The organism is Modestobacter sp. VKM Ac-2986 (genome assembly GCF_026967795.1).
Lineage (GTDB): Bacteria > Actinomycetota > Actinomycetes > Mycobacteriales > Geodermatophilaceae > Modestobacter.
This window is the reverse complement of record NZ_JAPVBH010000001.1, coordinates 763,076-818,726: the sequence shown is the minus strand read 5'-3', so window position 1 is coordinate 818,726 and position 55,651 is coordinate 763,076. Positions and strand designations below refer to the sequence as shown.

58 protein-coding genes and 4 tRNA genes (2 of these 62 cut by a window edge) are annotated in these 55,651 nt (G+C 71.8%); 8 read left to right on the top strand and 54 right to left on the bottom strand.

Annotation, left to right across the window (positions count from 1 at the left end; all coding sequences use genetic code 11):
• From rpsE to rpsL, 23 genes are all read right to left on the bottom strand, one after another.
• Positions 1–197, bottom strand: the 5' end (the start) of a protein-coding gene (gene rpsE / locus O2W14_RS04030; RefSeq protein ID WP_237496110.1) for a 30S ribosomal protein S5. 457 nt of this gene lie to the left of the window's left edge; 197 of the gene's 654 nt are visible here — the first part of the coding sequence; the start codon lies at positions 195–197; its stop codon lies beyond the left edge, outside the window.
• 46 nt (positions 198–243) lie between these two features.
• Positions 244–660, bottom strand: a complete 417-nt coding sequence (rplR, locus tag O2W14_RS04025; protein WP_269174786.1) for a 50S ribosomal protein L18 — start codon at positions 658–660, stop codon at positions 244–246.
• Positions 660–1,199: a 50S ribosomal protein L6 gene (gene rplF / locus O2W14_RS04020; protein ID WP_163612622.1), complete on the bottom strand. Its 540-nt coding sequence runs from the start codon at positions 1,197–1,199 to the stop codon at positions 660–662. The genes rplR and rplF overlap by 1 nt, the downstream gene beginning before the upstream one ends.
• 14 nt (positions 1,200–1,213) lie before the next feature.
• Positions 1,214–1,624, bottom strand: a complete 411-nt coding sequence (gene rpsH / locus O2W14_RS04015) for a 30S ribosomal protein S8 (RefSeq protein WP_269174785.1) — start codon at positions 1,622–1,624, stop codon at positions 1,214–1,216.
• 162 nt (positions 1,625–1,786) lie between these two features.
• Entirely contained in the window at positions 1,787–1,972 is a 186-nt protein-coding gene (locus tag O2W14_RS04010) for a type Z 30S ribosomal protein S14 (protein WP_014742845.1), read from the bottom strand.
• 34 nt (positions 1,973–2,006) lie between these two features.
• Positions 2,007–2,591: a 50S ribosomal protein L5 gene (gene rplE / locus O2W14_RS04005; RefSeq protein ID WP_331253569.1), complete on the bottom strand. Its 585-nt coding sequence runs from the start codon at positions 2,589–2,591 to the stop codon at positions 2,007–2,009.
• A 2-nt stretch (positions 2,592–2,593) separates the two neighbouring features.
• A complete protein-coding gene (gene rplX / locus O2W14_RS04000) occupies positions 2,594–2,941 on the bottom strand; it encodes a 50S ribosomal protein L24 (protein WP_442928821.1) in 348 nt (115 codons plus the stop codon).
• 2 nt (positions 2,942–2,943) lie between these two features.
• Positions 2,944–3,312 carry a 50S ribosomal protein L14 gene (gene rplN / locus O2W14_RS03995; RefSeq protein ID WP_029433456.1) on the bottom strand — a complete coding sequence of 123 codons (369 nt, stop codon included), beginning with the start codon at positions 3,310–3,312 and terminating at the stop codon, positions 2,944–2,946.
• A gap of 201 nt (positions 3,313–3,513) precedes the next feature.
• On the bottom strand, positions 3,514–3,792 hold the full coding sequence (gene rpsQ, locus O2W14_RS03990) for a 30S ribosomal protein S17 (protein ID WP_269174784.1): 279 nt from the start codon (positions 3,790–3,792) through the stop codon (positions 3,514–3,516).
• Positions 3,789–4,022 carry a 50S ribosomal protein L29 gene (gene rpmC, locus O2W14_RS03985; RefSeq protein WP_091061857.1) on the bottom strand — a complete coding sequence of 78 codons (234 nt, stop codon included), beginning with the start codon at positions 4,020–4,022 and terminating at the stop codon, positions 3,789–3,791. The genes rpsQ and rpmC overlap by 4 nt, the downstream gene beginning before the upstream one ends.
• Positions 4,022–4,438 (bottom strand): 50S ribosomal protein L16, encoded by a 417-nt coding sequence (rplP, locus tag O2W14_RS03980; RefSeq protein ID WP_163612618.1) that lies wholly within the window; start codon positions 4,436–4,438, stop codon positions 4,022–4,024. Before rplP ends, rpmC begins: the two co-directional genes overlap by 1 nt.
• 2 nt (positions 4,439–4,440) lie before the next feature.
• Positions 4,441–5,352: a 30S ribosomal protein S3 gene (gene rpsC / locus O2W14_RS03975; protein ID WP_163612617.1), complete on the bottom strand. Its 912-nt coding sequence runs from the start codon at positions 5,350–5,352 to the stop codon at positions 4,441–4,443.
• A complete protein-coding gene (rplV, locus tag O2W14_RS03970; RefSeq protein ID WP_442928820.1) occupies positions 5,352–5,819 on the bottom strand; it encodes a 50S ribosomal protein L22 in 468 nt (155 codons plus the stop codon). The genes rpsC and rplV overlap by 1 nt, the downstream gene beginning before the upstream one ends.
• A gap of 22 nt (positions 5,820–5,841) precedes the next feature.
• Positions 5,842–6,123 (bottom strand): 30S ribosomal protein S19, encoded by a 282-nt coding sequence (rpsS, locus tag O2W14_RS03965; protein WP_269174783.1) that lies wholly within the window; start codon positions 6,121–6,123, stop codon positions 5,842–5,844.
• A gap of 22 nt (positions 6,124–6,145) precedes the next feature.
• A complete protein-coding gene (gene rplB, locus O2W14_RS03960; RefSeq protein WP_222194241.1) occupies positions 6,146–6,979 on the bottom strand; it encodes a 50S ribosomal protein L2 in 834 nt (277 codons plus the stop codon).
• Between the two features lie 42 nt (positions 6,980–7,021).
• The gene (gene rplW, locus O2W14_RS03955) at positions 7,022–7,324 is read right to left on the bottom strand and encodes a 50S ribosomal protein L23 (protein ID WP_163612613.1); all 303 of its coding nucleotides are present in this window, start codon (positions 7,322–7,324) and stop codon (positions 7,022–7,024) included.
• Positions 7,321–8,223 (bottom strand): 50S ribosomal protein L4, encoded by a 903-nt coding sequence (gene rplD / locus O2W14_RS03950; protein ID WP_269174782.1) that lies wholly within the window; start codon positions 8,221–8,223, stop codon positions 7,321–7,323. Before rplD ends, rplW begins: the two co-directional genes overlap by 4 nt.
• The gene (gene rplC, locus O2W14_RS03945) at positions 8,220–8,885 is read right to left on the bottom strand and encodes a 50S ribosomal protein L3 (protein ID WP_269174781.1); all 666 of its coding nucleotides are present in this window, start codon (positions 8,883–8,885) and stop codon (positions 8,220–8,222) included. Before rplC ends, rplD begins: the two co-directional genes overlap by 4 nt.
• Before the next feature lie 15 nt (positions 8,886–8,900).
• Positions 8,901–9,206, bottom strand: a complete 306-nt coding sequence (gene rpsJ, locus O2W14_RS03940) for a 30S ribosomal protein S10 (RefSeq protein WP_012950483.1) — start codon at positions 9,204–9,206, stop codon at positions 8,901–8,903.
• A gap of 118 nt (positions 9,207–9,324) precedes the next feature.
• Positions 9,325–10,518 (bottom strand): elongation factor Tu, encoded by a 1,194-nt coding sequence (gene tuf / locus O2W14_RS03935; protein WP_269174780.1) that lies wholly within the window; start codon positions 10,516–10,518, stop codon positions 9,325–9,327.
• A 97-nt stretch (positions 10,519–10,615) separates the two neighbouring features.
• Positions 10,616–12,715 (bottom strand): elongation factor G, encoded by a 2,100-nt coding sequence (gene fusA, locus O2W14_RS03930; protein WP_269174779.1) that lies wholly within the window; start codon positions 12,713–12,715, stop codon positions 10,616–10,618.
• Positions 12,716–12,797: 82 nt separating this feature from the next.
• Positions 12,798–13,268, bottom strand: a complete 471-nt coding sequence (gene rpsG, locus O2W14_RS03925) for a 30S ribosomal protein S7 (RefSeq protein WP_269174778.1) — start codon at positions 13,266–13,268, stop codon at positions 12,798–12,800.
• Positions 13,268–13,642, bottom strand: coding sequence for a 30S ribosomal protein S12 (gene rpsL, locus O2W14_RS03920; protein ID WP_163612608.1), 375 nt, complete (start codon positions 13,640–13,642; stop codon positions 13,268–13,270). Before rpsL ends, rpsG begins: the two co-directional genes overlap by 1 nt.
• Positions 13,643–14,231: 589 nt before the next feature.
• On the opposite strand from rpsL, the gene O2W14_RS03915 reads away from it, so the two are divergent.
• From O2W14_RS03915 to O2W14_RS03905, 3 genes are all read left to right on the top strand, one after another.
• Positions 14,232–15,239, top strand: a complete 1,008-nt coding sequence (locus O2W14_RS03915; RefSeq protein ID WP_269174777.1) for a hypothetical protein — start codon at positions 14,232–14,234, stop codon at positions 15,237–15,239.
• A gap of 71 nt (positions 15,240–15,310) precedes the next feature.
• Positions 15,311–15,526, top strand: coding sequence for a hypothetical protein (locus tag O2W14_RS03910; RefSeq protein WP_269174776.1), 216 nt, complete (start codon positions 15,311–15,313; stop codon positions 15,524–15,526).
• Between the two features lie 61 nt (positions 15,527–15,587).
• The gene (locus O2W14_RS03905; protein ID WP_269174775.1) at positions 15,588–16,628 is read left to right on the top strand and encodes an LLM class F420-dependent oxidoreductase; all 1,041 of its coding nucleotides are present in this window, start codon (positions 15,588–15,590) and stop codon (positions 16,626–16,628) included.
• A gap of 111 nt (positions 16,629–16,739) precedes the next feature.
• Here O2W14_RS03905 and O2W14_RS03900 read toward each other — a convergent pair whose 3' ends face one another.
• The 18 genes from O2W14_RS03900 to O2W14_RS03815 form a co-directional block, all read right to left on the bottom strand.
• Complete coding sequence (locus tag O2W14_RS03900) at positions 16,740–20,630, bottom strand: DNA-directed RNA polymerase subunit beta' (protein WP_269174774.1); 3,891 nt, start codon at positions 20,628–20,630, stop codon at positions 16,740–16,742.
• Positions 20,631–20,732: 102 nt separating this feature from the next.
• The gene (gene rpoB, locus O2W14_RS03895) at positions 20,733–24,227 is read right to left on the bottom strand and encodes a DNA-directed RNA polymerase subunit beta (protein WP_269174773.1); all 3,495 of its coding nucleotides are present in this window, start codon (positions 24,225–24,227) and stop codon (positions 20,733–20,735) included.
• 560 nt (positions 24,228–24,787) lie between these two features.
• Positions 24,788–25,177: a 50S ribosomal protein L7/L12 gene (rplL, locus tag O2W14_RS03890; protein ID WP_269174772.1), complete on the bottom strand. Its 390-nt coding sequence runs from the start codon at positions 25,175–25,177 to the stop codon at positions 24,788–24,790.
• 17 nt (positions 25,178–25,194) lie between these two features.
• Complete coding sequence (rplJ, locus tag O2W14_RS03885) at positions 25,195–25,821, bottom strand: 50S ribosomal protein L10 (RefSeq protein WP_269174771.1); 627 nt, start codon at positions 25,819–25,821, stop codon at positions 25,195–25,197.
• 381 nt (positions 25,822–26,202) lie between these two features.
• Complete coding sequence (rplA, locus tag O2W14_RS03880) at positions 26,203–26,922, bottom strand: 50S ribosomal protein L1 (RefSeq protein WP_269174770.1); 720 nt, start codon at positions 26,920–26,922, stop codon at positions 26,203–26,205.
• Between the two features lie 124 nt (positions 26,923–27,046).
• Positions 27,047–27,475, bottom strand: coding sequence for a 50S ribosomal protein L11 (gene rplK, locus O2W14_RS03875; RefSeq protein ID WP_269174769.1), 429 nt, complete (start codon positions 27,473–27,475; stop codon positions 27,047–27,049).
• 95 nt (positions 27,476–27,570) lie between these two features.
• A complete protein-coding gene (nusG, locus tag O2W14_RS19985) occupies positions 27,571–28,578 on the bottom strand; it encodes a transcription termination/antitermination protein NusG (protein ID WP_269174768.1) in 1,008 nt (335 codons plus the stop codon).
• A gap of 43 nt (positions 28,579–28,621) precedes the next feature.
• Entirely contained in the window at positions 28,622–29,092 is a 471-nt protein-coding gene (gene secE, locus O2W14_RS03865) for a preprotein translocase subunit SecE (protein WP_269174767.1), read from the bottom strand.
• Between the two features lie 45 nt (positions 29,093–29,137).
• Positions 29,138–29,213 (bottom strand) — tRNA-Trp (locus tag O2W14_RS03860).
• Between the two features lie 165 nt (positions 29,214–29,378).
• Positions 29,379–30,632 (bottom strand): M1 family aminopeptidase, encoded by a 1,254-nt coding sequence (locus O2W14_RS03855; protein WP_269174766.1) that lies wholly within the window; start codon positions 30,630–30,632, stop codon positions 29,379–29,381.
• A 154-nt stretch (positions 30,633–30,786) separates the two neighbouring features.
• On the bottom strand, positions 30,787–31,209 hold the full coding sequence (locus O2W14_RS03850; RefSeq protein WP_269174765.1) for a MaoC family dehydratase: 423 nt from the start codon (positions 31,207–31,209) through the stop codon (positions 30,787–30,789).
• A complete protein-coding gene (locus O2W14_RS03845; RefSeq protein WP_269174764.1) occupies positions 31,206–31,652 on the bottom strand; it encodes a MaoC family dehydratase N-terminal domain-containing protein in 447 nt (148 codons plus the stop codon). Before O2W14_RS03845 ends, O2W14_RS03850 begins: the two co-directional genes overlap by 4 nt.
• 30 nt (positions 31,653–31,682) lie before the next feature.
• A complete protein-coding gene (rpmG, locus tag O2W14_RS03840; RefSeq protein WP_014742879.1) occupies positions 31,683–31,847 on the bottom strand; it encodes a 50S ribosomal protein L33 in 165 nt (54 codons plus the stop codon).
• A gap of 111 nt (positions 31,848–31,958) precedes the next feature.
• Positions 31,959–32,032: transfer RNA gene (locus O2W14_RS03835), tRNA-Met, on the bottom strand.
• Positions 32,033–32,090: 58 nt separating this feature from the next.
• Positions 32,091–32,163, bottom strand: a tRNA-Thr gene (locus O2W14_RS03830).
• Between the two features lie 133 nt (positions 32,164–32,296).
• Positions 32,297–34,693, bottom strand: a complete 2,397-nt coding sequence (locus O2W14_RS03825) for a putative bifunctional diguanylate cyclase/phosphodiesterase (RefSeq protein ID WP_269174763.1) — start codon at positions 34,691–34,693, stop codon at positions 32,297–32,299.
• 579 nt (positions 34,694–35,272) lie between these two features.
• Entirely contained in the window at positions 35,273–37,324 is a 2,052-nt protein-coding gene (locus tag O2W14_RS03820) for a hypothetical protein (protein ID WP_269174762.1), read from the bottom strand.
• Positions 37,321–37,602 carry a hypothetical protein gene (locus tag O2W14_RS03815; RefSeq protein ID WP_269174761.1) on the bottom strand — a complete coding sequence of 94 codons (282 nt, stop codon included), beginning with the start codon at positions 37,600–37,602 and terminating at the stop codon, positions 37,321–37,323. Before O2W14_RS03815 ends, O2W14_RS03820 begins: the two co-directional genes overlap by 4 nt.
• A 166-nt stretch (positions 37,603–37,768) precedes the next feature.
• On the opposite strand from O2W14_RS03815, the gene O2W14_RS03810 reads away from it, so the two are divergent.
• Positions 37,769–38,200, top strand: coding sequence for a pilus assembly protein TadG-related protein (locus O2W14_RS03810; protein WP_269174760.1), 432 nt, complete (start codon positions 37,769–37,771; stop codon positions 38,198–38,200).
• A 47-nt stretch (positions 38,201–38,247) separates the two neighbouring features.
• On the opposite strand, the gene O2W14_RS03805 is transcribed toward O2W14_RS03810, so the two are convergent.
• Positions 38,248–38,329: transfer RNA gene (locus tag O2W14_RS03805), tRNA-Tyr, on the bottom strand.
• A gap of 86 nt (positions 38,330–38,415) precedes the next feature.
• Here O2W14_RS03805 and O2W14_RS03800 point away from each other — a divergent pair.
• Positions 38,416–38,907, top strand: coding sequence for a YajQ family cyclic di-GMP-binding protein (locus O2W14_RS03800; protein WP_269174759.1), 492 nt, complete (start codon positions 38,416–38,418; stop codon positions 38,905–38,907).
• Positions 38,908–38,943: 36 nt separating this feature from the next.
• Here O2W14_RS03800 and O2W14_RS03795 read toward each other — a convergent pair whose 3' ends face one another.
• The 3 genes from O2W14_RS03795 to htpX all read right to left on the bottom strand — a co-directional run bounded on the left by O2W14_RS03795 (position 38,944) and on the right by htpX (position 41,141).
• Positions 38,944–39,333: a hypothetical protein gene (locus O2W14_RS03795; RefSeq protein WP_269174758.1), complete on the bottom strand. Its 390-nt coding sequence runs from the start codon at positions 39,331–39,333 to the stop codon at positions 38,944–38,946.
• Entirely contained in the window at positions 39,320–40,189 is an 870-nt protein-coding gene (locus O2W14_RS03790) for a hypothetical protein (RefSeq protein ID WP_269174757.1), read from the bottom strand. Before O2W14_RS03790 ends, O2W14_RS03795 begins: the two co-directional genes overlap by 14 nt.
• A gap of 76 nt (positions 40,190–40,265) precedes the next feature.
• Positions 40,266–41,141 (bottom strand): zinc metalloprotease HtpX, encoded by an 876-nt coding sequence (gene htpX, locus O2W14_RS03785; RefSeq protein WP_269174756.1) that lies wholly within the window; start codon positions 41,139–41,141, stop codon positions 40,266–40,268.
• Positions 41,142–41,301: 160 nt separating this feature from the next.
• On the opposite strand from htpX, the gene O2W14_RS03780 reads away from it, so the two are divergent.
• Positions 41,302–43,347, top strand: coding sequence for a 2-oxoacid:acceptor oxidoreductase subunit alpha (locus tag O2W14_RS03780; protein WP_269174755.1), 2,046 nt, complete (start codon positions 41,302–41,304; stop codon positions 43,345–43,347).
• Positions 43,344–44,453, top strand: coding sequence for a 2-oxoacid:ferredoxin oxidoreductase subunit beta (locus O2W14_RS03775; protein WP_269174754.1), 1,110 nt, complete (start codon positions 43,344–43,346; stop codon positions 44,451–44,453). Before O2W14_RS03780 ends, O2W14_RS03775 begins: the two co-directional genes overlap by 4 nt.
• A gap of 57 nt (positions 44,454–44,510) precedes the next feature.
• Here the strand turns inward: O2W14_RS03775 and pdxR are convergent, their stop codons facing one another.
• Entirely contained in the window at positions 44,511–45,935 is a 1,425-nt protein-coding gene (pdxR, locus tag O2W14_RS03770; RefSeq protein WP_269174753.1) for a MocR-like pyridoxine biosynthesis transcription factor PdxR, read from the bottom strand.
• 21 nt (positions 45,936–45,956) lie between these two features.
• Between pdxR and O2W14_RS03765 the strand changes: the two genes are divergently transcribed.
• A complete protein-coding gene (locus O2W14_RS03765; protein ID WP_269174752.1) occupies positions 45,957–46,619 on the top strand; it encodes a pyridoxamine 5'-phosphate oxidase family protein in 663 nt (220 codons plus the stop codon).
• Here O2W14_RS03765 and O2W14_RS03760 read toward each other — a convergent pair.
• The 8 genes from O2W14_RS03760 to nuoI form a co-directional block, all read right to left on the bottom strand.
• Entirely contained in the window at positions 46,603–47,799 is a 1,197-nt protein-coding gene (locus O2W14_RS03760; protein WP_269174751.1) for a PQQ-dependent sugar dehydrogenase, read from the bottom strand. The genes O2W14_RS03765 and O2W14_RS03760 overlap by 17 nt on opposite strands.
• A gap of 36 nt (positions 47,800–47,835) precedes the next feature.
• Positions 47,836–48,912, bottom strand: coding sequence for a polyprenyl synthetase family protein (locus O2W14_RS03755; protein ID WP_269174750.1), 1,077 nt, complete (start codon positions 48,910–48,912; stop codon positions 47,836–47,838).
• 63 nt (positions 48,913–48,975) lie between these two features.
• Entirely contained in the window at positions 48,976–50,508 is a 1,533-nt protein-coding gene (nuoN, locus tag O2W14_RS03750; RefSeq protein ID WP_269174749.1) for an NADH-quinone oxidoreductase subunit NuoN, read from the bottom strand.
• A complete protein-coding gene (locus O2W14_RS03745; RefSeq protein WP_269174748.1) occupies positions 50,508–52,046 on the bottom strand; it encodes an NADH-quinone oxidoreductase subunit M in 1,539 nt (512 codons plus the stop codon). The genes nuoN and O2W14_RS03745 overlap by 1 nt, the downstream gene beginning before the upstream one ends.
• A gap of 22 nt (positions 52,047–52,068) precedes the next feature.
• On the bottom strand, positions 52,069–53,976 hold the full coding sequence (gene nuoL / locus O2W14_RS03740) for an NADH-quinone oxidoreductase subunit L (protein ID WP_269174747.1): 1,908 nt from the start codon (positions 53,974–53,976) through the stop codon (positions 52,069–52,071).
• A gap of 9 nt (positions 53,977–53,985) precedes the next feature.
• A complete protein-coding gene (nuoK, locus tag O2W14_RS03735) occupies positions 53,986–54,285 on the bottom strand; it encodes an NADH-quinone oxidoreductase subunit NuoK (protein ID WP_269174746.1) in 300 nt (99 codons plus the stop codon).
• On the bottom strand, positions 54,282–55,157 hold the full coding sequence (locus tag O2W14_RS03730) for an NADH-quinone oxidoreductase subunit J (RefSeq protein WP_269174745.1): 876 nt from the start codon (positions 55,155–55,157) through the stop codon (positions 54,282–54,284). The genes nuoK and O2W14_RS03730 overlap by 4 nt, the downstream gene beginning before the upstream one ends.
• Positions 55,154–55,651 carry the 3' portion of an NADH-quinone oxidoreductase subunit NuoI gene (gene nuoI / locus O2W14_RS03725; RefSeq protein ID WP_269174744.1) on the bottom strand. The gene runs 93 nt beyond the window's last position, so the window shows 498 of its 591 coding nt (coding positions 94–591); the start codon falls outside the window, past its right edge; the stop codon is at positions 55,154–55,156. Before nuoI ends, O2W14_RS03730 begins: the two co-directional genes overlap by 4 nt.

Genomic DNA, 55,651 nt, shown 5'->3' with positions numbered 1-55,651 from the left:
CCCTTGACGACCTTCGAGACGCGGTTGATGGCGACGACCCGCTCGATGAACTGGCTCTTCTCGACGGGGCCGCCGGGGCCGCGCCCGCCGTCCCGACGGTCACGACGGTCGTTGCCGCCGCCCTGGCCGCCCTGGCCGCCGGCGCCGGGGCCACCCGTACCGCCGGCGCCACCGCCGCGTCGCTGTGGTCCTGGCATCAGACGTCCCTCTCGATCGTGTTGTGCGTCGTGGAAGTGGTGAGCATCAGAAGTCCAGCCCACCCTCGCGCGCGCCGTCGGCCAGCGCGGCGATGCGACCGGCGTACCGGTTGCCACCGCGGTCGAAGACGACGGCTGCGATGCCGGCGGCCTTGGCGCGCTCGGCCACCAGGGCACCCACCTGACGGGCGAGAGCGCTCTTGTCGCCCTCGACGCCCTTCAGGCTGGCGTCCATGGTCGAGGCACTGACCAGGGTGCGACCGACGGTGTCGTCGATGACCTGGACGTGGATGTGCCGGCTGCTGCGCTTGACGACCAGACGGGGACGCTCCGGCGTGCCGCCGACGCGCTTGCGCAGACGGTTGTGCCGGCGCAGCCGCGAGACGCGGCGCGCGGTGCTGACATCGGTCCCGACGGGCTTGTGCACCCGGGGACCCTTCGCGGTGTTCGCTGCAGTGGTCATCACTTGCCCGTCTTCCCGACCTTGCGCTTGACGACCTCGCCCTGGTACCGCACGCCCTTGCCCTTGTACGGGTCGGGCTTGCGGATCTTGCGGATCTTGGCGGAGACCTCGCCGACCTGCTGCTTGTCGATGCCGCTGACGCGCAGGCGGGTCGGGGCCTCGACGGTGAAGGAGATCCCCTCGGGGGCCTTCACCACGACCGGGTGGCTGAAGCCGAGCGCGAACTCGAGGTCCGCCCCACGGGCCGCCACGCGGTAACCCACGCCGACGATCTCCAGGGTCTTGTCGTACCCCTGGGTGACGCCGGTGATCATGTTGGCGATGAGGGTGCGGGAGAGACCGTGCAGGGCACGGCTCTCGCGCTGGTCGTCGGGACGCTGCACCTGCAGCGTGCCGTCCTCACCGCGCTCGACGGTGATGGGAGCGGCCACCGTGTGGCTCAGCTTCCCCTTCGGGCCCGAGACGTTGACCGTGCGCCCGTCGATGGCGACGTCAACCCCACTGGGCACCGGAATCGGGAGTCGTCCGATCCGTGACATGTCTGAGTCTCCTCTTACCAGACGTAGGCGAGGACTTCCCCACCCACGCCCTTCTTGTTCGCCTGCTTGTCGGTCAGCAGTCCGGTGGAGGTGGAGATGATCGCCACCCCGAGGCCGCCGAGGACCTTCGGCAGGGAGGTCGACTTCGCGTAGACCCGCAGGCCGGGCTTGGACACCCGGCGGATGCCGGCGATGCTGCGCTCACGGTTGGGGCCGTACTTGAGGGAGACCACGAGCTCCTTGCGGACGTGGCCGTCCACCTCCACGTCGTTGACGGTCCAGCCGCCGATGTAACCCTCCTTCTGGAGGATCTCGGCGACGTGCGTCTTCAGCTTCGACGACGGCATGGCAGCGACGTCGTGGTACGCCTGGTTGGCGTTCCGCAGCCGCGTGAGCATGTCCGCGATCGGGTCGGTCATCGTCATGTGTTGGTCGTGCCTCTCTCACCGCGGTTCCGCACGCGCTGGGTCACGGGGACTTGGCGCAGGGCCTTCGGCGATCGGTGGTGCGTCTTCAGGTGACCGGTTGGTCGGTGGTGCAGAGCCGTGCCGACCCCGTCCCAGGGCGTGGCCCTGGGACGGGGGAGGTCACCAGCTGGACTTGGTCACGCCGGGCAGCTCGCCGGCGTGGGCCATCTCCCGGACGCAGATCCGGCAGAGGCCGAACTTGCGGAACACCGCGTGCGGACGACCGCAACGCTGGCACCGGGTGTAGCCGCGCACCTTGAACTTCGGGGTGCGGGCTGCCTTGTTGACAAGAGCCTTCTTGGCCATATCTGTGTCTCCTGGGACTTCTACGCAGACCGCGTCAGCGGGTCGCGTTGACGACGGTCTGGCCGGCGAAGGGGAAGCCGAGCAGGCTGAGCAGCTCGCGACCCTCCTCGTCGGTGGTGGCGGTGGTCACCAGGGTGATGTCCATGCCGCGGGGACGGTCGATGCGGTCGACGTCGATCTCGCGGAACATCGACTGCTCGGTCAGACCGAAGGTGTAGTTGCCGTGGCCGTCGAACTGCTTGGGGCTCAGGCCACGGAAGTCACGGATGCGGGGCAGGGCCAGCGAGAGCAGCCGGTCCAGGAACTCCCACATGCGGTCGCCCCGGAGGGTGACCTTGGCGCCGATCGGCATGCCCTCGCGCAGCTTGAACTGGGCGATGGACTTGCGGGCCCGGACGACGGCCGGCTTCTGGCCGGTGATGGCGGTGAGGTCGCGGACCGCGCCGTCCATCAGCTTGGCGTCACGGGTGGCCTCGCCGACGCCCATGTTGACCACGATCTTGACCAGACCGGGGATCTGCATGACGTTGCTGTAGCCGAACTCCGACATCAGGGCCGGTGCGATCTCCTCGCGGTACCGGGCCAGCATGCGGGGCAGTTCACGCGTGGGTGCGCTCATGATCAGAGGTCCTTACCGGTGCGCCGGGAGACCCGGATGTTGCGGCCGTCTTCGTCCTTGCGGTACCCGACGCGGGTGGGGTTGCCCTCGGAGTCGACGACCATCACGTTGCTCACGTGGATGGCGGCCTCCTGGGTCACGATGCCGCCGGACTGGGCGCCGCGCTGGTTGCTGCTGACCCGGGTGTGCTTCTTCACCCGGCCGATGCCCTCGACCAGGACCTTGGAGGTCTTGGGGAAGGCGGCGATGACGCGGCCCTTGGCACCCTTGTCCTTGCCGGACAGGACGACGACCGAGTCGCCCTTCTTGACCTTCATCGACGGGGTCTTCCCGCTGCTCTGCTGAGCCATGATCACAACACCTCCGGAGCGAGCGAGATGATCCGCATGAAGCGCTTGTCACGCAGCTCGCGGCCCACAGGGCCGAAGATGCGGGTACCGCGCGGGTCGCCGCTGTCGCGGATGATGACCGCGGCGTTCTCGTCGAAGCGGATGTACGAGCCGTCGGGACGGCGCCGCTCCTTGACGGTGCGGACGACGACGGCCTTGACCACGTCGCCCTTCTTCACGCCTGCGCCGGGCAGCGCGTCCTTCACGGTGGCGACGATGACGTCACCGATGCCCGCGTAGCGTCGACCGGACCCGCCGAGAACCCGGATGCACAAGATCTCCTTGGCCCCGGTGTTGTCGGCGACTCGCAGTCGCGACTCCTGCTGGATCACTACCTGCTCCTGTGTCTCAGTGTCGACAGCCGGACCGGATCGGTGAACCGGCTGTCCGGGCCCCACGTGCGGACGCACCGGCAGCGATCGCCGCCGGTGCGTCCGTTCACGGGTCCCGGGATGTGGCGCACACCCGGAGGGCGCGCCAGTCGTCCAGGGTACTCCCTGCTCACCGGCCTGGGGAGGCCGGTGGACAGTTGGTTACTTGGCCTTCTCCACGACCGACACCAGCCGCCACCGCTTGGTGGCAGAGGTGGGGCGCGTCTCCATGATCTGCACCCGGTCGCCGATGCCGGCGGTGTTCTGCTCGTCGTGCGCCTTCAGCTTGCTGGTACGGCGGAGGACCTTGCCGTACAGCCCGTGCTTCACGCGGTCCTCGACCTCGACGACGATGGTCTTCTCCATCTTGTCGCTGACGACGAGCCCCTCGCGGACCTTGCGGTCAGCGCGCTCGACCGGTGCGTTGCTGGCCTCGCTCATGCCACACCCTCGTTCGGGGCGACCGAGAGACCCAGCTCGCGCTCGCGCATGATCGTGTAGATCCGGGCGATGTCGCGGCGGACGGTCTGCAGTCGCCGGTTGTTGTCCAGCTGGCCGGTGGCCACCTGAAACCGCAGGTTGAACAGCTCTTCACGCGACTCGCGCAGCCGGGTGGCCAGCTCGTCGACGGAGAGCTCGCGCAGCTCGGGCGCAGTGAGACCGGCGGCCATCACGCCTCTCCTTCTCGGGAGATGAAGCGGCACTTCATCGGGAGCTTGTGGATCGCACGCCGCATGGCCTCACGGGCCACCGGCTCGTCGACACCGGACAGCTCGAACATGATCCGGCCGGGCTTGACGTTGGCCACCCACCACTCGGGCGAGCCCTTGCCGGAACCCATGCGGGTCTCGGCCGGCTTCTTGGTCAGCGGGCGGTCGGGGTAGATCGAGATCCACACCTTGCCGCCACGCTTGATGTGGCGCGTCATCGCGATACGAGCGGACTCGATCTGACGGTTGGTCACGTACGCCGGCTCGAGGGCCTGGATGGCGAAGTCACCGAAGTTGATCTCGGTGCCGCCCTTGGCCTTGCCCGAACGGTCCGGGTGGTGCTGCTTGCGGTGCTTGACCCGACGAGGGATCAGCATGATCAGGCCTCCGTGTTCTCGGCACCGGCGGCCTGAGCCACCGCGGTGCCCTCGGCGCCGGCAGCCTCGCCGACGCTCTGCTCGGCAGCGACCTCACCGGAGGTGGCAGCCACGGCGACAGCCGTGGTGTCCTCCACCGGGCCCGTGCCCTCGGCGGCGGCGCGACCGGCCTCGGTGCCGCCGGCGGTGGTGCCCGACGAACCCGACCGGCGCTGCGGGCGCTGAGCCCGCTCGCGGCGCTGCTGACGCTGGGCGAGGGCCTCGAGGGCCTCACGCTCGGCGCGCGAACCGCTGGCGTCGCCCTTGTAGATCCAGACCTTCACACCGATGCGGCCGAAGGTCGTGCGGGCCTCGTAGATGCCGTAGTCGATGTTCGCCCGGAGGGTGTGCAGCGGCACGCGACCCTCGCGGTAGAACTCCGAACGGCTCATCTCGGTGCCACCCAGGCGACCGGAGCACTGCACCCGGATGCCCTTGACCTGCGGGCTGCGCTGCGCGGACTGCATCGCCTTGCGCATGGCACGGCGGAAGCTGACCCGGCTGGACAGCTGCTCGGCGACACCCTGGGCGACCAGCTGCGCGTCGGACTCGGGGTTCTTGACCTCGAGGATGTTCAGCTGGACCTGCTTGCCGGTGAGCTTCTCGAGCTCACCGCGGATGCGGTCGGCCTCCGCACCACGACGGCCGATGACGATGCCCGGCCGGGCGGTGTGGATGTCCACGCGGACGCGGTCACGGGTGCGCTCGATCTCCACCTTCGAGATGCCGGCGCGCTCCATGCCCTTGCCCATGAGCTTGCGGATGGCCACGTCTTCCTTGACGTAGTCGGCGTACAGCTTGTCCGCGTACCACCGGGACTTGTAGTCGGTGGTGATGCCGAGCCGGAACCCGTGCGGGTTGACCTTCTGACCCACTAGCGGGTCCCTCCCCTCGTGTTGCTGGTCTGCTGCTGCGTGGCCGGGCCGGACTGCCCGGTCTCACGCCGTGCCTTGCGAGACCGCAGGGCGAGCTCGGCGCTCGAGCTCACCTCGGAGACCTCGACGGTGATGTGGCTGGTCCGCTTGTTGATGCGGAACGCCCGGCCCTGGGCGCGCGGACGGATCCGCTTGAGCGTGGGGCCCTCGTCGACGAACGCAGCGCTCACGACGAGCGCGGCGGGGTCGAGGCGCAGGTTGTGCTCGGCGTTCGCGACGGCAGAGGCGACGACCTTGGCCACCGGCTCGCTCGCGGTCTGCGGGGCGAAGCGCAGCAGCGCCAGCGCCTCGTCGGTCGGCAGGTAGCGGATCATGTCCACCACCCGCCGCGCCTTCATCGGGGTGACGCGGACGAACCGGGCGGTGGCCCGGGCGACCGGCGTCTCCTGTCCCAACTGGGAAGTCATCTGATGTCTTCTCTCTACCTGGTCAGCCGCGCCGCGAGCGACGGTCGTCCTTGATGTGCCCACGGAAGGTGCGCGTGGGCGCGAACTCGCCGAGCTTGTGCCCGACCATCGCCTCGGTGATGAACACCGGGACGTGCTTGCGGCCGTCGTGCACGGCGATCGTGTGCCCGAGCATGTCGGGGATGATCGTCGACCGCCGCGACCAGGTGCGGATGACGTTCTTGGTGCCCTTGTCGTTCTGGACGTCCACCTTGGCGAGCAGGTGGTCGTCGACGAACGGGCCCTTCTTCAGGCTGCGTGGCATGTCTGTCGGCTCCTCTACCCGCTCAGCGCTTCTTGTTGGTGCGCCGGCGGCGCACGATCAGGGCATCACTGGCCTTGCGCTTGCGCGTGCGGCCCTCCGGCTTGCCCTTCGGGTTGACCGGGTGCCGGCCACCGGAGGTCTTGCCCTCACCACCACCGTGCGGGTGGTCGACCGGGTTCATGGCGACACCACGGACGGTGGGGCGCTTGCCCTTCCACCGCATGCGGCCGGCCTTGCCCCAGTTGATGTTCGACTGCTCGGCGTTGCCGACCTCACCGATCGTGGCGCGGCAGCGGACGTCGACGTTGCGGATCTCACCGGAGGGCATGCGCAGCTGCGCGAAGCGACCCTCACGGGCGACCAGCTGGACGCTCGTGCCGGCCGAACGGGCGATCTTCGCGCCGCCGCCGGGCCGCAGCTCGATGGCGTGGATGACCGTGCCGACCGGGATGTTGCGCAGCGGCAGGTTGTTGCCCGGCTTGATGTCGGCCGCGGGACCGCACTCGACGAGGTCGCCCTGCTTCAGCTTCGCCGGGGCGATGATGTAGCGCTTCTCCCCGTCGGCGAAGTGCAGCAGCGCGATGCGCGAGGTGCGGTTCGGGTCGTACTCGATGTGCGCGACCTTGGCCGGCACGCCGTCCTTGTCCGCGCGGCGGAAGTCGATCAGCCGGTAGGCGCGCTTGTGCCCGCCGCCCTGGTGCCGAGCCGTCACACGTCCGTGGACGTTGCGACCGCCCCGACCGTGCAGCGGCCGGACCAGCGACTTCTCGGGGTGGTCGCGGGTGACCTCGGCGAAGTCGGCGACGGACGAGCCGCGGCGGCCCGGCGTCGTCGGCTTGTACTTACGGATGGCCATGGTTCCTCAGAGTCCTCTGGTCCGATCGGTGGTCCGGGGCCGTCAGGCGCCCGGGCCCCCGAAGAGCTCGATGCGGTCGCCGGGGGCCACGGAGACGATGGCGCGCTTGGTGTCCTTGCGCTTGCCCATCAGAGCGCCCTTGGAGCGCTTCCTCTTCCCCTGACGGTTGATCGTGTTGACGGCGAGGACCTTCACGTTGAAGACCTGCTGCACAGCGATCTTGATCTGGGTCTTGTTGGCGTCGGGACGCACGATGAACGTGTACTTGTTCTCGTCGAGGAGCCCGTAGCTCTTCTCGGAGATCACCGGGGACAGCAGGACGTCCCGGGGGTCGCGGACGCTCATGCCTTCTCCTCAGTGTCATCGGTGCTGACGTCAGCCCGAGCGGCCTCGGCCGGCGTGGTCACGTCGGCGACCGGCACGGTCGTGGTCGCCTGGGCGACCGGCGTCGGGTCGACCGGGGAATCGCCCAGGTCGAGGTCCGTGGTGCCCTCGCCCTCGATGGAGGGGATGGCGCCCGGGATGCTCGGCGTGGTCAGGTCGGGCAGCGCCACGGAGGCACCGTCCTTGCCACCCCGGGCCGGACCGGAGACGAACTCGGCCAGCGCGGTCTCGGTGAAGACGACCTCGTCGGCCACCAGCACGTCGTAGGTGTTGAGCTGGCCGGCCTCGATCAGGTGCACCTGCGGCACGTTGCGCAGGCTCACCCAGTTGAGGACGTCCTCGCGGTCGAGCACGACCAGCACGCGCTTGGCGGTGCTGATCGAGGTCAGGACCTTGAGCGCGGCCTTGGTCGACGGGGCGTCGCCCTCGACGAAGGCGCTGACCACGTGGACGCGGTCCTCGCGGGCCCGGTCGGAGAGGGCACCGCGCAGGGCGGCGGCCTTCATCTTCTTGGGGGTCTTCTGCTCGTAGTCGCGCGGCTTGGGGCCGTGCGAGATGCCACCGCCGGAGAACTGCGGTGCACGCAGCGAGCCCTGACGGGCGCGGCCGGTGCCCTTCTGCCGGTACGGCTTGGCACCGGTGCCGCTGACCTCAGCGCGCGTCTTGGTCGAGTGCGTGCCCTGGCGGGCCGCGGCCAGCTGGGCCACGACGACCTGGTGCATGAGGGAGACGTTGGCGTTGGCGTCGAAGAGCTCACCGGGGAGCGTGACGCTCCCGGAGGTCTCCCCGGCCGGCGTGCGGACCGGGACCTGACGGTCGGTACGCGCCTGCGCCTTGGACTCGGCGATCGACTGGCTCACTTGGTGTCACTCCCCACGGGCCCGCCCTTGACCGCAGAACGGACGAGGAGGAGCCCACCACGCGGACCGGGGACGGCGCCCTTGATGAGCACCAGCCCGTTCTCCGCATCGACCTTGTGGACCTTCAGCGACTGGGTCGTCGTGGTGACGTGGCCCATCCGCCCGGCCATGCGCACGCCCTTGAAGACGCGACCTGGGGTCGAGGCCCCGCCGATCGAGCCCGGCGCGCGGTGCTTGCGGTGCGTGCCGTGTCCGGCGCCCAGGCCCTTGAACCCGTGGCGCTTCATGACACCGGCAGTTCCCTTGCCCTTGCTGGTACCGGTGACGTCGACCTTGGTGACGTCGGAGAGGACCTCGACGGTCAGCTCCTGGCCCACCGTGAAGTCGGAGGCGTCCTCGGTGCGCAGCTCGACCAGGTGCCGTCGCGGCGTGACGCCCGCCTTGGCGAAGTGCCCACCTTCGGGCTTGTTCACCTTGCGGGGGTCGATCGCGCCGAAGCCGAGCTGGACGGCGGAGTAGCCGTCCTTCTCAGGCGTACGGACCTGGGTGACCACGCACGGGCCCGCCTTGACGACGGTCACCGGCACGATGCGGTTGTTCTCGTCGAAGACCTGGGTCATCCCCAGCTTCTCGCCGAGGAGACCACGGAATGTGCTCGCCATGTCTGGAAACAGCCCTTACTGGATGTTGACGTCGACGGAGGCCGGCAGGTCGATGCGCATGAGCGCGTCGACCGTCTTCGGCGTCGGGTCGAGGATGTCGATGAGCCGCTTGTGGGTGCGCATCTCGAAGTGCTCGCGCGAGTCCTTGTACTTGTGCGGCGAGCGGATGACGCAGTACACGTTCTTCTCCGTCGGCAGCGGCACGGGGCCGACGACGCGGGCACCGGTCTTCGTGACCGTCTCGACGATGCGACGAGCAGAGGCATCGATCGCCTCGTGGTCGTAGGCCTTCAGCCGGATGCGGATCTTCTGTCCCGCCATCGGTTGTCTTCGCTCCTGCCGATCGGTTGTGAAAGTTCGTGTGGGTCTGCTGACCCTGGGTCGGTGTCCCGACCCGACTGACGGGCGGCGGCCGGTCCGGCCGCCGCCCGTCAGGGTGTCACTTGTTGATCTTGACGACCCGGCCGGCACCGACGGTGCGGCCACCCTCGCGGATGGCGAAGCGCAGGCCCTCCTCCATGGCGATCGGCTGGATCAGCTCGACCGACATCTCGGTGTTGTCACCGGGCATGACCATCTCGGTGCCGGCGGGCAGGGTCACCACGCCGGTCACGTCCGTGGTCCGGAAGTAGAACTGGGGACGGTAGTTGTTGAAGAACGGCGTGTGACGGCCGCCCTCGTCCTTCGAGAGGATGTAGACGGAGCCCTCGAAGTTCGTGTGCGGGGTGATGGAACCCGGCTTCACGACGACCTGGCCGCGCTCGACGTCCTCGCGCTTGATGCCGCGCAGGAGCAGCCCGACGTTGTCGCCGGCCTGGCCCTGGTCGAGCAGCTTGCGGAACATCTCGACACCCGTGACCGTGGTCTGGGTCGAGGTCGGGCGGATGCCGACGATCTCGATGGTCTCCGACACCTTGACGATGCCGCGCTCGACGCGACCGGTCACGACGGTGCCGCGACCGGTGATCGTGAAGACGTCCTCGACGGGCATGAGGAACGGCTTGTCGATCTCACGCTCGGGCTCGGGGATCGCGGTGTCGACCGCGTTCATGAGCTCCATGAGCTTGTCGCCCCACTCGGCGTCGCCCTCGAGGGCCTTCAGCGCCGAGACGCGGATGACGGGGAGGTCGTCGCCCGGGAACTCGTACTCGCTGAGGAGCTCGCGGACCTCGAGCTCGACGAGCTCGAGGATCTCCTCGTCGTCGACCATGTCGGCCTTGTTGAGCGCCACGACGATGTAGGGGACACCGACCTGGCGGGCCAGGAGCACGTGCTCCTTGGTCTGCGGCATCGGGCCGTCGGTGGCGGCGACCACCAGGATGGCACCGTCCATCTGCGCGGCGCCGGTGATCATGTTCTTGATGTAGTCGGCGTGCCCGGGGCAGTCGACGTGCGCGTAGTGGCGGTTCTCGGTCTGGTACTCGACGTGAGCGATCGAGATCGTGATGCCGCGGGCCTTCTCCTCGGGCGCCTTGTCGATCTGGTCGAACGCAGACGCCTCGTTGAGCTCCGGGTACTTGTCGTGCAGGACCTTGGTGATCGCCGCGGTCAGCGTCGTCTTGCCGTGGTCGATGTGCCCGATGGTGCCGATGTTGACGTGCGGCTTGGTCCGCTCGAACTTGGCCTTGGCCACTGGGATCCTCTCTCCGTGTCTTCGCAGTCGTGCGCGTTTGTGGGGGTGCGGGCGGTGCTCGCCGGCCGCGGGCTCTCACCCGCGGCCGACCGACTGGTTATTCGCCAGTCGCCTTGGCGATGATCTCCTTGGCGACGTTGGCAGGAACCTCAGCGTAGGTGTCGAACACCATGGTGTAGCTCGCCCGTCCCTGTGTGCGGCTGCGCAGGTCGCCCACGTAGCCGAACATCTCCGACAGCGGGACCAGTGCCTTGACGACTCGGGCGCCGGAACGCTCCTCCATCGCCTGGATGGTGCCGCGGCGGGAGTTCAGGTCGCCGATGACGTCGCCCATGTTGTCCTCGGGCGTGACGACCTCGACCGCCATGAGCGGCTCCAGCAGGGCCGGGCTGGCCTTGCGTGCCGCCTCCTTGAAGGCGATCGAACCGGCGATCTTGAAGGCCATCTCCGAGGAGTCGACCTCGTGGTACTGGCCGTCCAGCAGGGAGGCCTTGACGCCCACCATCGGGTAGCCGGCGAGCACGCCGTACTGCATGGCGTCCTGCATGCCCTGGTCGACCGACGGGATGTACTCCCGCGGGATGCGACCACCGGTGACCTTGTTCTCGAACTCGTAGGTCGCCGAGTCGGCGCTCATCTCGAGCGGCTCGATGGCGATCTGCACCTTCGCGAACTGGCCGGAGCCACCCGTCTGCTTCTTGTGCGTGTAGTCGTAGCGCTCGACGGCCTTGCGGATCGTCTCGCGGTAGGCCACCTGCGGCTTGCCGACGTTCGCCTCGACGTTGAACTCACGCCGCATGCGGTCGACCAGGATCTCCAGGTGCAGCTCACCCATGCCGGAGATGACCGTCTGGCCGGTCTCCTCGTCGAGGCGGACCTGGAACGTCGGGTCCTCCTCGGCCAGCTTCTGGATGGCCGTGCCCAGCTTCTCCTGGTCGCTCTTCGTCTTCGGCTCGATGGCGACCGAGATGACCGGCGCGGGGAAGGTCATCGACTCGAGGATGACCGGCTTCTGCGGGTCGCAGAGCGTGTCGCCCGTCGTCGTGTTCTTCATGCCGTTGACGGCCACGATCTCGCCGGCGCCGACACCCGACCGCTCCTCACGCTTGTTCGCGTGCATCTGGTAGATCTTGCCGACCCGCTCCTTGCGGTCCTTGGTGCTGTTCAGCACCGGGGAGCCCGCGTCGAGCTTGCCGGAGTAGACCCGGATGTAGGTGAGCTTGCCGAGGTGCTGGTCGGTCTGGATCTTGAAGGCCAGCGCGGAGAACGGCTCGTCCTCGTCGGCGTGCCGCAGGACCTCGGTCTCGCCGTCGAGCGCGGTGCCGACGATGGCCTCGATGTCCAGCGGGCTGGGCAGGTAGTCCACGACGGCGTCGAGCAGGGGCTGGACGCCCTTGTTCTTGAACGCGGTGCCGGTGAGGACCGGGTTCACCTGGCCGGCGATGGTGGCCTTGCGGATGGCGGCCTTGAGCCGGTCGACGGCGATCTCCTCGCCGGCGAGGTAGTCCTCCATCAGCGAGTCGTCGAAGTCCGCGATGTTCTCGAGGAGCTTCTCGCGGTACTCGGCGGCCTGGTCGGCCAGCTCGGCGGGGATGTCCTCGATGGCGTAGTCCTCGCCCATCTTGGTCTCACCGCGCCAGGTGAGGGCCTTCATCTGCACCAGGTCGACGACGCCGATGAAGTCGGCCTCGGCACCGATCGGCAGCTGCAGCACCAGCGCGTTGGCGTTGAGCCGCTCGACCATCATGTCGACGCAGCGGAAGAAGTCCGCACCCGTGCGGTCGAGCTTGTTGACGAAGCACATGCGCGGGACGCTGTACTTCTCCGCCTGCCGCCACACCTGCTCGGTCTGCGGCTCGACACCGGCGACACCGTCGTAGACCGCGACCGCACCGTCGAGCACGCGCAGGGACCGCTCCACCTCGACGGTGAAGTCGACGTGCCCCGGGGTGTCGATGATGTTGATGTCGTGGCCGTTCCAGGTGCACTTCGTCGCGGCCGACGTGATGGTGATGCCGCGCTCCTGCTCCTGCTCCATCCAGTCCATCGTGGCAGCGCCGTCGTGGACTTCACCGATCTTGTAGTTGATACCGGTGTAGAAGAGGATCCGCTCGGTCGTCGTCGTCTTGCCGGCGTCGATGTGCGCCATGATCCCGATGTTGCGGGTCTTGGCGAGTTGGGCCTGGTTCTGGGCCATCACTTACTCCTCTTTCTGTCCGTGCACGGTGTCCGGGGGTCGCCCGGGTTCACCGCGGGCAGCGGCTGCTGATGGACCGTCGTCACCAGCGGTAGTGCGCGAAGGCCTTGTTCGACTCGGCCATCTTGTGGGTGTCCTCGCGACGCTTCACAGCGGCACCGAGGCCGTTGCTGGCGTCCAGGAGCTCGTTCATGAGGCGCTCGGTCATCGTCTTCTCGCGACGGGCGCGGCTGTACTGGATGAGCCAGCGCAGGCCGAGCGTCGTGCTGCGGGAGGGACGGACCTCGATCGGCACCTGGTACGTGGCGCCACCGACACGGCGGCTGCGCACCTCCAGGGCGGGCTTCACGTTGTCCAGCGCGCGCTTGAGCACCACGACCGGGTCGGTGTCGCCCTTGGCGCGGACGCCCTCGAGTGCGCCGTAGACGATCGCCTCGGCGACCGAGCGCTTGCCGTCGATGAGGACCTTGTTCACCAGCTGGGTCACCAGCGGCGACTGGTACACCGGGTCGGCGACGAGCGGGCGCTTCGGGGCGGGGCCCTTGCGAGGCATTAGCTCTTCTCCTTCTTCGCGCCGTACTTGCTGCGCGCCTGCTTGCGGCCGCGGACGCCCTGGGTGTCCAGCGAGCCGCGGATGATCTTGTACCGAACGCCGGGGAGGTCCTTCACGCGACCACCACGCACGAGCACCATCGAGTGCTCCTGCAGGTTGTGCCCGACACCCGGGATGTAGGCGGTCACCTCGACACCACTGGTGAGCCGGACACGGGCGACCTTGCGCAGCGCGGAGTTCGGCTTCTTCGGGGTCGTCGTGTACACGCGGGTGCACACCCCGCGGCGCTGAGGAGAGCTCTTCAACGCCGGGGTCTTGGTCTTCTCGACCTTGTCCTCGCGGCCCTTGCGGACCAGCTGGTTGATCGTGGGCATGGGTGGCCTGGATCTCCTACCTGCGCTGGGTCGTGCTGTGGATGTGATGCGGTGCTCGATGCGTGCCCGGTCACCCGGCCGACGGGCCCGTGGACCGCCTCCGGCCCCCGAGGTCGGGCGTGTCGCCCTCTCCCGGGAACCGGCCGACTGACTCGACCGGACCCCGCACTCCTCGCCCGGTGCCGGTCACCCCGCCTTGCAGCGGCCCCGCCGTCAGGCGGGAGATGACCCCCGGCGCTCTGTCGATCCGGAGACCGACGGACGCTCAGGTGCACCACGAACAGGAGCAGGCCCAGTCATCCTGGGCACAGCTAACCACAGTACCCGGCCCCCTCGACCCGGTCAAAGCCGGGTCGACATGTGGGCCGCGCGCCAGGGTCACCGGTCTGTTGGGTGCCAACCGCCGGTGGCGGTGGCCCATTCCCGGGCGCCGGCGGTCCTGACCGGGCCTCGCGGCAACGTACACCGGCCGGGCCTCCGTACGACCGTCCCGGGTGCCCGTCTCCCTCGGTCGCGTCGCTCCTGTCGGTGTCCGGCCCTACCGTCGGTCGCGAACTGCTCACGTCCCGCTGCTGCCCGGAGGTACCCCGTGCTCCCCGACACCGCCCGCGAACTCAAGGCACGGCTGTCCCAGCGCCTCAGCGAGTCCCCGCCCGGGGGCGTCGTCGCCAGCTCCGTCGGTGGGGCCACCGGCTGGAGCGGCGTCGCCCTCGGACTGCGGCCCGTGGCGCCCGACCAGGTGCACCTGGCCATCCGGCTGATCGATCAGCGGGACGCCGACGTCGTCCTCGCCGGGCTGGACGAGTCCGCACTGGCCGAGGTCGACGTCCGGGTGATCGGGGCGGTACGGCTGCTCACCTCCCCGGACCCGTCCGCCCCGGAGGAGCTGCAGCGCCGGGTGCGGCCGCTGCGGCCGGGGCTGTCGGTCAGCCACTCCGACGTCACCGCCGGCACCCTGGGCGGTTTCGTCCGCCGGCCCGGCACCGACGGGCTGCTGGTGCTGAGCAACAGCCACGTCCTGGCCGACAGCGGGGCCGCCGCCCTCGGGGACCCGGTGCTGCAGCCCGGCGTCGCCGACGGCGGGCGGGCCGCGGACCGCATCGGCCGGCTGGCGGGCTTCGTGCCCTTCGGCGACGGGCCCGGCACCCTGGTCGACGCCGCGATCGCCGCACTGGACCCCGACGTGCAGGCCGACCCGGCCGGCTACCCGGGCGGTACCCTCCGCGCACAGGTGGCCGCCGCCGACGACGTCGACCCCGACGAGCTGGTGGAGAAGGTCGGGCGGACCACGGGGCACACCCGTGGCCGCATCACCGCCGTCGAGGTCGACGGGGTCGGCGTGCAGTACGACGACGGGGTGCACACCTTCGACGACCAGGTGGAGGTCGAGGGGCTCACCGGCGCCTTCAGCGCCGGGGGCGACAGCGGCTCGGTCATCTGGCGCAGCCGCGACCGGGCACCCGTGGGGCTGCTGTTCGCCGGGTCGACCGAGGGCGGCAGCGCCGGCGGTGGGGTCACCTTCGCCAACCCGCTGGCCACCGTGCTGGCCGGTCTCGGCGTGGAGTGGTGGGCCGGCCCCTCCTCCCCCACCGGCTGACCCGCCCCCTCCGGGCGGGGACCGTGCGCGCAGGTGTGGGCAGGAGGCGTGGACGGGGGCACCATGGGTGCATGACCGACCGCGCCTCCGCCCGGGCCGCCAAGAGCACGCTGGCCGCCCGGTTCGCAGCCGACCCCGGCATCGCCGGCGTCGGGCTGGCGCGCCAGGACGCCGACTACGTGGTCCGGGTCGACCTGACCGAGGCCGACGCCGACGGGCGGGTGCCGCGGGACGTCGACGGCGTCCGCGTCGTGACCCACGTCGTGGGCACCGTCCGCGCCCTGTAGGGGCATCCGCTCCCCCGCCGCCGGACCGGTGGCGGGGCCGGCTGCCCGGTAGCGTCCGGCCATGCGGATCGGGATCCAGGCCAGCTATGCCGGGGACTTCAGCCAGACGGCGGAGGAGGTCCGCGACCTCGAGTCCGCCGGGCTCGACGTCGTCAGCGTCGCGGAGGTCTACACCTTCGACGCGGTGAGCCAGCTGGGCTACCTGGCCGCGGTGACCGAGCGGGTCGAGCTGATGAGCGGGATCCTGCCGATCTACAGCCGCACCCCCGCCCTGATGGCCATGACCGCGGCCGGCCTGGACCACGTCTCCGGCGGCCGGTTCACCCTGGGGCTGGGCGCCTCGGGGCCGCAGGTGGTCGAGGGCTGGCACGGCGTCCCCTACGACGCTCCGCTGCAGCGCACCCGGGAGGTCGTCGAGATCTGCCGCCAGGTGTGGCGGCGCGAGCGGCTGGTCCACGAGGGCCCGAAGTACACCGTCCCGCTGCCCGCCGACCAGGGCACCGGGCTGGGGAAGCCGCTGAAGCTGATCAACACCCCGGTGCGCGAGCGGGTCCCGGTGCTGCTCGCCGCCCTGGGCCCGAAGAACGTCGAGTTGGCCGCGGAGATCGCCGAGGGCTGGGAGCCGATCCTCTTCCACCCCGAGCGCGCGGCCGAGGTGTGGGGCGCCCCGCTGGCGGCCGGTCGGGCCCGCCGCGACCCCGCGCTGGGTGACCTCGACGTCGTCGTCGGCGTCCCGGTGGCCGTCGGCGAGGACGTCGACCACCTGGTCGACGCGGTCCGCCCGGGCATCGCGCTCTACGTGGGCGGGATGGGCGCCAAGGGCCGCAACTTCTACAACGACCTGGCCCGCCGCTACGGCTACGAGGCGGAGGCCGAGACCATCCAGGACCTGTACCTGGCCGGCCGGACGGCGGAGGCGGCCGCGGCCGTGCCCGAGGACCTGGTCCGGGCGACGTCGCTCATCGGCCCGGAGTCCCACGTGGCCGAGCGGGTCGCCGCCTTCGCCGAGGCCGGCGTGACCACCCTCGTGCTCCAGCCGCTGGACGACAGCCGCGAGGGGCGCCTGCGCACCGTCGAGACCATGCGCCGCCTGGCGGGCTGAGCCGCCGACCGCCCCGCACACCCGGGCCGTTGCGTCACGTGACGGCCCGGGGACGCGAGAAGGGCCCCGCCGACTCGCGTCGACGGGGCCCTTCGTCACTCACTCAGCGCATCAGCGCCAGTCGTACTCCTCGAGCCGGACTGCCTCGCCCGTGCCCTGACCGAAGACGTCGGGGCTGTAGTACTGCCCGTCGTCGTAGCCGGCCATGGTGTAGACCGCGGCGCGTGCCTCCTCGGTCGGCTCGACCGTGATGTTGCGGTAGCGGCTGATCCCGGTACCGGCCGGGATGAGCTTGCCGATGATCACGTTCTCCTTGAGCCCGAGCAGGCTGTCGCTCTTGCCCTGGATCGCGGCGTCGGTGAGCACCTTGGTCGTCTCCTGGAAGGAGGCGGCCGACAGCCACGACTCCGTCGCCAGCGACGCCTTGGTGATCCCCATCAGGACCGGGCGGGCCGAGGCCGGCTCGCCACCCTCGGAGACGACCCGACGGTTCTCGGTCTCGAAGAGCGTCCGCTCGACCAGCGCCCCGGGCAGGAACTCCGTCGCACCCGAGTCGATGATGGTCACCCGCTTCAGCATCTGGCGGATGATCACCTCGATGTGCTTGTCGTGGATCGACACGCCCTGGCTGCGGTAGACCTCCTGGACCTCGCGGACGAGGTGCAGCTGCACCTCGCGCGGGCCCATGATCCGCAGCACCTCGTGCGGGTCGACGGCACCCTCGGTCAGCTGCTCGCCGACCTCGACGTGACCGCCGTCCTCCACGCGGAGGCGCGACCGGCGCGACATCTTCTCGTAGACGACCTCGTCCGAGCCGTCGTCCGGGGTGATGGTGAGCTTGCGGAACTGCTCGCCGTCCTCGATCCGGACGGTGCCGGCCAGCTCGGCGATCGGGGCCTTGCCCTTGGGGACGCGGGCCTCGAAGAGCTCCACCACACGCGGCAGACCGTGCGTGATGTCGGCACCGGCCACACCACCGGTGTGGAAGGTGCGCATCGTCAGCTGGGTGCCGGGCTCGCCGATGGACTGGGCGGCGATGATGCCGACCGCCTCACCGACGTCGACCAGGTGCCCGGAGGCCAGCGACCGGCCGTAGCAGGTGGCACAGGTCCCCAGCAGCGACTCACAGGTGAGCACGCAGCGGACCTTGACCTCGGCGACGCCGGCGTCGACCAGCTGGGCGATGAGCACGTCACCCAGGTCGGCGTTGGCCGGCGCGATGACCGTGCCGTCCTCGGCGACCACGTCGGCGGCCAGCGCACGTGCGTACACGCTGGTCTCCACGTGGGCGTCACGGGTGACCTTGCCGTCGACCAGGGTGCCGATCGGCATGATCACGCCACGCTCGGTGCCACAGTCCTCCTCGCGGATGATGACGTCCTGCGAGACGTCGACCAGCCGGCGGGTGAGGTAGCCGGAGTCGGCCGTGCGGAGCGCGGTGTCGGCCAGGCCCTTGCGAGCGCCGTGCGTGGAGATGAAGTACTCCAGCACCGACAGCCCCTCCCGGAAGTTGGCCTTGATCGGCCGCGGGATGATCTCGCCCTTCGGGTTGGCCACCAGGCCACGCATGCCGGCGATCTGGCTGATCTGCATCATGTTGCCGCGGGCGCCGGAGTTGACCATGACCCACACCGGGTTGGTGGTCGGGAAGTTGTCGACCATCGCCTGGCTGACCTCGGCCCGCGCGCGGGTCCAGATCTCGATGAGCTCGGAACGACGCTCGGCGTCGGTGATGACGCCGCGCTCGTACTGACGCTCGATCTTGCGGGCCTCGTCCTCGTGACGCTCGAGGATCTGTGCCTTCACCGGCGGGGTGACGACGTCGTCGATCGCGATCGTGACGCCCGAGCGGGTCGCCCAGCGGAAGCCGGCCGACTTGAGGGCGTCCAGGGTCGCGGCCACCTGCACCTTGGGGTAGCGCTCGGCGAGGTCGTTGACGATCGCGCCGAGGGCCTTCTTGGGCACCTGGTAGTTGACGAAGGGGTAGTCCTCCGGCAGGGCCTCGTTGAACAGGACCCGGCCCAGGCTGGTGGAGATGAGCGCCGGCGTGCCGGGCTCCCAGCCCTCGGGGGCCTCCCACGCGTCGTTCGGGCCGTTGTCGACGCCGAAGACCTCGGACAGGCGGATGGTGACCCGCTCCTGCAGACCCAGCGTGCCCTGGTCGTACGCCATGATCGCCTCGGCGGTCGTGGAGTAGGACTTGGCGCGCTCGCCCTCGGGCACCTCGACCGACGCCGACAGCGTGGTCAGGTGGTAGAGGCCCAGCACCATGTCCTGGGTCGGCGCGGTGATCGGACGACCGTCGGCCGGGCTCAGGATGTTGTTGCTGGACAGCATGAGGATGCGGGCCTCGGCCTGCGCCTCGGCCGACAGCGGCAGGTGCACCGCCATCTGGTCACCGTCGAAGTCCGCGTTGAACGCGGTGCAGACCAGCGGGTGGATCTGGATGGCCTTGCCCTCGACCAGCTGGGGCTCGAAGGCCTGGATGCCCAGACGGTGCAGCGTCGGTGCACGGTTCAGCAGCACCGGGTGCTCGGTGATGACCTCCTCGAGCACGTCCCAGACGACCGGCCGCGCGCGCTCCACCATCCGCTTGGCGGACTTGATGTTCTGCGCGTGGTTGAGGTCGACGAGCCGCTTCATCACGAAGGGCTTGAACAGCTCCAGGGCCATCTGCTTGGGCAGACCGCACTGGTGCAGCTTCAGCTGCGGGCCGACGACGATGACCGAACGGCCGGAGTAGTCGACGCGCTTGCCGAGCAGGTTCTGGCGGAACCGGCCCTGCTTGCCCTTGAGCAGGTCGCTCAGGGACTTCAGCGGACGGTTGCCGGGACCGGTGACCGGGCGGCCGCGACGACCGTTGTCGAACAGCGCGTCCACGGACTCCTGGAGCATCCGCTTCTCGTTGTTGACGATGATCTCCGGCGCACCCAGGTCGAGCAGGCGCTTGAGCCGGTTGTTGCGGTTGATCACCCGGCGGTACAGGTCGTTCATGTCGCTGGTGGCGAAGCGGCCACCGTCGAGCTGCACCATCGGGCGCAGGTCCGGCGGGATGACCGGGACGCAGTCGAGCACCATGCCCATGGGCGAGTTGGCGGTCTGCTGGAACGCGGCCACGACCTTGAGCCGCTTGAGCGCGCGCAGCTTGCGCTGGCCCTTGCCGCTGCGGATGGTCTCGCGCAGCGAGATCGCCTCGGCGTCCAGGTCGAAGCCGGCGAGCAGCTTCTGCAGCGCCGCAGCACCCATGCCGCCCTCGAAGTACTCACCGAAGCGGTCACGCAGCTCGCGGTAGAGGCCCTCGTCGGCGATGAGCTGCTTGACCTCCAGCTTGCGGAAGGTGTCCATCACCTCGTCGAGGCGGTCGATCTCCCGCTGCGCGCGGTCGCGCAGCTGGCGCATCTCGCGCTCGCCGCCCTCGCGCACCTTGCGGCGCACGTCGGACTTGGCACCCTCGGCCTCGAGCTCGGCGAGGTCGGCCTCCAGCTTCTGCTGGCGGGCCTCCACGTCGGCGTCGCGGCGACCCTCGAGGTTCGACTTCTCGGCGCTGATCTCGGCCTCGACGGTCGGCAGGTCGCGGTGACGCGCCTCGTCGTCGACGGAGGTGATCATGTAGGCCGCGAAGTAGATGATCTTCTCGAGGTCCTTGGGCGCCAGGTCCAGCAGGTAGCCCAGTCGCGAGGGCACGCCCTTGAAGAACCAGATGTGGGTGACCGGCGCGGCCAGCTCGATGTGGCCCATCCGCTCACGACGCACCTTGGCGCGGGTGACCTCGACGCCGCAGCGCTCGCAGATGATGCCCTTGAAGCGGACGCGCTTGTACTTCCCGCAGTAGCACTCCCAGTCCCGGGTGGGACCGAAGATCTTCTCGCAGAAGAGACCGTCCTTCTCCGGACGGAGGGTGCGGTAGTTGATGGTCTCGGGCTTCTTCACCTCGCCGTGGGACCACTGGCGGATGTCGTCTCCGCTGGCAAGGCCGATGCGCAGTTCGTCGAAGAAGTTCACGTCGAGCACTCTGTGACCCCTTTCAGGGGCTAGTTACTGCAATCAATGCTGTGTGTCGGGGACGCCGGCCGGCCCCGGGGTGCGGGGCCGGCCGGCGACCGATCAGACGTCCTCGACGGACGACGGCTCGCGGCGGGACAGGTCGATGCCCAGCTCCTCCGCGGCCCGGAAGACCTCGTCGTCGGTGTCGCGCAGCTCGATCGCGTTGCCGTCGCTGGAGAGGACCTCCACGTTCAGGCAGAGCGACTGGAGCTCCTTGAGCAACACCTTGAACGACTCGGGGATGCCCGGCTCGGGGATGTTCTCGCCCTTGACGATGGCCTCGTAGACCTTCACGCGGCCGAGGATGTCGTCGGACTTGATGGTGAGCAGCTCCTGCAGCGCGTACGCGGCGCCGTAGGCCTGCATCGCCCAGCACTCCATCTCACCGAAGCGCTGGCCACCGAACTGCGCCTTACCACCCAGCGGCTGCTGCGTGATCATCGAGTACGGGCCGGTCGAACGGGCGTGGATCTTGTCGTCGACCAGGTGCAGCAGCTTCAGGATGTAGACGTAGCCCACGGCGATCGGCTCGGGGTAGGGCTCCCCGGAACGACCGTCGAACAGCCGGGCCTTGCCGGTCTCCTTGACCATCCGCTCGCCGTCCCGGTTCGGGGTCGTCGAGCCGAGCAGGCCGATGAGCTCCTCCTCGCGGGCACCGTCGAACACCGGCGTGGCGGTCCGGGTGCCCGGGGCGGCCTGCCGTGCGGCGCCGGGGATCTTGGCGGCCCACTCCGGGGTGCCCTCGACCTCCCAGCCCTGCTTGGCGATCCACCCGAGGTGCATCTCCAGGACCTGGCCGACGTTCATCCGGCCGGGCACGCCCAGCGGGTTGAGCACGATGTCGACCGGGGTGCCGTCCTCGAGGAACGGCATGTCCTCCTGCGGGAGGATCTTGGAGATGACGCCCTTGTTGCCGTGGCGGCCGGCCAGCTTGTCGCCGTCGCTGATCTTGCGCATCTGGGCCACGTAGACCCGGATGAGCTCGTTCACGCCGGCGGGCAGCTCGTCGCCGTCCTCGCGGGAGAACACGCGGACGCCGATGACCTTGCCGGACTCACCGTGCTTGACCTTGAGGCTCGTGTCGCGGACCTCGCGGGCCTTCTCACCGAAGATCGCCCGCAGCAGCCGCTCCTCGGGGGTCAGCTCGGTCTCGCCCTTGGGCGTGACCTTGCCGACGAGGATGTCGCCGGGGACGACTTCGGCACCGATCCGGATGATCCCGCGCTCGTCGAGGTCGGCGAGGACCTCCTCGGAGACGTTGGGGATGTCCCGGGTGATCTCCTCGGCGCCCAGCTTGGTGTCGCGGGCGTCGACCTCGAACTCCTCGATGTGGATCGAGGACAGGACGTCGTCCTGCACGAGGCGCTGCGACAGGATGATCGCGTCCTCGTAGTTGTGGCCCTCCCAGGGCATGAAGGCGACGAGCAGGTTCTTGCCCAGCGCCATCTCGCCCTCGTCGGTGCAGGGACCGTCGGCGATGACCTGACCGGCCTCGACGCGCTGCCCCTCCTCGACCACCGGGTTCTGGTTGATCGAGGTGCCCTGGTTCGAGCGCTGGAACTTCAGCAGCCGGTAGGTCTGCCGGGTCCCGTCGTCGGCCATGACGGTGACGTAGTCGGCGGTGGAGTCCTCGACCACACCGGCCTTCTCGGCCACCACGACGTCACCGGCGTCGACGGCGGCGTGCAGCTCCATGCCGGTGCCGACCAGCGGCGCCTCGCTGCGCAGCAGCGGGACGGCCTGACGCTGCATGTTCGCGCCCATCAGGGCGCGGTTGGCGTCGTCGTGCTCGAGGAACGGGATCATCGCCGTCGCGACCGACGTCATCTGACGCGGCGAGACGTCCATGTAGTCGACGTTCTCCGGCGCGAGGTCGGTGGTCTCGCCGCCCTTGGTGCGGACCAGGACCAGGTCCTCGGCGAAGCGGTTGCTGGCGTCCAGCGGCGAGTTGGCCTGGGCGACGACGAACCGGTCCTCCTCGTCCGCGGTGAGGTAGTCGATCTGGTCGGTGACGGTGCCGTTCTCGACCTTGCGGTACGGCGTCTCGATGAAGCCGAAGGGGTTCACCCGCGCGAAGGAGGACAGCGAGCCGATCAGGCCGATGTTCGGGCCCTCAGGGGTCTCGATCGGGCACATCCGGCCGTAGTGGCTGGGGTGCACGTCGCGGACCTCCATGCCCGCGCGCTCACGGGACAGACCACCCGGGCCCAGCGCCGACAGGCGGCGCTTGTGGGTCAGGCCCGCGAGCGGGTTGGTCTGGTCCATGAACTGCGAGAGCTGGCTGGTGCCGAAGAACTCCTTGATGGAGGCGACGACCGGCCGGATGTTGATCAGGGTCTGTGGCGTGATCGCCTCGACGTCCTGGGTCGTCATCCGCTCGCGGACCACGCGCTCCATGCGGGAGAGGCCGACCCGGATCTGGTTCTGGATCAGCTCGCCCACGGTGCGCAGCCGGCGGTTGCCGAAGTGGTCGATGTCGTCGACGTCGAAGTCGGGCTCGCCGGCGTGCAGGCGGACCACGTACTCGATGGTGGCGACGATGTCGTCCTCGGTCAGCGTCGAGGTGCCCTGGGCGACCTCCACCTGGAGCTTCTTGTTCACCTTGTAGCGGCCGACCTTCGCGAGGTCGTAGCGCTTGGGGTTGAAGAAGAGGTTCTCCAGCAGCGCCTGCGCGGACTCACGCGTCGGCGGCTCGCCCGGGCGCAGCTTGCGGTAGATGTCCAGCAGCGCCTCGTCCTGGCCGGCGATGTGGTCCTTCTCCAGCGTGGCCAGCATCGTGGGCGACCACTGGAAGTGCTCGCGGATGCGGTCCTCGGTCCAGCCGAGGGCCTTGAGCAGCACGCTGACCGGCTGGCGGCGCTTGCGGTCGATGCGGACGCCGACGGTGTCGCGCTTGTCGACGTCGAACTCCAGCCACGCACCACGGCTGGGGATGACCTTGGCGCTGTAGACGTCCTTGTCCGACGTCTTGTCCAGGGTCTTGTCGAAGTAGACGCCGGGCGAGCGGACGAGCTGGGAGACGACGACGCGCTCGGTGCCGTTGATGACGAACGTGCCCTTGCTCGTCATCACCGGGAAGTCGCCCATGAACACCGTCTGGCTCTTGATCTCGCCGGTGGTGTTGTTCATGAACTCGGCGGTGACGAACAGCGGCGCCGCGTAGGTCATGTCCTTGTCCTTGCACTCCTCGAGGGACGCCTTGACGTCCTCGAAGCGCGGGTTGGAGAAGGACAGCGACATGGAACCGCTGAAGTCCTCGATCGGGGAGATCTCCTCGAGGATCTCCGCGAGACCGCCGACCGCGTCGGCCTGCTCCTCGGGGGCGAGGGTGGCCTTCCACGCGGGGCTGCCGACCAGCCACTCGAAGGAGGCGGTCTGCAGGGCGAGCAGGTCCGGCACCTCGAGGGGCTCGTGGATCTTGGCGAACGAGACGCGCAGCGGGGCGCCGGGGATCTTGAGCTGGTCGGCGCCGCCGGTGCGGGGACCGGACTGGACGTCGACCGGGGTGGTGCTGTGATCGGTGGTGGTGGTGCTGGTGGGGCGAGAGCCTGCCAAGATGCGTCCTTCCAAGGACCTCACGACGTGCGGGCGGGTGCTTTTCGTCCTGGGTCGTCGTCGGTATCGGCGGGGCTGACCGCTTCGGCCGGAACACCGTCGGGCGGGTCGGAGGAGGTGACCGGGGGACGTCGCCCGGAGGGACGACGTCGGGGACCTGGGCACCTCTGGTGACCCGGCTCGGCGGGGCGGGCAGTCAGAGGGCAGCGCAACAGGAGACCCTACCCCTGCTGCGCGCCGCTGTCCACGTCGACCGCCGGTGCGTGCGGGGCGACACCCGTGCGGGGTACCGCGGCCGCGCTGGCGGTGGTCGGGGCGGCGCGTCGGCGACGTCCTGGGAGTGCTCTCGGACACCGATGATGCCAGTGCCGGGGCAGGGGTCCAGCCGCCACGCCGGTCCCCCGGCGGTGGGGCCGGTGGCCACGGCGCGTCCCGCACGACGGGCCGCAGGACGCGGACAGGGGCCGCTCCACCAGAGTGGAGCGGCCCCTGTCGTGAGGTGCTGTGGTGCTATCCGGCCAGGGCCGGGGTCCCGGCGGCCGAGGCCACCGGGAGGGGGGTCACTTGACGGTGACGGTGGCGCCAGCGCCCTCGAGGGAGGCCTTGGCCTTCTCGGCGGCGTCCTTGGCGACCTTCTCCAGGACGGGCTTGGGGGCGTTGTCGACCAGGTCCTTGGCCTCCTTGAGGCCGAGGGACGTGAGGCCGCGCACCTCCTTGATGACCTGGATCTTCTTGTCGCCGGCGGCCTCGAGGATGACGTCGAACTCGTCCTGCTCGGCAGCGGCCTCGGCCGGGGCGGCACCGCCACCGCCACCGGCGGCGGCGATCGCGACGGGGGCAGCGGCGGTGACGTCGAAGGTCTCCTCGAACTGCTTCACGAAGTCAGACAGCTCCAGGAGCGTCATCTCCTTGAAGGCGTCGAGCAGCTCGTCGGAAGAAAGCTTGGCCATGGTGTCTCCTAGGGGGTTCAGTCGGTGCTGACCGCGGTGTCCGCGGCAGCATCGGTCGTGTCGGGGGTGGTGTCAGCAGCAGCGGTGTCGTCGGCGGCCGGAGCGTCGGCGGCGGGCAGGCTCTCGCCGGCCGCCTCCTTCTTCTCCTGCAGCGCGGCGGCGAGGCGGGCGACCTGCGACAGCGGGGCCTGGAACAGGCCGGCGGCCTTGGTCAGGTTGCCCTTCATCGCGCCGGCCAGCTTGGCCAGCAGGACCTCACGGGACTCGACGTCGGCGAGGCGGGTGACCTCGGCTGCGTCGACCGTGCGGCCCTCGACCACGCCGCCCTTGATGACCAGGAGCGGGTTGGCCCGCGCGAAGTCACGGATGGCCTTGGCGGCCTCGACCGGGTCGCCGTCGATGAAGGCGATCGCGGTGGGACCGGTGAGCAGCGGGGCGAGGTCGGGGTGACCGACCGCGTCCGCCGCCCGCTTCGTCAGGGTGTTCTTGACGACGGCGTAGCTGCTGCCCGCACCGAGGGAACGGCGCAGCTGGGTCAGCTGCGCAACGGTGAGCCCGCGGTACTCGGTGAGCACGGCCGCACTGGAGTTCTGGAACCGCTCGGTGATCTCCTCGATCACCGCGGCCTTCGCCTGCGTGGGCATGGGCCTCCTCTCGTCTGTCGGGCGACCGCCGGCCGGGTGCACAGCGGGCGATCGGGGCCCGGAGACGAGGAACGCCCCGGCGCAGGGCGCACGGGGCGAGGGACGTACCGCGGTACCGGGCGCTGGGCCCGTGCCACGACGCGTTCGTCGAGCCGTCCACCTGCGCAGGACGTCCGGGATCCGGACCTTCGATCGCACGCGGACGTGCGACGACCAGCGGTCTTGGGGGGAACAGCGACAAGGGTACACCGACCTCCCGGCCGGCGGCCACCGGCCCGGGAACGCCGAACGGCGCCGCCCCAGCTGGGACGGCGCCGTTCGGTCGGCCCCCTTCCAGGGCCCACCCTGAGCTCGCGAAGGGTGGGGAGGAAGGGGGTCCTCTCAGGCGTTGACCTCGTCGACGGTCAGGTTGCGCGTGCGGTTCGGGTCGACCGGGATGCCCGGGCCCATGGTGGTGGAGACGGTGACCTTCTTCAGGTACCGGCCCTTGGCCGCGGACGGCTTGGCGCGGAGCACCTCGTCGAGGGCGGCGGCGTAGTTCTCCACCAGCTTGGTCTCGTCGAAGGAGGCCTTGCCGATCACCAGGTGCAGGTTGGCCTGCTTGTCGACGCGGAAGTTGATCTTCCCGCCCTTGATGTCGTTGACGGCCTTGGTGACGTCGGGGGTCACCGTGCCGGTCTTCGGGTTCGGCATCAGGCCACGGGGGCCGAGGATGCGGGCGATCCGGCCGACCTTGGCCATCTGGTCCGGGGTCGCGATCGCGGCGTCGAAGTCCAGGAAGCCGCCCTGGATGCGCTCGATCAGGTCCTCGGCACCCACGACGTCGGCGCCGGCGGCGGTGGCCTCGGCGGCCTTGTCGCCGGTGGCGAACACGATGACGCGGGCGGTCTTGCCGGTGCCGTGGGGCAGGTTGACCGTGCCGCGGACCATCTGGTCGGCCTTGCGGGGGTCGACGCCGAGGCGGATCGCGACCTCGACGGTCGCGTCGTACTTGGTGGTCGAGGTCTGCTTGGCCAGACCCGCGGCCTGCAGCGGGCTGTAGAGCGAGTCCTGGTCGACCAGCTCGGCGACCTTGCGGTAGTTCTTGCCGTGCTTCGCCATGGTGGTTCCTCTCCTGCCGCTGGGTGCAGCGGCGGTCTCGTGGTGACCGGGCCGGCGAGGGCCCTCCCACACGTGCCGGGGTGGTACTGGTGGTGCCGACGCCGCTGGGGTCAGCGGCGGTGCCTCACTTGACCGTGATGCCCATCGACCGGGCGGTGCCGGCGATGATCTTCTCGGCCTGCTCGAGGTCGTTGGCGTTCAGGTCCTCCATCTTGACCGTGGCGATCTCGCGGACCTGGTCACGGGTGACGGTGGCGACCTTGGTCTTGTGCGGCTCGCCCGAGCCCTTCTCCACACCGGCGGCCTTCAGCAGCATGCGGGCTGCCGGCGGCGTCTTGGTGATGAAGGTGAAGGACCGGTCCTCGAAGACCGAGATCTCCACGGGGACGATGTCCCCACGCTGCGACTCGGTCGCGGCGTTGTAGGCCTTGCAGAACTCCATGATGTTGACGCCGTGCTGGCCGAGCGCCGGACCCACGGGCGGCGCGGGGGTGGCCGCGCCGGCCTTGATCTGGAGCTTGATGACCGCGGTCAACCGCTTCCTAGGGGGCATGACTTCCTTCTTCGTTGTTGATGTGGAACGGTTCGGCCCCCTCGTAGGGTCCCACCCCGAGCTCGCGAGGGGTGGGGGGCGAGGGGGTCCTTCGTCTAGATCTTGGAGACCTGCGTGAAGGACAGCTCCACGGGGGTCTCGCGGCCGAAGATCGAGACCAGCACCTGCAGCTTCTGCTGCTCGGGGTTGATCTCGTTGATGGTGGCCGGCAGCGTGGCGAACGGGCCGTCCATGACGGTGACGGACTCGCCGACCTCGAACTCGGCGACGGCGGCGGGGCTGGCGGCGGGAGCCGTCTCGGCCGCGGCCGCGGAGGTCTCCGGGATGGCGGTGACGAGGAGGTTGACGACCTCGTCGATGCTCAGCGGGGAGGGCTTGGACGTCGCGCCGACGAAGCCGGTGACACCGGGGGTGTTGCGCACCGCGCCCCACGACTCGTCGTTGAGGTCCATCCGGACGAGCAGGTACCCGGGCAGCTTCTTGCGGTTGACCTGGGTCCGCTTGCCGTTCTTGATCTCGGTGACCTCCTCGGTGGGCACCTCGATCTGGAAGATGTAGTCCTCCATGTCCAGCGACGTGATCCGGGACTCGAGGTTGGTCTTCACCTTGTTCTCGTAGCCCGCGTAGGAGTGGATCACGTACCAGTCGCCGAACTGGCCCTTCAGCGTGGTGCGCAGCGCCTCGGCCGGGTCCTGGTCCTCGGCGACCGCTTCCTCGAGGGTCTCGGTGACCAGCGGGTCGTGGTCCGGCGCCGGCTCGGCGAGCGGGTCGGCGACCAGGACGTCGTCCACGGACCCACGGGAGTTGCCGTTGCCGGACACCGACGCGTTGCCCATCGGGTTGTCGGCGGTCAGGTCCGGGCTGTCGAGCGACCCCTCGACGGAGCCGGTCTGGCGGACGCCGGACTCGTCGTCGGGGACGACGTCGACGTCCTCGGTCTCGGTGTCCTGGTCGGCGGTGTCGACGGACCCCTCGGCGGACCCGGTGCTGTCGTCGGTGCCCGTCTCGAGGTCGGTGGTGCCGCGCTCGTCGAACCGGGCGTCGTCGAGGTCGATGGCCTCGACGGCACTGTCGGTCTCGAAGGGCTCACGGGGGTCGGTCACAGGGTCTCTTCCTTCTGGAGGGTGGTGCAGTCGCTGGGGGCGGTCAGCCGAAGACGGCGAGCACGCCCTGGGCGAAGAGGATGTCGAGGCCGGCCACCAGGGCCACCATGACCGCCACGAAGATGATCACGACGGTCGTGTAGGTGATGAGCTCCTTGCGCCCCGGCCAGATGACCTTGCGCAGCTCGGCGACGACCTCGCGGAGGAACCGGCCGAGGCTGCGCTTGCGGCGCAGCTCCGCGGCCCGGGCCCGCTCGGCGTCGGCCCGCGACCGGGTCCCGTCCCCGGCGGGTGCGTCGGTACGAGCGGCGGTGCGTGCGGCACGGCCGCGGCGGACGACCGGGGCGGCGACGGTCTTGTCCTCGTCGGTGGCCGCCTCGTCGGCGAGCTCGGCCTCGGCGGCCTCGAGCTCCGCGGCGTCGTCGACGCCCGGGGCTTCGGCGTCCAACGGGTCGACGCCGGGCTGATCGGGGTCGGGCCGCTGGCCGTCCGGCTCGCCGTCCTTCTCGCTCACAGCGCCTCGCTCACGTCGGTCGGGCTCTCTTCGGTCGTCGGACGGTGGCAGGGGTGACAGGACTTGAACCTGCAGCCTGCGGTTTTGGAGACCGCTGCTCTGCCAATTGAGCTACACCCCTAGGGGAAGCCGGCCCGCGTGCGGCGCGGCCACGTGACGCCTCCCGGAAGAGGCCTCCGGGGCACGCCGGTGGCGGGGTCCCACTGGCCCCAGCCGACGAGTGTACGGGACCGTGCTGCGAGGCAGCGAACACGCCCGGTCGCACCCTCCGGACGGGGGTCCGCGGTCAGCGCGGGAGGTCCTCGGGGTCCAGCGCCCCGGCCTCCTGCAGGACGGCGAGCGCCGCGGGGAGGTCGGCCAGGGCGGCCGCGACGTCGGCCGGCGTGGCGGTCGTCCAGGCCGCCGCGTCGACGTGACAGCGCAGGGCGGCGTCGAAGGCGTCCGCGCCGGCCCGCTCCCGGGCGGTGAGCAGCATCGCCCCGCCCTTGGCGTAGACGGCCCGGACGTAGGCCCGGTCGTCGGCGAAGTCGGCCATCGACCCACCGACGTCGCCCTCGGCGGCCAGGTCGCGGGCCACCCGGGCCGGCGGCGGCTGCCGGGTGACCGACTCGGCGTAGCTGGCGAAGGCCTCGTCCAGCCACGGGTCGCGGAACTGGCTGTTGCCGACCATCCCGTAGAACCACATGTGGGCGACCTCGTGCACCAGCACCTGCTCGTCGGTGCTGGCCAGCAGCACCGACGACGGGTACTCGATCCCGCCGCCGAGGTCGGGCAGCCACGGCACGGTCAGCGTCGCGTAGGGGAACGGGCCGAACCGCTCCGCGAGCGCCTCGACCGCCGTCGCGGTCTCCCGGGCCAGGCGCGCCGGGTCCCGTCCGGCCCCGGGCAGCACACCGGTGGTGACCCGGACGCCGTCCACGTCGGTCTCGGCGGTCGTGAAGGCCCCGACGGCCACGCTCACGTCGCGGGCGACCGGCTCGCGGGAGGTCCAGGTGCGCCGGCCCGCCCGCTCCCGGGTCGGCTCGGCCTGGTCGCCGGTCATCAGCACGGTGAGGTCGGCCGGGGCGTCCACCGAGACCGTCGTGTCGGCGACCGGGCTGCTGGCGGTCTCCCCGGTGAGCGCGGTGAACGGGTCCCGCGCCCAGCCGACCCCCGGCTCCCAGGCCAGCAGCGGTGCCCCGCTGGCCCACCAGGAGACGTCGGGTGCGGTGCCGAGCCGCTCGAAGCCGCCCCCGCCGAGCCGCAGCGTGAAGTCCAGCGCGACCTCGGTGGACTCCCCCGCCGTGAGCGTGTGGTCCAGGGTGACGACGTACCGGCCACCCGGGGCGGCCGCCCCGGCGTCCTCGTAGCCGCCCCCGGTGACGTCGTCCCCGCGGACCGCGTCGACGGTGAGCTCGTCCCCCCGGGCCGTGCTGTCCGGGCCGTTTGGCACCAGCCGGAACACCAGCTCGTCGGTGGGCAGGTCCGGGGTGAGGACGACGGTCTCGGTGCCGGTCACGGTGCGCCGGTCCTCGGCCAGGGAGAAGGCGAGGTCGACCACCGGCCGGTCCGGGTCCGGCGCCGCCCGTCCGGCCGCGCAACCACCGGACGAGGAGGCCGCGGCGGGCGCGTCGGCAGACCCCGCGTCCGTGCACCCGGTGGCGAGCAGCAGGACGGCGAGGAGCACCCCGCCCCGGCGCACCGTCGTCGCCGGGTCAGCCCAGCGCGACGACGGCGCGGGCCAGGGACAGGACCTTCTCGCCGCCGCTGGTGACCGTCAGGTCGACCCGGACGCGGCCGTCGTCCAGCAGGGCGGCGACCCGGCCGCGGACGGTGAGCTCAGCGCCGTCGTCGTCGTCGGGGACGACCACGGGCCGGCTGAAGCGCACCGAGTACTCGACGACCGCTCCCGGGTCACCCGCCCACGCGGTGACGGCGCGGGCGGCGAGGCCGGCGGTGAGCATGCCGTGGGCGATGACGCCGGGGAGGCCGACCTCGCGGGCGACCCGCTCGTTCCAGTGGATGACGTTGAGGTCACCGGAGGCGCCGGCGTAGCGGACCAGGTCGGCGCGGGTGACGCGGGAGACCTGCTCGGGCAGCTCGGTGCCGACGGTGACGTCGACCGGCCGGGGGCTCATGCCGTGCCCCGGGCGACGAGCATGGAGTGTGTGGTGCAGACCGGCTCGCCGTCGGTGGTGGCCAGGTCGACCCGGGTGGTGAGCATGTCGTTGCCGGCCACGGTGCGCACCGCGTCGATGGTGGCGGTGGCGACCAGCCGGTCCCCGGCCCGGATCGGGCGGTGGTGGGTGAACCGCTGCTCACCGTGCACGACCCGGCTGTAGTCGATGCCGACCTCGGGGTCGGAGACGACCACGTTGCCGGCGCCCAGGCTCAGCACGATGGCGAAGGTGGGCGGGGCGATCACGTCGGGGTGGCCGGCGGCGCGGGCGGCGGCGGTGTCCCGGTAGACCGGGTCGGCGTCGCCGAGCGCGGTGGCGAACTCGGCGATCTTCTCCCGACCGACCTCGTACACGGCAGAGGGCGGGTAGCTGCGCCCGACCAGTCCTGCGTCCAGCGCCATGCTCCCGCCCTCTCCCCTACGACCGTGCGGTCAGCGCGTCTCGCGGTGGACCGTGTGCTTCCGGTCGGTCGGGCAGTACTTCTTCAGCTCGATCCGGTCGGGGTCGTTCCGACGGTTCTTGCGGGTGATGTAGTTGCGGTTCTTGCACTCCTGGCAGGCCAGGGTGATCTTCGGACGGACGTCTGTGGCTGCCATGGGTGCATCCTCGCCTTGTCGGTGGTCGAAAGGTATCGACTGTGTGTGGTGCCCGTGTCCGGCAGGAGCCGGACACGACGACGGACCCCGGCTGGCGGGGTCCGTCAGGAGTAGCGGTGACCGGACTTGAACCGGTGACACAACGATTATGAGCCGTTTGCTCTACCAGGCTGAGCTACACCGCCGGGTGACCGCGCGGCCCGGGTCTCGCGACTGGACCGGTGGTCAGTACTCGATCCTACGAGCCCCTTTACGGAATCGAACCGTAGACCTTCTCCTTACCATGGAGACGCTCTGCCGACTGAGCTAAAGGGGCCTTGCTCGGAAGCGATGGAGACTCTACCAAGTCGCCGTGGGCGACTCGGCGGGCCCCCTCGACCGCGCTCGAAGACTGTAACAGGCGCCCTGCTCGACCCCCTCCGCGGGCTCGCCGACGACGACGTCCCCGCTCAGGTGCGGACGAACAACCGCCGGTGGGTGGCACCCGGCGGTGCCGACCGGACACCGGTGCGGGCCAGCAGCCAGCCCTCCAGGCGGTCCTCGGGCAGCGGGCGGCTGACCAGGAAGCCCTGCAGCTTGTCGCAGCCCATCTGGGCGAGCAGGTCGCGGGTGACCTCGTCCTCGACGCCCTCGGCGACCACGCGCAGGCCCAGGTTGTGGGCCAGCTCGACGATCGACCGGGCGATGAAGGACTCGTTCTGGCTGGTGGACATGCCCAGCACGAAGGACTTGTCGATCTTCAGCTCGTCGATCGGGAGCAGCCGCAGCTGCGACAGCGACGAGTAGCCGGTGCCGAAGTCGTCCATCGACAGCCGCAGCCCCAGGGAGTGCAGGTCGGCCAGGACGGTGCTGTTGCGCACCGTGTCGTCCACGACGCTGCCCTCGGTGAGCTCCAGGGTCAGCAGCTCCCCCGGGACGCCGTGCTCGCGCAGTGCGTTGCGGACGCGGTCGACCAGGTCGGGCTCGACCAGGCAGCGGGCGGAGAGGTTCACCGCCACAGACAGCGCGATGTCCTGGTCCAGCCAGCGGCGGCAGCGGTCCAGCGCCAGCCCGAGCACGTGGTCGGTCAGCGAGCCGATCCGGCCGATCTGCTCGGCCAGGCTGATGAAGTCCTCGGGCGGGATGTCGCCGTAACGCGGGTGGTGCCAGCGCACCAGGGTCTCCACCGAGACGATGTCGGCGGTGCGGCTGTCGATGATCGGCTGGAACACCACGCTGATCTGCCCCTCGGCCATCGCGGTCTCCAGCTCGGTGCCCAGCTGCAGCCGGCGCAGGCTCTGCTGGTCCAGCACCGGGTGGTACGTGGCGACCCCGGCGGAGGTGTGCGCGGCGAGCAGGGCGACGTCGGCACGCTGGATGAGCGTGCCGGAGTCCGAGCCGTGCACCGGTGCGGCGGCGACCCCGATGGTGAGCGAGACCTCCAGGTCCAGCCCGGCGACGCGCGCCCGGGTGGAGGCCGCCTCGCGCAGCCGGACGGCCGCCCGTTCGGTGGCCGCCAGGGACAGGCCGGGCAGCAGGACGGCGAACTGGCCGCCCTCCATCCGGGCGACGACGGCCTGCGGGGGCGCGTGCTCGCGCAGCAGGCCGGCGGTCACCAGCAGCAGCTCGTCGCTGGCGGCGTGGCCGAGGGTGTCGGTGACGTCGGTGTAGCCGTCCAGCGCGGCCAGCACCAGCCCGGCGCGGGCGTCGGCCGGGTCGGCCGCCAGCAGCGCGTCGATCTCGGCGGCCAGCCGCTGGCGGTTGGGCAGGCCGGTGAGCCGGTCGTGGTCGGCGTCGTGCCGGATCTGGGCCATGAGCTGTTGCTGCCGGATCGCTGCGTTGACGTGGGTGAGCATGGACTCCAACGCCGCCCGGTCACCGGAGGCGAAGGTGACCAGGTCGCTCTGCCGGTCACACACCTCCAGGTACGCGGGTTCACCGGCTGCGGTGCTGACCGCCGCTCCGAGCACCTCGCGCGCACCGCGCCGTGCGAGCGCCGCGTCCTCCTGGGAGCCAGACCGCCCGAGAGACAGCAGGACCGGGCCGGTCCCGTCATCTGCGACGGCGCGCCGGCGGACAGGGTCGTCGGAGTCTCCTGGGCCGTCGTACCAGGCGACTCCTCCGTCCGCAGCGGCCACGACCAGCCGAGGTCCCTCGTCGAGGTAGGGAGGCAGCCACAGGGCGGCTCGGTCGGCGTTGAGCAGCTCACGGACCGCTGTGACGATCTCTTTGGTGCCCGCCTCGTCGGGCGTCACCGACTCGACCCTGCGGGCGAAGTCGTACACGCGCTGCACCGTCCGTCGCTCCCGGGACGCCCGAGCCGACTGGCGGAAGATCGCCACCGCCCCCAGCACCACTGGTGCGATCAGTGCCCAGGCCCAGGGTGTCTCCCGGCTGACCAGCAGAGCGATGACGGCCACTGCGACGCACAGCGGGCTCACGACGGCGTTGGGCAGCGCCACGGCCCAGAAGCGCCACCCTGGGAAGCCCTCGGTCAGGGTGATGGCCGCCCCGACGCCGATGACGCTCACGACCCAGATGACGAGGGTGGCGAGGGTCAGCGACAGCCAACTGACCGGCTGGTCGATCGACAGGGGAGGAAGAAGGGACAGCACCGCAAGAGCGGCGGAGATCTCGATCACCGCGAGGGCGCTGTTGAAGACCAGCTTCGCCGGCGGATTGCCCTGGAGACCCATGACCAGGACGAAGGCGACGACCCGGGCGACCGCTGTCCAGAAACCGCCGACCTCGAGCAGCCCGACCACGACGGCCAGTTCGGTGGGGGAAGCCGAGATCGTCTGGCGACGCAGCTCGATGTCGAGGTGGACGGCCTCGGTGACCAGGAAGGCCACGAAGAGGGCCAACACCGGCCACCATGCCGGAACGGCCCAGGCCTGCCAGAGGGTGGGCACGCCGACCACGACTGCGACTGCCAGCCCCAGGGAGGCGATCGTCCAGGGCCGTTGCAGCACACGCTGCCGTGCCAGGACGAGGTCCCTGGGTTCAGGACCCACGAGTTCGGCCAACGTCACCCTGTCCGTCTGGTCGCAGCGACGCCGCGAACTCGCCATCAGGCGGAAGGTAGCAGCGCCAGAGCGGTCAGCCGAGCCATCTCACACTGACGGGGCAGCCACCGGCCGCCCCGTCAGCTCCACGAGTACGTCAGCGGGTCCACTTCCAGCTGCGCGTCCACTTCCAGCTGCTCCGCACGGACGAGGTCGACTGGTTGGCGCAAAGGGTGGAAGAAGCAGACATGAGGGTTCTCCTGGGCAGCACGGGACGACAGGGGAGTCGCGGTAGCCGCCCACGCAGGGGCAGAGCGTTGTCCGGCACAGACCGCAATTGAGAGATTGCAAGCTGTCACCCACACGGGGCAAGCATTGACACGGCCGGGTGAACAGCGTCCGCCGTGTCGTCACTTTGAGCAACATCAGTTGAGCTGATCGTCAGCGTCGCCCGGTCGGCCGGTGTCCGTCCCCGTCATCCGGCTCCGGCGGGTCCCCCTGCAGCTCGTCCAGCTGGTCGAGGAGGGAGGGGTCCGGCGGCACCGGCCGCCCGAGCAGCTCCGTCGCCCGGGCAAAGCCCGCCTCCGCGGCCGTCCCGACCTCCGGCGAGTCGCCGCCGGCCGACCCGAGTGCGGCCCCGGCCCAGCGGCGGGCGTCCCAGGCGGCGTAGGTGGCCCCCGTGTCCGGGCCGACGTCCACGGTGCCGTCGAAACCGAGCCGCTCCTGGGCCGCCCCGGCGAGCTCCCCCACCACCGCGCCGGTCAGTCCACGGACCAGCTGCGTCGGCCCGGTGACCGCCATGGTCCAGACGATCTCCCGGTCGATCGCCCGCTCGTGCTCGCGGCTCCAGGCCAGCACGTGGGCGATCCGCTGCCCGTACTCCTCCACCGCGACGAACCCGCCCGCGACCTCACCGGCCGCCGGACCACCGGGCCCGGCGGCGAGCGCGGCACCGACGGCGGCGCCGACCGTGCGCACCCGGGCCTCGTCGGCGAGCAGGTGGCCCAGCCCGCGCAGGACCGTGTCGGTCGCGTCGTCCACGCCCTCGGCGACCGCCCCGGCCGCGGCTCGCAGCACCGGCAGCACCACATGGACCTGACCTGCCACGAGCCCGGCGACCGCACCCCCGACGGCCGTCAGGGTCACGTCGTCGACCAGCACCTGGTCGGCCGTCCCGGGACGCAGGCCCTGCCCGAGCGCCTGCAGCGCCGCGCCCGCCGCCTGAGGGGCACCCGGCGCACGGGCGGCCAGGTCGACCACCGCGGCCAGGTCCCCCGCCGCACCGTCCGGCCAGCGCCGGGCCAGCAGCGTCGTCCAGGAGCCGGCGTCGGCGAGCAGGCCCGCTGCCGCCGCCGGGTCGCCGGCGTCGGCGAGCACGGCCAGCGCCGCGGCCACGGGGTCGGGCATCGTCGCGGTCGTGCGCTCGACGGCGGTCGCGTCCTGCGCGGCCTCCCGGGCCAGCACCTGTCGGCCCCAGGCAGCAGCCGACCCTACGGCGCCGGCCGCCCGGCCACCGGCGGCCACCGCGGACAGCACCGTGCCCGCCCCGACCGCGACGACGTCCGGCGTGCCGTCGGGGTCGGCGGGGTCGATCCGGACCCCGGCCAGCACCTCGGCGGCCCGGCTCCCCGGGCCGGCGGCGCCGACCGCCGCTGCCAGCAGCCCGGCCAGCGGCTCCCGCTCGGCCACGACGGTCCGGTTCCCCAAGAGGGTCAGCAGCCAGGTCACGCCGTCCTGGCCGAGTCGCCCCAGCAGCGCGTCGGCGAAGACCGGGGCCGCCGCGTGGGCGGTCCAGCGGCGAGCCGCGTCGTCCAGCTCCTGCGCGGTGCCCGGTCCGTCCAGCTCGTCGGCGGCCTGCACCCCGAGCGCAGTCAGCGCACCGTCGCCCCAGCCGGGCAGCACGGCGGCCAGCCGCAGCGTGACCCGCTCGACGTCCCCCGGCCGCCCTGCGCCACCGAACGGCCCGCCCAGCCAGGCCAGCACCGCCGCGACCGAGACGGCGTCGTCGGCCAGGTCGGCCAGCAGGGCCGTGTGCTGCGCGCTCCGCGCGGCGTCGGCACCGGCGACCTCGCGGACCAGCGCGACGGCCGCGGGTGGGGTGACCGCGCCGAGCCCGACGCCCGGGACGTCGTCGAGCAGCGTGGCCAGCCGGGCCGCCGCCGAGGCGAACTGGTGGTGCTGGTCCTCCCGCAGGGACCGGACCCGGGTCAGGACCGACGACCACAGCCCCGCGTGGTCCTCCAGCCGGACCGCGGCCGCGGTCAGCGCGTCGTGCAGGTCGGCCGCGACGGCGCCGGCGGCAGCGATCGACCCGGCCGCGGCCGCCGCGTCGGCGCCCTGCCACCCGGGGACCGCGGCCGTCGGCTGGAGCAGGTGCACGGTGAGCCCGGCGGAGAACCCGGCCGAGGTCAGCTGGTCGAGCACCGTCGCGAGCGCCTCCGGGGAGCCGGGTGGGTCCGGCAGGTCCACCGGCGCCGGCAGGACGGTGCTCACTCGGGCACCCCGGCGCCCCGGGCCGGCAGCAGTGAGCCGTCCAGGTGCATCCATGAGTCGGCGGTGGCGGCCACGACGTCCCCGAGCCAGGACAGCTCGCCGGCCAGCGCGCCGCCCACGGTGCGGACCGTCTCGGCGAAGCCCAGCACCGCGGGACCCAGCGGGCCGCCGACCGGTGCAGGGTCGACCGCGGTGCCGGCCCGGGCGGCCCGGACGGACGCGCCGTCCAGCACGGTGGCCAGCGCGTACAGCTGGGCGGGGAGGACCTCGATCGCCATGACCGGGGAGTGTGCGGCCCCGCGGCCTGCCGGCGGGGGCGTCGTCCACAGGGTGCGGGCCGTCACCGCACCGGGTGCCGGTCGTCGTCCACACCGTCCACAGGCGGTGTCCACAACCGGTGGACAACGGTGCACCCGACCGCGGGCAGGCCCTACGCTCCCGGGCGTGCGACCGAGCCGGCCCGACCCCGAAGCGGGGTCCTCGCTGCCCTTCGTCCTGGTCTGCTGGCTGGTGGCGGCGCTCATGGTGCTCGGCGGGATCGCCGCCTCCGACGCCTTCCTGGAGCAGCAGGAGGTGCAGTCGATCTGCGACGGCGCCGCGCTGGCCGCGGCCAACCAGGCCGACGAGGCCGCGGTCTACGCCGGCGGTGTGGGCGACCAGCTGCCGCTCACCCGGGCCGCCGCCGAGGCCGCCGTCGCCGACCAGCTCGCCGACCCCGGCAGCACGCTGGACTCCTGGTCGGCGGAGACCGACGGCGCCGAGGTGACGGTCCGCTGCACGCGGTCGGTGCGCATCGCGTTCGGCTCGGTGTTCCTGGGCGGCCGCCCGCTGGAGCGCACCGCGGTGGCCAGCGCCCGCGCACCCACCGTCCCGTGAACGAGGACGGCCCCCGACCGTGAGGTCGGGGGCCGTCGTACCAGGTGTGGCGGGTGAAGGATTCGAACCTTCGTAGGCTAAGCCGACGGATTTACAGTCCGCTCCCATTGGCCACTCGGGCAACCCGCCGTGTGGGTACCGGGAGAGCGTACAAGACGGGGGTCGACGTCCTCGCCGGGTCCCGGCGGGGCGTCCCCCCACAGAGGAGGAACCACATGGCCGATGCGTCCTTCGACGTGGTCAGCAAGGTCGACCGGCAAGAGGTCGACAACGCGCTCAACCAGGCGGCCAAGGAGCTCTCGCAGCGGTTCGACTTCCGCGGCGTGAACGCCACCATCGCCTGGGCCGGCGAGGAGGGGGTGGCCCTGCAGGCCGACACCGAGGACCGCGTGGTCGCCGCCCTCGAGGTGTTCCGCGAGAAGCTGGTCAAGCGCGGCATCTCGATGAAGGCCCTGGACGCCGAGGACCCGCAGTCCTCGGGCCGGGTCTACAAGATCTCCGCGACGATCAAGCAGGGCATCGCCTCGGACAAGGCCAAGGAGATCGCCAAGACCATCCGGGACGAGGGCCCCAAGGGCGTGCAGGCGCAGATCCAGGGCGACCAGCTGCGGGTCACCGGCAAGAAGCGCGACGACCTGCAGGCGGTGCAGCAGCTGCTCAAGGGCAAGGACTTCGAGATCGCCCTGCAGTTCGACAACTACCGCTGACGCAGCGGCGCCGGCGCCGGACCCTCGACCGAGGGGTCAGGCGCCGGCGCAGCCCGGCGCGCTCACCTCGACCAGTTGCGCCACCAGGTCCGGGGAGTGCACCAGCGCGTCGTGCCACTCCTTCCACTGCGCGTGGCTGAGCCCGTCCGCCGCCAGCCGGTCGTCCAGGTCGGTGGTCAGTGCGGTCTCGTCGGGGAAGGTCGTGGTCGTCACCGCACACTGGCGGGCGGCCTCGACCGCGGCCAGGCGCCGGGTCAGGTCGTCGGCGGGGACGGCTCCGGGGACGGCGCTGCCTGCGGTCGACGGCTCGTCGGCGGTGGCAGCGCAGCCGCCGGTCGTCAGGGCCAGCGCGAGGGCGACCAGCGCGGACGCCGCACCGGCACGCCCCCGCCGCCGGGTGGGGCTGGAGGGCTCAGTTGACGACAAGGGTGACCGTCCCGTTCGTGGTGGTGGGATGGGCCGCGGTCCAGCTGATGGACAGCGGCAGTGTGTAGGTGCCCGGAGCCAGCCCGGTGGCGACGAGACGCAGCCCGACCTGGTCGGTGCGCCGGCCGGGCAGGCCGCTGCCACCGGCGGGGCTGCTCGCCGTCCGGCCACCGGGGTAGGCCACCTCGAGGCCGGCCGGCAGGGCGCCGACCTGCACGCGGAAGTCGGCGAGGTCGGCCTGGCCACCGGTGAAGGAGAGCTGCTGGAAACCGTCGCTGCCGGCCGTGATCGAGACCCGGGTCGTGTCCTGGGTGAACGGCGGGCCGGCCGCCGGCCCCACGGGCACGGTCACCGTCACCGTCACCGACCCGGTCCGGCCGTCGTTGCCGATGCCCTGGTCCTTGCACTGCCCGTTGTCGCCGCAGCGCGAGTAGGTGGAGGTCACCGTGACCGGGAAACTGGTGCGCTGCGCGTGGGGGACGGCGAGCCGGAACGCGGTGAAGTCGGTGGTGGCACCGACGAGCGTCGCCGAGCCGTAGAGCGAGGTGTCGCCGCCGCCACGGGTGGTCGGGTAGGCGACGGCCACCCCGGCGGGTGCGGTCACCGTCGTCGACCAGTCGTGGACCGTCTGGTCGGCGGTCCAGGACACGGCCACCCACGCGGACTCCCCCGACGCCAGCGGGGCCGTCGAGGTGGTCGTCGCACGGACGTTGCTCTTGTCCTGGTCGGCCTGTGCGGTCGCCGCGGGGAGCAGGAGCGTCGCGCCGAGCACGGCGCCGAGCAGCACCGCCACGAGGCCGCCGGGACGGCGGGCCGGCGCGGACCGGCGCCACGGCGCCGGGGACAGGATCCTCACCCGCTGGACATCGGCACGGGGACGCCGCCCCTACAGGCCACCGGCGGGGGCTCTCACCCCCGCGGGTGGGGGCCGCTCAGACCTGCCCCTGCTCGCGGGCCAGCTGCTGCAGCCGGGCGATCCGCTCGGCCATCGGCGGGTGGGTGGCGAACATCGACGCCATGCCCTGGCCGCGGAACGGGCTGGCGATCATCAGGTGGCTCTGGGTCACCAGCCGGTCGTCCTGCGGCAACGGACGGGCGGCGACCCCGCGCTCGAGCGTGGCCAGGGCACTGGCCAGCGCCAGCGGGTCGTGCGACAGCTCGGCACCGGAGGCGTCGGCCTGGAACTCGCGGCTGCGGCTGACCGCCATGCGCACGAGACCGGCGGCGACGGGGCCCAGGACGACCAGCAGCAGCCCGCCCAGCCCACCGCCGCCCCCGCGCTCGTCGGACCGGCCACCGAGGACCGAGGCGAACAGCGCCATGTGCGCCAGGTAGGTGATCGCGGTGGCCATCGCGCCGGCGACCGAGCTGATCAGGATGTCGCGGTTGTAGACGTGCGACAGCTCGTGGGCCAGCACGGCGCGCAGCTGCCGGCGGTCGAGCAGCTCGAGGATCCCCTGGGTGCAGCAGACCGCGGCGTTGCGCGGGTTGCGGCCGGTGGCGAAGGCGTTGGGCTGCGCGGTCGGGCTCACGTACAGCCGCGGCATGGGCTGGCGGGCCTCGGTGGCCAGCTCGCGGACGATCGCGTAGACCTGCGGCGCCTGCGTCTCGGTGACCGGGAAGGCCCGCATCGACCGCAGCGCGAGCGACGCGGAGTTGAAGTACGCCCAGCCGTTGACGCCCAGCGCGACGAGCAGGGCGACGAACAGCCCGGTCCGGCCGCCGACCAGGGCCCCGGCGGCGAGGATCAGCCCGCCCATCAGGCCGAGGAGCACCGCCGTCCTCAGGCCGTTGTTCCACCGTTGCACGATCCGTAGAACGCCCCCCGGGCAGGACCCGTTCCCCGCCGTCCCTGTGAGGTCACGGGGTCAGGACAGGCTCTCCTGTGTGGCTTCGCTCACGTTGGGTGCACCAGGGACCGGGCCCGGTCACCCGCACGTAACCTGAACGGTCGGAGGTACCTCACTGATGACTGGCACCAACCCCGGGATGACGCCCGCCGACAGCGGCGTTGCCCCCGGCATGCACACCGCAGCCGATGCCGAGTTCCACGCTGCCGAGACCCACACCGCCACCGGCGGCCTGGTCAAGAGCGTGGTCGCCCTCGACCGTGTCGTCATCCGGCTGGCCGGTGACTCCGGCGACGGCATGCAGCTGACCGGCAACCGCTTCACCAGCGAGACGGCGGCCTTCGGCAACGACCTGAAGACGCTGCCGAACTTCCCCGCCGAGATCCGGGCGCCAACGGGGACCCTGCCGGGCGTCAGCTCCTTCCAGCTGCACTTCGCCGACCACGGCGTGATGACCCCGGGCGACGCCCCGGACGTCCTCGTCGTGATGAACCCGGCGGCGCTGAAGGCCAACCTGATGGACCTGCCCGGCGGCGGCCTGCTGATCGCGGACTCCGACGAGTTCACCCCGCGCAACCTGGCCAAGGTCGGCTACGCGAGCAACCCGCTGGAGGACGGCTCGCTGGAGGGCTGGCAGCTGGTGAGCGTGCCGCTGACCTCCATGACCACCGAGGCGCTCAAGGACTCCGGGCTGGGCAAGAAGGAGGCCGAGCGGAGCAAGAACATGTTCACCCTCGGCCTGCTGTCCTGGATGTACCACCGGCCCACCGAGGGCACCGTCCGCTTCCTGGAGCGCCAGTTCCGCCGCAAGCCGCTGATCGCCGCGGCCAACATCGCCGCGTTCCGGGCCGGCTACAACTACGGCGACACCACCGAGGCGTTCGCGGTCTCCTACGAGATCAAGCCCGCGCCGATGGCCCCCGGGCGCTACCGCAACATCTCCGGCAACCAGGCGCTCTCCCTGGGCCTGGTCGCGGCGGGGCAGCTGTCGGGCCTGCCGGTCTTCCTCGGCGCCTACCCGATCACCCCGGCCAGCGACATCCTGCACGAGCTGAGCAAGCACAAGGCGCTGGGCGTGCGCACCTTCCAGGCCGAGGACGAGATCGCCGGCATCGGCGCCGCGCTGGGCGCCTCGTTCGGTGGCGCGCTGGGCATCACCACGACCTCCGGCCCCGGTGTCGCGCTGAAGTCGGAGACCATCGGCCTGGCGGTCATGACCGAGCTGCCGCTGGTCATCGTCGACGTCCAGCGTGGTGGCCCCTCGACCGGCCTGCCCACCAAGACCGAGCAGTCGGACCTCCTGCAGGCGCTCTACGGGCGCAACGGCGAGGCCCCGGTGCCGGTGATCGCCCCGCGCTCGCCCGGTGACTGCTTCGACGCCGCCGTCGAGGCCGCCCGGATCGCGCTGACCTACCGCACCCCGGTGATCCTGCTGTCCGACGGCTACCTGGCCAACGGCGCCGAGCCGTGGTCGGTGCCCGTGCAGGCCGACCTGCCCGACCTGCGGCCGGTGTTCGCGACCGAGCCCAACGGTGAGGACGGCGAGTTCCTGCCCTACCTGCGCGACCCAGAGACCCTGGCCCGCGCCTGGGCCGTCCCGGGTACCGCCGGCCTGCAGCACCGCATCGGTGGGCTGGAGAAGGCCGACAAGACCGGCAACATCTCCTACGACGCCGAGAACCACGACTTCATGACCCGCATGCGCCAGGCCAAGGTCGACGGCATCGCCGCCTCGATCCCGGCCACCGAGGTCGACGACCCGGACGGCGACGCGCGGGTGGCCGTGATCGGCTGGGGCTCCACCTATGGGCCGATCGGGGCCGCCTGCCGGCGGATCCGCGCCTCGGGCCGCTCCATCGCCCAGGTGCACGTCCGGCACCTGAACCCGCTGCCGGCCGACCTCGGCGAGATCCTGGCCCGCTACGACCGCGTGGTGTGCCCGGAGATGAACCTCGGCCAGTTCGCCATGGTGCTGCGGGCGAAGTACCTGATCGACGTGCACAGCCACACCCAGGTGCGCGGGCTGCCCTTCCGGGCCGCCGAGCTGGCCGCCGTCCTGCAGGACGTCATCGACGGCAACGCCGCCGGGACGACGCACGAGACGGCCGACCGCACCGACACCACCATCCTGGACACCCCTGCCCCGACGGGAGCAGCACTGTGACGGCCATCGAGTCCCACCCCCACGTGCACGACCTCGGCATGCCCGGCAACCCGATCTCCGCGGCCATCGCCGCTTCGGTCGAGGCGTCGGGTGAGAAGAACGCCACCCTCAAGGCCAAGGACCTCAAGACCGACCAGGAGGTGCGCTGGTGCCCCGGCTGCGGTGACTACGTCATCCTCAACGCCGTCCAGAGCTTCCTGCCCAGCCTCGGCATCGCCCGCGAGGACATGGTCATCGTCTCCGGCATCGGGTGCTCGAGCCGCTTCCCGTACTACATGAACACCTACGGGATGCACTCGATCCACGGCCGCGCCCCGGCCATCGCGACCGGCCTGGCCGCCTCCCGGCCGGACCTGTCGGTGTGGGTCGTGACCGGCGACGGCGACGCGCTGTCGATCGGCGGCAACCACCTGATCCACACGCTGCGCCGCAACGTGAACCTGACGATCCTGCTGTTCAACAACCGGATCTACGGGCTCACCAAGGGCCAGTACTCGCCCACCTCCGAGGTCGGCAAGGTCACCAAGTCCACGCCGATGGGCTCCATCGACGCCCCGTTCAACCCGGTGTCGCTGGCGCTGGGCGCGGACGCGACGTTCGTGGGCCGGGCGATGGACTCCGACCGCAAGGGCCTCACCGAGGTGCTGCGGCAGGCCGCCGAGCACCAGGGCACCTCGCTGGTGGAGATCTACCAGAACTGCAACATCTTCAACGACGGCGCGTTCGAGCTGCTCAAGGACCCGGCGACCGGCCCGATGTGGACCATCCCGCTGGTGCACGGCGAGCCGCTGGTCTTCGGCCCCGGTGGTGCCTCCTGCGTCGTCCGCGACGAGTTCGGTGGCCTGCGGATCGCCGAGACCAACCAGGTCGAGGCGTCCCAGATCGTGGTGCACGACGCGCACCGCGAGGACCCGTCCTACGCGTTCGCGCTCTCCCGGCTGTCCAGCCAGGACCTGCGGTACTCCCCGATGGGCGTCTTCCGGTCGGTGGCCAAGCCCACCTACGACCGGATGATGACCGACCAGCTCGAGGACGCCGCCGCGCAGTCCACCTCGACGCTGGACGACCTGCTCGCCGGCAACGACAGCTGGACCGTCAGCGCCTGAGCGCACAGCGCTGAACGCCAGTGGCCCAGGACCCGCGTGGTCCTGGGCCACCGGCGTTCAGTGCCCCCGCAGCACCTCGGTGAGCAACGGCAGCGCGGCGGTCAGCTCGGCGCGTGAGGGGGCGACCCAGCCCAGCACGACCCCGGCCGGGCCCTGGTCGCCGAGCCGGTGGCGGGACAGCGGGTCCAGCAGCAGGCCCCGCGCGGCTGCGGCGGTCAGCACCGTCGCCTCGGTGGCGTCGTCGGGCAGCGGGACGACGACGTGGGCACCGGCGTCGTCGCCCAGCGCGCGCAGCCCGGCCGCGGCCACCGCGGCCAGCACCTCGTCCCGGCGGGCGTGCAGCTCCCGCCGCAGCCGGCGCAGGTGCCGGGCCAGGTCACCGGAGTCGGCCAGCGCCGCCACGACCCGCTGTCCGGCACGGGCGGGCCGGGTGCCGGTCGCGGTCCGGCGGGCCAGCAGGGCGTCGCGCACCTCGGGCGGGGCGACCAGCCAGCCGACGCCCAGGGTCGGGCTGAGCACCTTGCTGGTGGTGCCGAGGTGGACCACCACGTCCGGCGCCAGCGCGGCCAGCAGCGGCAGCGGCGCCACGTCGTAGCGCAGCTCGCCGTCGTAGTCGTCCTCGACCACCAGGGACCCCTCCGCCCGGGCCCGGGCGACGAGCGCCGTGCGGCGGGTCGCGGCCAGCCGGCCGCCGAGCGGGAACTGGTGGGCCGGCGTGCAGTAGACGGCGGCCAGTCCGGCGGGCAGCTCGTCGACCACCAGTCCGTCGTCGTCCACCCGCAACGGGACGACCTCCGCTCCGGCGTCGCGCAGCGCCCCGACGGCGCGGCCGTAGCCGGGGTCCTCCACCCCGACCCGGGCCCCGGGCGGCAGCAGCCGGGCCAGCTCGCCGACCGCGGCCGAGGTGCCGGCCGTGGCCAGCACGTCCGCACCGGTCGCCGGCAGCCCGCGGTGCCGGAGCAGGTGCTCGGCGACGGCGGCGCGGTAGGCCGGGGCGCCGGCGACACTGGTCACCGCGTCGGGCGGCTCGTCGCCGGCGGCCCGCCAGGCGCGGCGCCAGGCCGCCCGGTCGAGCACCTCCAGGCACGGCGCGCCGGGCCGCAGGTCGGTCCCGCCGACCGGCGGCTCGGGCACGGCGGTGCGCAGCACCGGGCGGGACGACGGGCCGGGCGTCCCGACGACGAACGTGCCCGCGCCGTGCCGGCCGGCGACCCAGCCCTCGGCGAGCAGCTGGTCGTAGGCGGCGGCGGTCACCGTGCGGCTGACGCCCAGCTCGGTGGCCAGTTGCCGGGTGGAGGGCAGCCGGTCACCGGCCCGCAGGCTCCCCTGCGCGGTCACCGTCCGCAGCGCGTCGGCCAGCTGGACCGCCAGCGGCACCCGGGAGGTGCGGTCCAGCGGCAGGGGCGGGACGTCGACCACGCGGTCCTCCAGGGTGAAGTGGCCTGCCAGGATGCCAGTCCAGTGGCCCTTGGAGGGGGCCACTGGCCGCGTGAGGATGACCGGGTGACCACCCCGCTGTCCCCCACCGCCCGCAGCACCGTGCGCCGGGGCGCGCGCCGTGCCCGCACCGACCGGGCCGAGCTGTACGCCGTCCTCGACGCCGGGCTGGTCGGGCACCTCGGCGTCATGCTCGACGGTGCGCCCGTCGTCCTGCCCACCGGCTACGGCCGGGTCGAGGACACCCTCTACCTGCACGGCTCGACCGGGGCGGCCACCCTGCGCGCCGCCGCGGCCGGGGCACCGGTGTGCCTCACCGTCACCCACGTCGACGGGGTCGTCTACGCCCGCTCGTCGTTCCACCACTCGATGAACTACCGGTGCGCCGTGGTGCACGGCGTGCCCCGCCCGGTCCACGACCCCGACGAGCGCGAGCGCGGACTGGCGGCCCTGACCGAGCAGCTGGCCCCCGGCTCGTGGGACGCGACCCGCCGGCCCGACCGCCGGGAGCTGGCCGCTACCGCCGTCCTGGCGCTGGACCTCGCCGAGGCCAGCCTCAAGGTGCGCACCGGCCCGCCCGGCGACGACGACCGCGACCTGTCCGCGCCGGTCTGGGGCGGGGTGCTGCCGGTGCGCACGGTGTTCGGCGAGCCGGTGGACGACCCGCTGCTGCCCCCCGGCGTCGGGGTCCCGGCGCGGGTGCGGGACCGGCTCAGCCCCGCGGGGTGACCCGCAGCAGCTGGTCCTCGCCGTCGCCGTTGTCGGTGGTGACGTACAGCGCTCCGTCGTCGCCCTGGACCGGCGAGCGCACCCGGCCGTAGGAGTCCTCCAGCTCCGGCACCCGGAACTGCTCGACCAGCGCGCCGTCGTCCCCGAGGCGGAGGGCGAGCACGCCGGTGTCCTTCTGCACGCCGAGCAGCAGGACGCCGTCGTAGCCGCCCCACTGCGGGCCGGACAGGAAGCCGCCCCCGCTGGCGGCGATGGTCGGGTCGCCGGAGGACCACACCGCGGCGATCGCGCCGGGCAGCGCGAGGTCGGTCATCGGCACGCTCTCGTCGTAGTCGCCGCCCTCGCCCTCGGGGGCCCAGCCGTAGTTGCCGCCGGGGACGGACCGGTTCACCTCGTCGTCGCGGTCGCTGCCCTGCTCGACGCTGAAGACCGCGCCGGTGCCGGGCTGGACGGCGATGCCCTGCACGTTGCGGTGGCCGTAGGTCCAGATCAGCCGGGTCAGCGGGTCCGGGGAGTCCAGGAACGGGTTGCCGACCGAGGGCCCGCCGGTGGCCGGGTCGATCCGCAGCACCTTGCCGGCCAGGGTGCCCAGGTCCTGCGGGTTGCTGCCCACCGCGTTGTCGCCGGTGCCCACCAGCATCTGGCCCTCGGTGTCGAAGCGCGGCCGGCAGCCGCCGTGCCGTCCACTGGACTCGTTGACCGGGATGCCGCCCAGCAGCGGGTCGGCCACCCGGGTGGCCGCCGTCCAGCCCTCGTCGACGGTCCAGGCGATCACCTGGACCTCCGCGCCGTCGTCCTCCTGGACCCCCTGACACGTGTAGAACCGCCGGTTGTCGGCGAACGCGGGGTCCAGGGTCAGCCCCATCAGCCCGGTCTCCCCGTCGGCGAACAGGTCGTCGAAGTCGGCGTCGAGCTCCTGCACGGTGCCGTCGGGGCGCACCGCGGTGAACCCGCCCCCGCGCTCGTCGAGCAGCAGCGTGCCGTCGGGGGTGCGGGCGACGTCCCAGGGGTGGTCGAGGTCCTCGGCGAGTACGTCGACCTGCAGCGCCGGCACGCCCTGGGCGGAGGCGGCCGCGTCCGGGACGTCGGTGGCCGCCTCCTCCCCCTGCTCACCGGGTGCGGTGCTGCAGCCGACGAGGACGAGGACGGCGGCGAGCGGGAGGAGGGCGGCGCGGTTCACCCGCCCCAGGATGCCCTGGATCCGGGAGGTGGGGGTTCAGCTGGTGCGGGTGACCACGTAGGTGCACAGCGCCGACAGCGCCTCGCGGACCGGCCCCTCGGGGACGGCGACCAACCGGGCGCGGGCCCGGTCGGCGTAGTCGTTCAGCACCGCGGTCGCCCGGGCCAGCGAGGCCGAGGAGCGCAGCAGCGCCAGCGCCTCGGCGTGCTCGGCGTCGTCGACGACGGGGCCGGCGACGAGCTCGCGGAGCCGGGCCTCGGCCGGGTCGTCGCCGGCGAGGGCGAACAGCACCGGCAGGGTGGCGATGCCCTCGCGCAGGTCGGTGCCGGGCAGCTTGCCCGACGCACCGCCCTCGCTGACGATGTCGATCAGGTCGTCGGACAGCTGGAAGGCGACGCCGACCTCCTCACCGAACGCGGTCAGCGCGGTGACCAGCTCGTCGGGGGCACCGGCGAAGGCGGCGCCGAAGCGGGCCGAGGTGGCGACCAGCGAGCCGGTCTTGTCGGCCAGGACGCCCAGGTAGTGGTCGACCCGGTCCTCGCCGGGCCGGGCGCCGACGGTCTCCCGGAGCTGGCCGGTGACCAGCCGCTCGAAGGTCTTGGCCTGCACCCGCACGGCCTCGGGGCCGAGGTCGGCGAGCAGGTCCGAGGCCCGGGCGAAGAGGAAGTCGCCGGTGAGGATGGCGACGCTGTTGGTCCACCGGCTGTTGGCGCTCGGCGCCCCGCGGCGGACGGAGGCCTCGTCCATCACGTCGTCGTGGTACAGCGTGGCCAGGTGGGTCAGCTCGCAGACGACGGCCGCGGCGACCACCTCGTCGGCCTCCCCGTCGCTCAGCTGGGCAGCCAGCAGCGCCAGCATCGGCCGGAACCGCTTGCCCCCGGCGGCCATCAGGTGCCCGGCCGCCTCGCTGACGAAGGCGTGGTCGCTGGCCACCGCGGTGGCCAGCGCGGACTCGACCCGCAGCAGCCCCGCGGACAGCGCGAGGCCGAGCTCGCCCTCGGGGAGCCAGGGGCCGATCGTCGAGGGAGGGGTGGAGGGCCGGTGCCACAGCTGGGTGTCCCGCTGGGTCTCGCTCCCGCCGCCACGTGGGCTGGTGGTGCCGGCTCCGGTCATCAACCGCTGAAGATACAGCCCGCCGGCCCCGGCCCGGACCCGACCACCTGGCTGCCGCCCTGCTCAGCCGACGAGGACGGCCGCGGACCGGGCGAGGTCGAGGACCGCCCCCGGCAGCAGGCCCAGCAGCAGGGTCGCGGCCGCTGTGACGGCCAGCACGACGGCGGTCGGGAGGCCGGGCACCCCGACGGTCGGGCCGCCGGGCGCGGGCTCGGCGAAGTACATCAGCACGACCACCCGCAGGTAGAAGAACGCCGCCACCGCGCTGGCCACCAGGGCCACCACGGCCAGCGGCCAGGCACCGGCCTCGATGGTGGCCCGGAAGACGGCGAACTTGCCGGTGAACCCGCTGGTCAGCGGCAACCCGGCCAGGGCGAGCAGGAAGAAGGTCATCAGCGCCGCGACCACCGGCGACCGCTGGGCGAGCCCGGCCCAGCCGCTGAGGGCGCTGGCCTCCCCGTCGCCGTCGCGGACCAGGGTGAGCAGGCCGAACGCGCCGAGCGTGGTCAGCCCGTAGGCCAGCAGGTAGAACATCGTGGCCGCGAGCCCGGAGTCGTCGACGCCGAGGACGCCGGTGAGCAGGAAGCCGGCGTGCGCGATCGAGGAGTACGCCAGCATCCGCTTGAGGTCGGTCTGGGTGAGGCCGAGCACGGCGCCGACGACCATCGACAGGACCGCCAGCGTGTAGACCAGCGGCCGCCAGGTGTCCGCCGCCCCGCCGAACCCGACGTACAGCAGCCGGAGCACCGCCCCGAACGCCGCGACCTTGGTGGCCGAGGCCATGAACGCGGTCACCGCGGTGGGCGCGCCCTGGTACACGTCCGGCGTCCAGGTGTGGAACGGCGCGACGCCGGCCTTGAACATCAGCCCGACCACCAGCAGGCCCAGGCCCAGCAGCAGCAACGGCTCGCTGCCGGTGCGCCCGGCGACGGCGCCGATGTCGGCCAGCCGGATGCTGCCGGTGGCGCCGTAGACCAGCGCCAGCCCGTAGAGGAAGAACGCCGAGGCGAAGGCGCCGAGCAGGAAGTACTTGACCGCCGCCTCCTGGGACAGCAGCCGCCGGCGGCGGGCCAGCCCGGCCATCAGGTACAGCGGCAGGCTGAGCACCTCGAGCGCGACGAACATGACCAGCAGGTCGTTGGCGGCGGTGAACAGCATCATGCCGCCGACGGCGAAGGAGGCCAGCGGGTAGACCTCGGTCTGCACCCGGGTCGAGGTGGCCAGCTCCCGGTCGCGCACGGTGCCGGCCGGCACTGCGGCGGCGGCGACGAACGCCGAGCCGGCCGGGTCCAGGGCGCGCTCGCTGAACAGCAGCACCGACAGCGCCCCGAGCGCGGCGATGGTGCCCTGCAGGAACAGCGCCGGCCCGTCGACGGCCAGCGCACCGGCGGCGGTCACCTCCTCGGTGCCGGCCAGCAGCACGGTGCCGACGAGCGCGCCGAGCATCCCCACCAGGGCGAGGGCCACCTGCGTGCGGTGCCGGGCGGCGCGGGGCACGAACGCCTCGACCAGCACACCGGCCGCGGCCGCGCCGAGGACGAACAGCAGCGGCGCGAGCGCTGCATAGGACAGGTCCGGGGCCTGGATCGGCGGCATCAGCGGGTCCCTCCCCCGAGGTCGGCGAGCGTGGCCTCGACGGCCGGGGTGACCAGGTCGATCAGCGGCTGCGGGTACACCCCGAGCACCACGACCAGGGCCACGAGCGGTGCGACGACGGCGGTCTCCAGCCGGGTCAGGTCACGCACCCGCGCCCGCACCGCGACGGCGGTCGCGCCGCCGCCGGTGGGTGCGGCGTCGTCCGGCGGGGGGCCGTGCAGCGTGCGCTGGACCAGCAGCAGCACGTAGAGGGCGGCCAGCACGATGCCGACGGTGGCGACGACGGTGAACACCGGCCGCTCCGGGAAGGCGCCGAGCAGCACCAGGAACTCCCCGACGAAGCTGCCCGTGCCCGGCAGTGCCAGCGAGGCCAGCCCCGCGACCAGGAACACCCCGGCCAGCACGGGGGCCGTCTCGGCCAGCCCGCGGGCGTCGGCGACCCGCCGGGAGCCGGTGCGGCTGATGACCATGCCGACCACCAGGAACAGCAGGCCGGTGGCGATGCCGTGGTTGACCATGTAGACCACGGCACCGGTGGCCGCCTCGGTGGTGGCGGCGAAGATGCCCAGTGCGATGAAGCCGAAGTGCGCGATCGACGTGTACGACACCAGCCGTTTCAGGTCGGTCTGGCCGACGGCGAGCAGGGCGGCGTAGAGGACCCCGGCGACGGCCAGGGTCAGCACCCAGGGCGCGAGGTCGCGCGAGGCGTCGGGGAACAGCGGCAGGCAGTACCGCAGGAACCCGTAGGTGCCCACCTTGTCCAGCACCCCGACCAGCAGGACCGAGCCCGCGATCGGGGCCTCGGCGCCGGCGTCGGGCAGCCAGGTGTGGAAGGGCACCAGCGGCGACTTGATGGCGAAGGCCAGCGCGAAGCCGGCGAAGAGCAGCTTCTGCACGCCCGGGTCGATGTCGAGCTGCCGCAGCGCGTCGAAGGCGAACGTCCCCCGGCCGAGCTCGGACTCGCTGACCACGAACAGCCCGATGACCGCGGCGAGCATGACCAGCCCGCCCAGCAGGCTGTAGAGGAAGAACTTCACCGCGGCGTACCGCCGGGCCGGCCCGCCGAAGCTGCCGATCAGGAAGTACATCGGGACGAGCATCGCCTCGAAGAAGACGTAGAACAGGAACACGTCGGTGGCGGCGAAGACGCCCACCAGCGTCGACTCGAGCAGCAGCAGCCAGGCCCAGAACGCCCGCATCGACGCATTCGCCGGGGCGGTGTCGCGCCACGAGGCGCCGATCACCACCGGCACCAGCAGGCCGGTGAGCAGCAGCATCGCCAGTGCGATCCCGTCGACCCCGAGGGCGAACGAGACGCCGAACTCGGGGATCCAGTCGACCGAGCTGACGTGCTGGAACCGCGCGCCCGCGGGGTCGAAGGAGGCGGTGGCCCCGACGGCGAGCAGCAGCACGAGCACGCTCACCGCCAGCGTCAGCTGCCGGGCCAGCGCCTCACGAGCAGGTGGCAGCGCCGCGACCACCGCCGCCCCGATGGCCGGGACGACGATCATCAGCAGCAGCCACGGGACGTCGCTCACGGTGTGCCCCCTCGGTCGTCGGTCATCCGGTGGTCCCGGCGAGCAGGGCCCCGGCGACCAGCACGGCGCCGCCGAGGATGCCGAGGGCGTAGCTGCGCACGAAGCCGGTCTGCAGCCGGCCCAGCAGGGACGACGAGCCGCCCAGTCCGGCCGCGGCCCCGGTGACCAGGCCGTCGACGCCGCGGGCGTCGACCCAGACCAGCGCCCGGGTCAGGAGCGTGCCCGGTCGCATGACCAGCGCCTCGTTGACCGCGTCGGCGTACAGCCCGCGGCGGGCGGCGGTGACCAGCGGGGAGACCCGGGCCGGTGCGGTCGTGGGCACCTCGCGCCGGCCCACGACCAGCCAGGCGGTGAGCACCCCGGCGGCGACCACGACGGTGACCACCAGGGAGACCAGCGCCGGGGCGACCACGTGCGCGGCCTCGGCCGGCTCGCCGAACACCGGCTCCAGCCAGTCGGTGAGCGGGAAGACCTGCACCAGCAGGAACCCGGCGGCGACCGAGCCGACGGCGAGCACCACCATCGGCGCGGTCATCACCGTCGGGGACTCGTGCGGGTGCACCCCCTCCCGCCAGCGGGCCTTGCCGAAGAAGGTCATGAGCATCAGCCGGGTCATGTAGAACGCGGTCAGCCCGGCGCCCAGGACGGCGACCCCGCCGAGCAGCCAGCCCGACCAGCCGCCGCGGTCCAGGGCGGCCTCGATGATCGCGTCCTTGGTCCAGTACCCGGACAGGAACGGGAAGCCGATCAGCGCGAGGTAGCCCAGGCCGAACGTGACGAAGGTGACCGGCAGCCGCCGGGCCAGGCCGCCGAAGCGCCGCATGTCGGTCTCGTCGTCCATCGCGTGCATCACCGAGCCGGCCCCGAGGAACAGCCCGGCCTTGAAGAACCCGTGGGTGAGCAGGTGCGCTATGCCGGCGGCGTACCCGGCGGGACCGAGGCCCACGGCCAGGAACATGTAGCCGATCTGGCTGACCGTGGAGTACGCCAGCACCTTCTTGACGTCGTCGAACGCGCACCCCACGACCGCCCCGATGAGCAGCGTGAGCGCGCCGATGACCAGGACGACGGTGCGGGCGGTGGGCGTCGCGTCGTACAGCGGCGCCGACCGGGCGATCAGGTACACCCCGGCGGTGACCATGGTGGCGGCGTGGATCAGCGCCGAGACCGGAGTGGGGCCCTCCATGGCGTCGGGCAGCCAGGCCTGCAACGGGAACTGCCCGGACTTGCCGCAGGCGCCCAGCAGCAGGAGCAGCCCGATCGCGGTGACCGTCCCCCCGGCGAGCAGGCCGACCCCGCCGAACACCTCGGCGTAGGACGTCGTCCCGAGCTGGGCGAACATCACGAAGATCGCGAGAGCCAGCCCGACGTCGCCGACCCGGTTCATCAGGAACGCCTTCTTCGCCGCCGTCGCCGCGGCCGGGCGGGTGTGCCAGAAGGCGATGAGCAGGTAGGACGCCAGGCCGACGCCCTCCCAGCCGACGTAGAGGGCGACGTAGCTGTTGCCCAGCACCAGCAGCAGCATCGCGGCGACGAACAGGTTCAGGTAGGCGAAGAACCGGCGGCGCGCGGGGTCGTGGGCCATGTAGCCGATCGAGTACACGTGGATCAGCGCGCCGACCCCGGTGATCAGCAGGACGAAGACCGCCGACAGCGGGTCGAGGAGCAGCCCGGCCTGGACGTCGAGCTCGCCGGTGCGGATGAAGGTGAACAGGTCGACGCTGACGCTCCGCTCGTCGAGCCCGGCCAGCTGCACCGTGCACAGCACGGCCAGGCCGAACGCGGTGGCGACGGTGCCGGTGGCCAGCAGGTGGCCCCAGCGGTCGGTGCGCCGGCCGCCGAGCAGCAGCACCGCAGCACCCGCCAGGGGCAGGGCGATCAGCAGCCAGGAGGCGTTCAGCAGGGCGGGGACGGTCTCCACGGTCTCCATCGCGCTGCCTCAGTACTTCAGCAGGTTGACGTCGTCGACCGAGGCCGAGCGGCGGGTGCGGTAGACGCTCATGATGATCGCCAGGCCCACCACGACCTCGGCCGCCGCGACCACCATCACGAAGAAGGCGATCACCTGGCCGTCGAGGCTGCCGGTGGAGCGGGCGAAGGTGACCAGGGTGAGGTTCACCGAGTTGAGCATCAGCTCCACGCACATGAACACGACGATGGCGTTGCGCCGCACCAGCACCCCGACGGCGCCGACGGTGAACAGCACGGCGGCCAGCACCAGGTAGTTCGCGATCGTCACTTGGGGGCTCCGTTCCCGCTGCCCGGCGTGGGCCCGGTGGTGCGCCCGCCGAGGGTGCCGAGTGCGGCGTCGGTGCCGCCGGCGTGGGCCAGCCCCTCCCGCTCGGCGCCGGTGCTGCCGGTGCGGGGCAGCTCGTCGACGACCTGCGGTTCCACGCCGGTGCTGGCGCTGGCCGGTGACGGGCTGCCGTCGGGCAGCCGGCCAGGGGCGGCGATGGAGTTGGCCCGGGCGTAGACGCCGGGTCCGGGCAGGGTCTGCGGGTGGTCGCCGGTGAGGAACCGGGCCCGCGACAGCTCCTTCTGCGACGGCCGGCTGCCGGGCTCGCGCTCGACGTGGGCCAGCACCATCGCACCGACCGCGGCGGTGATCAGCAGCGCGCTGGTGACCTCGAAGGCCAGCAGGTGGCGGGTGAACAGCAGCGCGGCGATGCCCTCGACGTTGCCGCCCGCCGCGCGCTCGCCCAACCCCTGCGGGACGACGTCCTGCGTGGCCCGGGCGACCCCGGCGCCCACCAGCCCGGCGAACCCGATGCCGAGCACGATCGCCGCGACCCGCTGGCCGCGCAGGGTCTCCACGACCGAGTCCGAGGTGTCCCGGCCGACCAGCATCAGCACGAAGAGGAACAGGATCATGACCGCGCCGGTGTAGACGATGATCTGCACCGCGCCCAGGAACGGCGCCCCCTGCACGACGTAGAAGACCCCGAGCACGAGCATCGTGGTGACCAGCCACAGCGCGGAGTGGACGGCGTTGCGCGAGAGCACCGTGCCCAGCGCCCCGGCCAGCGCGACCGGCCCGAGCACCCAGAAGACGACGGCCTCGCCGGTGCCCAGCTGCCCGGCGGTGTCCGCGGCGGCGGCCAGCACGCTCATGCCGGCGTCCCGGCGTCCCGGACGTAGTAGTCGCGCTCGTCGTCGCCCAGCCGCATCGGGTGCGGCGGCTGCTCCATGCCCGGCAGCAGCGGGGCCAGCAGTTGCTCCTTGGTGTAGATCAGCTTCTGCCGGTCGTCGTCGGCCAGCTCGAAGTCGTTGGTCATGGTCAGCGACCGGGTCGGGCAGGCCTCGATGCACAGCCCGCAGAAGATGCAGCGCAGGTAGTTGATCTGGTAGACCGCGCCGTACCGCTCCCCGGGTGAGAACCGGGCCTCGTCGGTGTTGTCCCCGCCCTGCACGTAGATCGCGTCGGCCGGGCACGCCCAGGCGCACAGCTCGCAGCCCACGCACTTCTCCAGGCCGTCGGGGTGCCGGTTGAGCACGTGCCGGCCGTGGTAACGCGGCTTGGTCTGCTTGGGCACCTCCGGGTACTCCTCGGTGGTGACCTTCGCGAACATCGCGGCGAAGGTGACCCCGAAGCCCTGCGCGGGCCC

Excerpts from the sequence above, each read along its gene's own strand:
- rpsJ (WP_012950483.1), bottom strand. The coding sequence starts at position 9,206 with ATGGCGGGACAGAAGATCCGCATCCGGCTGAAGGCCTACGACCACGAG.
- rplW (WP_163612613.1), bottom strand. The coding sequence starts at position 7,324 with ATGAGCGTCCGCGACCCCCGGGACGTCCTGCTGTCCCCGGTGATCTCC.
- rplR (WP_269174786.1), bottom strand. The coding sequence starts at position 660 with ATGACCACTGCAGCGAACACCGCGAAGGGTCCCCGGGTGCACAAGCCC.
- O2W14_RS03910 (WP_269174776.1), top strand. The coding sequence starts at position 15,311 with ATGACCGACCGCGCCTCCGCCCGGGCCGCCAAGAGCACGCTGGCCGCC.
- rplV (WP_442928820.1), bottom strand. The coding sequence starts at position 5,819 with ATGACTTCCCAGTTGGGACAGGAGACGCCGGTCGCCCGGGCCACCGCC.
- O2W14_RS03905 (WP_269174775.1), top strand. The coding sequence starts at position 15,588 with ATGCGGATCGGGATCCAGGCCAGCTATGCCGGGGACTTCAGCCAGACG.
- O2W14_RS03815 (WP_269174761.1), bottom strand. The coding sequence starts at position 37,602 with ATGGCGATCGAGGTCCTCCCCGCCCAGCTGTACGCGCTGGCCACCGTG.
- nuoL (WP_269174747.1), bottom strand. The coding sequence starts at position 53,976 with ATGGAGACCGTGGAGACCGTCCCCGCCCTGCTGAACGCCTCCTGGCTG.
- rpsS (WP_269174783.1), bottom strand. The coding sequence starts at position 6,123 with ATGCCACGCAGCCTGAAGAAGGGCCCGTTCGTCGACGACCACCTGCTC.
- rplF (WP_163612622.1), bottom strand. The coding sequence starts at position 1,199 with ATGTCACGGATCGGACGACTCCCGATTCCGGTGCCCAGTGGGGTTGAC.
- rplC (WP_269174781.1), bottom strand. The coding sequence starts at position 8,885 with ATGGCGAGCACATTCCGTGGTCTCCTCGGCGAGAAGCTGGGGATGACC.
- rpsG (WP_269174778.1), bottom strand. The coding sequence starts at position 13,268 with ATGCCTCGCAAGGGCCCCGCCCCGAAGCGCCCGCTCGTCGCCGACCCG.
- rplB (WP_222194241.1), bottom strand. The coding sequence starts at position 6,979 with ATGGCCATCCGTAAGTACAAGCCGACGACGCCGGGCCGCCGCGGCTCG.
- O2W14_RS03730 (WP_269174745.1), bottom strand. The coding sequence starts at position 55,157 with ATGAGCGTGCTGGCCGCCGCCGCGGACACCGCCGGGCAGCTGGGCACC.
- O2W14_RS03780 (WP_269174755.1), top strand. The coding sequence starts at position 41,302 with ATGACTGGCACCAACCCCGGGATGACGCCCGCCGACAGCGGCGTTGCC.
- O2W14_RS04010 (WP_014742845.1), bottom strand. The coding sequence starts at position 1,972 with ATGGCCAAGAAGGCTCTTGTCAACAAGGCAGCCCGCACCCCGAAGTTC.
- rplX (WP_442928821.1), bottom strand. The coding sequence starts at position 2,941 with ATGGCTCAGCAGAGCAGCGGGAAGACCCCGTCGATGAAGGTCAAGAAG.
- rpmG (WP_014742879.1), bottom strand. The coding sequence starts at position 31,847 with ATGGCAGCCACAGACGTCCGTCCGAAGATCACCCTGGCCTGCCAGGAG.
- rplK (WP_269174769.1), bottom strand. The coding sequence starts at position 27,475 with ATGCCCCCTAGGAAGCGGTTGACCGCGGTCATCAAGCTCCAGATCAAG.
- rpsL (WP_163612608.1), bottom strand. The coding sequence starts at position 13,642 with ATGCCCACGATCAACCAGCTGGTCCGCAAGGGCCGCGAGGACAAGGTC.
- rpsH (WP_269174785.1), bottom strand. The coding sequence starts at position 1,624 with ATGACGATGACCGACCCGATCGCGGACATGCTCACGCGGCTGCGGAAC.
- rplE (WP_331253569.1), bottom strand. The coding sequence starts at position 2,591 with ATGAGCGCACCCACGCGTGAACTGCCCCGCATGCTGGCCCGGTACCGC.
- rplP (WP_163612618.1), bottom strand. The coding sequence starts at position 4,438 with ATGCTGATCCCTCGTCGGGTCAAGCACCGCAAGCAGCACCACCCGGAC.
- O2W14_RS03800 (WP_269174759.1), top strand. The coding sequence starts at position 38,416 with ATGGCCGATGCGTCCTTCGACGTGGTCAGCAAGGTCGACCGGCAAGAG.
- O2W14_RS03845 (WP_269174764.1), bottom strand. The coding sequence starts at position 31,652 with ATGGCGCTGGACGCAGGACTGGTCGGGCGCAGCTACCCGCCCTCTGCC.
- rpmC (WP_091061857.1), bottom strand. The coding sequence starts at position 4,022 with ATGGCCGCCGGTCTCACTGCGCCCGAGCTGCGCGAGCTCTCCGTCGAC.
- rplA (WP_269174770.1), bottom strand. The coding sequence starts at position 26,922 with ATGGCGAAGCACGGCAAGAACTACCGCAAGGTCGCCGAGCTGGTCGAC.
- fusA (WP_269174779.1), bottom strand. The coding sequence starts at position 12,715 with ATGGCCCAGAACCAGGCCCAACTCGCCAAGACCCGCAACATCGGGATC.
- rpsQ (WP_269174784.1), bottom strand. The coding sequence starts at position 3,792 with ATGAGCGAGGCCAGCAACGCACCGGTCGAGCGCGCTGACCGCAAGGTC.
- O2W14_RS03850 (WP_269174765.1), bottom strand. The coding sequence starts at position 31,209 with ATGAGCCCCCGGCCGGTCGACGTCACCGTCGGCACCGAGCTGCCCGAG.
- nuoN (WP_269174749.1), bottom strand. The coding sequence starts at position 50,508 with ATGCCGCCGATCCAGGCCCCGGACCTGTCCTATGCAGCGCTCGCGCCG.
- rplJ (WP_269174771.1), bottom strand. The coding sequence starts at position 25,821 with ATGCCCACGCAGGCGAAGGCCGCGGTGATCGAGGAGATCACCGAGCGG.
- O2W14_RS03755 (WP_269174750.1), bottom strand. The coding sequence starts at position 48,912 with ATGACCGGAGCCGGCACCACCAGCCCACGTGGCGGCGGGAGCGAGACC.
- rplL (WP_269174772.1), bottom strand. The coding sequence starts at position 25,177 with ATGGCCAAGCTTTCTTCCGACGAGCTGCTCGACGCCTTCAAGGAGATG.